Annotated in this window: 53 protein-coding genes (2 of these 53 running past the window's edge); 28 read left to right on the top strand and 25 right to left on the bottom strand. The window is 61.4% G+C overall.

Translation table 11 applies throughout. The features are described from left to right. The 4 genes in view from trkA to def are tightly spaced (at most 57 nt apart) and all read right to left on the bottom strand, a layout consistent with a single transcriptional unit that may run on beyond the window. Nucleotides 1-699, bottom strand: partial view of a Trk system potassium transporter TrkA gene (gene trkA / locus ACSPX5_RS23900; RefSeq protein WP_085713086.1) — the 5' portion only. Its footprint begins 678 nt before the window's first position; the window shows 699 of its 1,377 coding nt (coding positions 1-699); the start codon lies at nucleotides 697-699; its stop codon lies beyond the left edge, outside the window. A 22-nt stretch (nucleotides 700-721) separates the two neighbouring features. Then, nucleotides 722-2,032, bottom strand: a complete 1,311-nt coding sequence (gene rsmB / locus ACSPX5_RS23905) for a 16S rRNA (cytosine(967)-C(5))-methyltransferase RsmB (RefSeq protein WP_439820378.1) — start codon at nucleotides 2,030-2,032, stop codon at nucleotides 722-724. Further along, nucleotides 2,029-2,988, bottom strand: a complete 960-nt coding sequence (gene fmt, locus ACSPX5_RS23910) for a methionyl-tRNA formyltransferase (RefSeq protein ID WP_439820379.1) — start codon at nucleotides 2,986-2,988, stop codon at nucleotides 2,029-2,031. The genes rsmB and fmt overlap by 4 nt, the downstream gene beginning before the upstream one ends. A gap of 57 nt (nucleotides 2,989-3,045) precedes the next feature. Beyond that, nucleotides 3,046-3,552, bottom strand: coding sequence for a peptide deformylase (gene def / locus ACSPX5_RS23915; RefSeq protein ID WP_039764933.1), 507 nt, complete (start codon nucleotides 3,550-3,552; stop codon nucleotides 3,046-3,048). A gap of 169 nt (nucleotides 3,553-3,721) precedes the next feature. Here def and ACSPX5_RS23920 point away from each other — a divergent pair, with 169 nt between their 5' ends. The 3 genes from ACSPX5_RS23920 to ACSPX5_RS23930 all read left to right on the top strand — a co-directional run bounded on the left by ACSPX5_RS23920 (nucleotide 3,722) and on the right by ACSPX5_RS23930 (nucleotide 6,539). After that, nucleotides 3,722-4,747 (top strand): LysM peptidoglycan-binding domain-containing protein, encoded by a 1,026-nt coding sequence (locus tag ACSPX5_RS23920; RefSeq protein WP_439820380.1) that lies wholly within the window; start codon nucleotides 3,722-3,724, stop codon nucleotides 4,745-4,747. A 79-nt stretch (nucleotides 4,748-4,826) separates the two neighbouring features. Further along, on the top strand, nucleotides 4,827-5,927 hold the full coding sequence (dprA, locus tag ACSPX5_RS23925) for a DNA-processing protein DprA (RefSeq protein WP_207865337.1): 1,101 nt from the start codon (nucleotides 4,827-4,829) through the stop codon (nucleotides 5,925-5,927). Between the two features lie 54 nt (nucleotides 5,928-5,981). After that, nucleotides 5,982-6,539 (top strand): L-threonylcarbamoyladenylate synthase, encoded by a 558-nt coding sequence (locus ACSPX5_RS23930; protein WP_323159630.1) that lies wholly within the window; start codon nucleotides 5,982-5,984, stop codon nucleotides 6,537-6,539. A 49-nt stretch (nucleotides 6,540-6,588) separates the two neighbouring features. Here ACSPX5_RS23930 and ACSPX5_RS23935 read toward each other — a convergent pair whose 3' ends face one another. Continuing rightward, entirely contained in the window at nucleotides 6,589-7,566 is a 978-nt protein-coding gene (locus tag ACSPX5_RS23935) for an NADPH:quinone reductase (RefSeq protein WP_323159629.1), read from the bottom strand. A gap of 153 nt (nucleotides 7,567-7,719) precedes the next feature. Here ACSPX5_RS23935 and hemF point away from each other — a divergent pair, with 153 nt between their 5' ends. Next, entirely contained in the window at nucleotides 7,720-8,634 is a 915-nt protein-coding gene (gene hemF, locus ACSPX5_RS23940; protein ID WP_439820381.1) for an oxygen-dependent coproporphyrinogen oxidase, read from the top strand. Nucleotides 8,635-8,643: 9 nt separating this feature from the next. Further along, nucleotides 8,644-9,465, top strand: coding sequence for a shikimate dehydrogenase (gene aroE, locus ACSPX5_RS23945; protein ID WP_439820382.1), 822 nt, complete (start codon nucleotides 8,644-8,646; stop codon nucleotides 9,463-9,465). 7 nt (nucleotides 9,466-9,472) lie between these two features. On the opposite strand, the gene ACSPX5_RS23950 is transcribed toward aroE, so the two are convergent. The 3 genes from ACSPX5_RS23950 to betC all read right to left on the bottom strand — a co-directional run bounded on the left by ACSPX5_RS23950 (nucleotide 9,473) and on the right by betC (nucleotide 13,772). Then, nucleotides 9,473-11,041 (bottom strand): SulP family inorganic anion transporter, encoded by a 1,569-nt coding sequence (locus ACSPX5_RS23950; RefSeq protein ID WP_439820383.1) that lies wholly within the window; start codon nucleotides 11,039-11,041, stop codon nucleotides 9,473-9,475. A 282-nt stretch (nucleotides 11,042-11,323) separates the two neighbouring features. After that, complete coding sequence (choX, locus tag ACSPX5_RS23955; RefSeq protein WP_169428231.1) at nucleotides 11,324-12,241, bottom strand: choline ABC transporter substrate-binding protein; 918 nt, start codon at nucleotides 12,239-12,241, stop codon at nucleotides 11,324-11,326. A 16-nt stretch (nucleotides 12,242-12,257) separates the two neighbouring features. Then, a complete protein-coding gene (gene betC, locus ACSPX5_RS23960) occupies nucleotides 12,258-13,772 on the bottom strand; it encodes a choline-sulfatase (protein ID WP_439820384.1) in 1,515 nt (504 codons plus the stop codon). A gap of 114 nt (nucleotides 13,773-13,886) precedes the next feature. Between betC and ACSPX5_RS23965 the strand changes: the two genes are divergently transcribed. Beyond that, nucleotides 13,887-14,837 carry a choline sulfate utilization transcriptional regulator gene (locus ACSPX5_RS23965; RefSeq protein ID WP_439820385.1) on the top strand — a complete coding sequence of 317 codons (951 nt, stop codon included), beginning with the start codon at nucleotides 13,887-13,889 and terminating at the stop codon, nucleotides 14,835-14,837. A 4-nt stretch (nucleotides 14,838-14,841) separates the two neighbouring features. On the opposite strand, the gene ACSPX5_RS23970 is transcribed toward ACSPX5_RS23965, so the two are convergent. Then, nucleotides 14,842-15,501 (bottom strand): NAD(P)-dependent oxidoreductase, encoded by a 660-nt coding sequence (locus tag ACSPX5_RS23970; protein ID WP_323159624.1) that lies wholly within the window; start codon nucleotides 15,499-15,501, stop codon nucleotides 14,842-14,844. An 84-nt stretch (nucleotides 15,502-15,585) separates the two neighbouring features. On the opposite strand from ACSPX5_RS23970, the gene ACSPX5_RS23975 reads away from it, so the two are divergent. Further along, nucleotides 15,586-15,912, top strand: a complete 327-nt coding sequence (locus ACSPX5_RS23975; RefSeq protein WP_102688226.1) for a DOPA 4,5-dioxygenase family protein — start codon at nucleotides 15,586-15,588, stop codon at nucleotides 15,910-15,912. On the opposite strand, the gene ACSPX5_RS23980 is transcribed toward ACSPX5_RS23975, so the two are convergent. Next, nucleotides 15,913-16,314: a GFA family protein gene (locus ACSPX5_RS23980; protein WP_439820386.1), complete on the bottom strand. Its 402-nt coding sequence runs from the start codon at nucleotides 16,312-16,314 to the stop codon at nucleotides 15,913-15,915. It lies immediately after the preceding gene. Between the two features lie 322 nt (nucleotides 16,315-16,636). Between ACSPX5_RS23980 and ACSPX5_RS23985 the strand changes: the two genes are divergently transcribed. From ACSPX5_RS23985 to ACSPX5_RS24025, 9 genes are all read left to right on the top strand, one after another. Further along, entirely contained in the window at nucleotides 16,637-17,944 is a 1,308-nt protein-coding gene (locus ACSPX5_RS23985) for a CitMHS family transporter (protein ID WP_169428236.1), read from the top strand. 70 nt (nucleotides 17,945-18,014) lie between these two features. Next, a complete protein-coding gene (locus ACSPX5_RS23990; protein ID WP_169428237.1) occupies nucleotides 18,015-18,782 on the top strand; it encodes a TerC family protein in 768 nt (255 codons plus the stop codon). A gap of 215 nt (nucleotides 18,783-18,997) precedes the next feature. Continuing rightward, nucleotides 18,998-20,656 (top strand): Na/Pi cotransporter family protein, encoded by a 1,659-nt coding sequence (locus tag ACSPX5_RS23995; protein WP_169428238.1) that lies wholly within the window; start codon nucleotides 18,998-19,000, stop codon nucleotides 20,654-20,656. A gap of 169 nt (nucleotides 20,657-20,825) precedes the next feature. Continuing rightward, a complete protein-coding gene (locus ACSPX5_RS24000; RefSeq protein WP_439820387.1) occupies nucleotides 20,826-22,217 on the top strand; it encodes a M16 family metallopeptidase in 1,392 nt (463 codons plus the stop codon). 76 nt (nucleotides 22,218-22,293) lie between these two features. Then, complete coding sequence (locus tag ACSPX5_RS24005) at nucleotides 22,294-23,322, top strand: DUF5924 family protein (protein WP_169428240.1); 1,029 nt, start codon at nucleotides 22,294-22,296, stop codon at nucleotides 23,320-23,322. Between the two features lie 55 nt (nucleotides 23,323-23,377). Further along, nucleotides 23,378-24,526 (top strand): ABC transporter permease, encoded by a 1,149-nt coding sequence (locus ACSPX5_RS24010; RefSeq protein WP_169428241.1) that lies wholly within the window; start codon nucleotides 23,378-23,380, stop codon nucleotides 24,524-24,526. A 14-nt stretch (nucleotides 24,527-24,540) separates the two neighbouring features. After that, on the top strand, nucleotides 24,541-25,326 hold the full coding sequence (locus tag ACSPX5_RS24015; RefSeq protein ID WP_207867369.1) for an ABC transporter ATP-binding protein: 786 nt from the start codon (nucleotides 24,541-24,543) through the stop codon (nucleotides 25,324-25,326). Between the two features lies 1 nt (nucleotide 25,327). Beyond that, the gene (locus ACSPX5_RS24020; protein ID WP_169428243.1) at nucleotides 25,328-26,266 is read left to right on the top strand and encodes an MlaD family protein; all 939 of its coding nucleotides are present in this window, start codon (nucleotides 25,328-25,330) and stop codon (nucleotides 26,264-26,266) included. Next, the gene (locus tag ACSPX5_RS24025) at nucleotides 26,263-26,889 is read left to right on the top strand and encodes an ABC-type transport auxiliary lipoprotein family protein (protein ID WP_439820388.1); all 627 of its coding nucleotides are present in this window, start codon (nucleotides 26,263-26,265) and stop codon (nucleotides 26,887-26,889) included. The genes ACSPX5_RS24020 and ACSPX5_RS24025 overlap by 4 nt, the downstream gene beginning before the upstream one ends. 3 nt (nucleotides 26,890-26,892) lie before the next feature. On the opposite strand, the gene ACSPX5_RS24030 is transcribed toward ACSPX5_RS24025, so the two are convergent. From ACSPX5_RS24030 to ACSPX5_RS24050, 5 genes are all read right to left on the bottom strand, one after another. Next, the gene (locus ACSPX5_RS24030) at nucleotides 26,893-28,122 is read right to left on the bottom strand and encodes a nucleoside recognition domain-containing protein (protein WP_169428245.1); all 1,230 of its coding nucleotides are present in this window, start codon (nucleotides 28,120-28,122) and stop codon (nucleotides 26,893-26,895) included. Nucleotides 28,123-28,224: 102 nt separating this feature from the next. Continuing rightward, complete coding sequence (gene gltP / locus ACSPX5_RS24035; RefSeq protein ID WP_064379587.1) at nucleotides 28,225-29,556, bottom strand: glutamate/aspartate:proton symporter GltP; 1,332 nt, start codon at nucleotides 29,554-29,556, stop codon at nucleotides 28,225-28,227. A gap of 696 nt (nucleotides 29,557-30,252) precedes the next feature. Beyond that, the gene (locus ACSPX5_RS24040) at nucleotides 30,253-30,717 is read right to left on the bottom strand and encodes an inhibitor of vertebrate lysozyme family protein (RefSeq protein WP_207867349.1); all 465 of its coding nucleotides are present in this window, start codon (nucleotides 30,715-30,717) and stop codon (nucleotides 30,253-30,255) included. Between the two features lie 2 nt (nucleotides 30,718-30,719). Further along, the gene (locus ACSPX5_RS24045; protein WP_003177151.1) at nucleotides 30,720-30,884 is read right to left on the bottom strand and encodes a DUF1328 domain-containing protein; all 165 of its coding nucleotides are present in this window, start codon (nucleotides 30,882-30,884) and stop codon (nucleotides 30,720-30,722) included. Nucleotides 30,885-30,951: 67 nt separating this feature from the next. Further along, the gene (locus ACSPX5_RS24050; protein WP_323159620.1) at nucleotides 30,952-31,236 is read right to left on the bottom strand and encodes a hypothetical protein; all 285 of its coding nucleotides are present in this window, start codon (nucleotides 31,234-31,236) and stop codon (nucleotides 30,952-30,954) included. A 427-nt stretch (nucleotides 31,237-31,663) separates the two neighbouring features. Between ACSPX5_RS24050 and algB the strand changes: the two genes are divergently transcribed. Together algB and ACSPX5_RS24060 are read left to right on the top strand one after the other, a co-directional pair. Continuing rightward, nucleotides 31,664-33,010, top strand: coding sequence for a sigma-54-dependent response regulator transcription factor AlgB (gene algB / locus ACSPX5_RS24055; protein WP_096822414.1), 1,347 nt, complete (start codon nucleotides 31,664-31,666; stop codon nucleotides 33,008-33,010). A 10-nt stretch (nucleotides 33,011-33,020) separates the two neighbouring features. Further along, a complete protein-coding gene (locus ACSPX5_RS24060) occupies nucleotides 33,021-34,811 on the top strand; it encodes a KinB sensor domain-containing domain (RefSeq protein WP_169428248.1) in 1,791 nt (596 codons plus the stop codon). Here the strand turns inward: ACSPX5_RS24060 and ACSPX5_RS24065 are convergent. The 7 genes from ACSPX5_RS24065 to ACSPX5_RS24095 form a co-directional block, all read right to left on the bottom strand. Continuing rightward, complete coding sequence (locus ACSPX5_RS24065) at nucleotides 34,808-36,424, bottom strand: EAL domain-containing protein (protein ID WP_169428249.1); 1,617 nt, start codon at nucleotides 36,422-36,424, stop codon at nucleotides 34,808-34,810. The genes ACSPX5_RS24060 and ACSPX5_RS24065 overlap by 4 nt on opposite strands. A 72-nt stretch (nucleotides 36,425-36,496) precedes the next feature. Next, nucleotides 36,497-37,276: an N-acetylmuramoyl-L-alanine amidase gene (locus ACSPX5_RS24070; protein ID WP_439820389.1), complete on the bottom strand. Its 780-nt coding sequence runs from the start codon at nucleotides 37,274-37,276 to the stop codon at nucleotides 36,497-36,499. Nucleotides 37,277-37,371: 95 nt separating this feature from the next. After that, entirely contained in the window at nucleotides 37,372-39,474 is a 2,103-nt protein-coding gene (locus ACSPX5_RS24075; RefSeq protein ID WP_439820390.1) for a diguanylate cyclase, read from the bottom strand. Beyond that, entirely contained in the window at nucleotides 39,471-40,349 is an 879-nt protein-coding gene (locus tag ACSPX5_RS24080; protein ID WP_169428252.1) for an endonuclease/exonuclease/phosphatase family protein, read from the bottom strand. Before ACSPX5_RS24080 ends, ACSPX5_RS24075 begins: the two co-directional genes overlap by 4 nt. A gap of 14 nt (nucleotides 40,350-40,363) precedes the next feature. Continuing rightward, nucleotides 40,364-41,005, bottom strand: a complete 642-nt coding sequence (locus tag ACSPX5_RS24085; protein ID WP_085713046.1) for a thiol:disulfide interchange protein DsbA/DsbL — start codon at nucleotides 41,003-41,005, stop codon at nucleotides 40,364-40,366. 200 nt (nucleotides 41,006-41,205) lie between these two features. Further along, nucleotides 41,206-41,817, bottom strand: a complete 612-nt coding sequence (locus ACSPX5_RS24090; RefSeq protein ID WP_169428253.1) for a c-type cytochrome — start codon at nucleotides 41,815-41,817, stop codon at nucleotides 41,206-41,208. Nucleotides 41,818-41,849: 32 nt separating this feature from the next. Continuing rightward, nucleotides 41,850-42,155, bottom strand: a complete 306-nt coding sequence (locus ACSPX5_RS24095; RefSeq protein WP_085713044.1) for a c-type cytochrome — start codon at nucleotides 42,153-42,155, stop codon at nucleotides 41,850-41,852. A gap of 191 nt (nucleotides 42,156-42,346) precedes the next feature. On the opposite strand from ACSPX5_RS24095, the gene yihA reads away from it, so the two are divergent. Beyond that, nucleotides 42,347-42,991, top strand: a complete 645-nt coding sequence (gene yihA / locus ACSPX5_RS24100; protein ID WP_169428254.1) for a ribosome biogenesis GTP-binding protein YihA/YsxC — start codon at nucleotides 42,347-42,349, stop codon at nucleotides 42,989-42,991. A gap of 285 nt (nucleotides 42,992-43,276) precedes the next feature. Here yihA and polA read toward each other — a convergent pair whose 3' ends face one another. Continuing rightward, the gene (polA, locus tag ACSPX5_RS24105) at nucleotides 43,277-46,081 is read right to left on the bottom strand and encodes a DNA polymerase I (RefSeq protein WP_439820391.1); all 2,805 of its coding nucleotides are present in this window, start codon (nucleotides 46,079-46,081) and stop codon (nucleotides 43,277-43,279) included. A gap of 74 nt (nucleotides 46,082-46,155) precedes the next feature. Here polA and ACSPX5_RS24110 point away from each other — a divergent pair, with 74 nt between their 5' ends. Together ACSPX5_RS24110 and ACSPX5_RS24115 are read left to right on the top strand one after the other, a co-directional pair. After that, nucleotides 46,156-46,446, top strand: a complete 291-nt coding sequence (locus ACSPX5_RS24110; protein ID WP_323159617.1) for a DUF2782 domain-containing protein — start codon at nucleotides 46,156-46,158, stop codon at nucleotides 46,444-46,446. Between the two features lie 60 nt (nucleotides 46,447-46,506). Further along, a complete protein-coding gene (locus tag ACSPX5_RS24115; RefSeq protein WP_169428256.1) occupies nucleotides 46,507-47,460 on the top strand; it encodes a homoserine kinase in 954 nt (317 codons plus the stop codon). A 41-nt stretch (nucleotides 47,461-47,501) separates the two neighbouring features. Here ACSPX5_RS24115 and ACSPX5_RS24120 read toward each other — a convergent pair whose 3' ends face one another. Next, on the bottom strand, nucleotides 47,502-48,422 hold the full coding sequence (locus tag ACSPX5_RS24120; protein WP_207867336.1) for a zinc ABC transporter substrate-binding protein: 921 nt from the start codon (nucleotides 48,420-48,422) through the stop codon (nucleotides 47,502-47,504). A 66-nt stretch (nucleotides 48,423-48,488) separates the two neighbouring features. On the opposite strand from ACSPX5_RS24120, the gene zur reads away from it, so the two are divergent. Genes zur through ACSPX5_RS24140 form a run of 4 tightly spaced genes read left to right on the top strand, consistent with a single transcriptional unit; the run spans nucleotide 48,489 to nucleotide 51,288 of the window. Then, nucleotides 48,489-48,971 (top strand): zinc uptake transcriptional repressor Zur, encoded by a 483-nt coding sequence (gene zur, locus ACSPX5_RS24125; RefSeq protein ID WP_011331783.1) that lies wholly within the window; start codon nucleotides 48,489-48,491, stop codon nucleotides 48,969-48,971. Beyond that, nucleotides 48,971-49,756, top strand: a complete 786-nt coding sequence (znuC, locus tag ACSPX5_RS24130; protein ID WP_169428258.1) for a zinc ABC transporter ATP-binding protein ZnuC — start codon at nucleotides 48,971-48,973, stop codon at nucleotides 49,754-49,756. Before zur ends, znuC begins: the two co-directional genes overlap by 1 nt. Continuing rightward, nucleotides 49,749-50,537: a zinc ABC transporter permease subunit ZnuB gene (gene znuB / locus ACSPX5_RS24135; protein ID WP_065260666.1), complete on the top strand. Its 789-nt coding sequence runs from the start codon at nucleotides 49,749-49,751 to the stop codon at nucleotides 50,535-50,537. The genes znuC and znuB overlap by 8 nt, the downstream gene beginning before the upstream one ends. A 37-nt stretch (nucleotides 50,538-50,574) precedes the next feature. Then, nucleotides 50,575-51,288 carry a PA5502 family lipoprotein gene (locus ACSPX5_RS24140; protein ID WP_169428259.1) on the top strand — a complete coding sequence of 238 codons (714 nt, stop codon included), beginning with the start codon at nucleotides 50,575-50,577 and terminating at the stop codon, nucleotides 51,286-51,288. 92 nt (nucleotides 51,289-51,380) lie between these two features. On the opposite strand, the gene katE is transcribed toward ACSPX5_RS24140, so the two are convergent. Beyond that, entirely contained in the window at nucleotides 51,381-53,588 is a 2,208-nt protein-coding gene (gene katE / locus ACSPX5_RS24145; RefSeq protein WP_323159615.1) for a catalase HPII, read from the bottom strand. A gap of 194 nt (nucleotides 53,589-53,782) precedes the next feature. Here katE and ACSPX5_RS24150 point away from each other — a divergent pair, with 194 nt between their 5' ends. The 3 genes from ACSPX5_RS24150 to ACSPX5_RS24160 all read left to right on the top strand — a co-directional run. After that, complete coding sequence (locus tag ACSPX5_RS24150; RefSeq protein ID WP_169428261.1) at nucleotides 53,783-54,790, top strand: methionine ABC transporter ATP-binding protein; 1,008 nt, start codon at nucleotides 53,783-53,785, stop codon at nucleotides 54,788-54,790. After that, nucleotides 54,790-55,464 carry a methionine ABC transporter permease gene (locus ACSPX5_RS24155; protein ID WP_065260662.1) on the top strand — a complete coding sequence of 225 codons (675 nt, stop codon included), beginning with the start codon at nucleotides 54,790-54,792 and terminating at the stop codon, nucleotides 55,462-55,464. Before ACSPX5_RS24150 ends, ACSPX5_RS24155 begins: the two co-directional genes overlap by 1 nt. 77 nt (nucleotides 55,465-55,541) lie before the next feature. Next, a protein-coding gene (locus tag ACSPX5_RS24160; protein WP_085713035.1) for a MetQ/NlpA family ABC transporter substrate-binding protein crosses the window boundary here: on the top strand, nucleotides 55,542-55,804 show its 5' portion. 508 nt of this gene lie beyond the right edge of the window; only the first 263 of its 771 coding nucleotides appear in the window; it begins with the start codon at nucleotides 55,542-55,544; its stop codon lies off the right edge, out of view.

Below are 55,804 nucleotides of genomic sequence, written 5' to 3' on the forward strand. Positions count from 1 at the left end.
CTTGTAGGTTTCGTCGAGGCGGCGCATTTCGCTCATCACAGCGCGAATGTTCTCACGGGCGGCGATGAAGAAGACTTCGTCGTCGGCCTCGATCACCGTGTCGCCTTGAGGAAGAATCGGACGGTCGCGGCGGAAAATGGCGGCTACCCGGGTTTCCACATTCGGCATGTGCTCGCGCAACTGGCGCAGTTGCTGACCCACCAGCGGCCCGCCGTAGTAGGCGCGCACCGCGACCAGTTGCGCCTGGCCTTCGGCGAAGTCGATCACCTGCAAGGCGCCGGGGTGCTGGATCAGGCGTTTGATGTAGTTTGTGACGACCTGCTCGGGACTGATCAGCACGTCGACCGGAATCGCTTCGTTCTGGAACAGTTGCTCCTCGCGGGTCAGGTACGAGGCTTCGCGCACCCGGGCGATCTTGGTCGGGGTGTGGAACAGGGTGTGGGCGACCTGGCAGGCGACCATGTTGGTTTCGTCGCTGTTGGTCACCGCCACCAGCATGTCGGCGTCGTCGGCACCGGCCTGACGCAGCACGGTCGGCAGCGAGCCACGGCCCTGCACGGTGCGGATATCGAGGCGGTCGCCAAGGTCGCGCAAACGGTCGCCATCGGTGTCGACCACGGTGATGTCGTTGGCTTCGCTGGCCAGATGTTCAGCCAGCGAACCGCCGACCTGTCCCGCACCGAGGATGATGATTTTCATCCAGTCACTCCGTTGAATCCGTTTAGCCGCGCGCGGCAGCGATCTTGATCAGCTTGGCGTAGTAGAACCCGTCATGCCCGCCCTGCTGGGCCAGCAATTGGCGACCGTGGGGCTGTTTGATCCCGGCCTGCGTGGCCAGATCCAGTTCCCGGGCGCCCGGCGTGCGCTCAAGGAACGCGGCGATGACTTCGGTGTTCTCGGTCGGCAGGGTCGAGCAGGTGGCGTAGAGCAGGATGCCGCCCACTTCGAGGGTTTTCCACATGGCGTCGAGCAACTCGCCTTGCAGTTGCGCGAGGGCGGCGATGTCGTCGGCCTGGCGGGTCAGCTTGATGTCCGGATGACGACGGATCACCCCGGTGGCCGAGCACGGCGCGTCGAGCAGGATCCGCTGGAACGGTTTGCCGTCCCACCATGCGGCCGTGTCGCGACCGTCGGCGGCGATCAGTTCGGCGCTCAGACCGAGGCGTTCGAGGTTTTCCTTCACTCGCACCAGACGCTTGGCTTCCAGGTCCACCGCCACCACACCGGCGAGGGCCGGTTCGGCTTCGAGGATGTGGCACGTCTTGCCGCCCGGCGCACAGCAGGCGTCCAGCACTCGCTGGCCCGGCGCGAGGTCGAGCAGGTCAGCGGCCAGTTGTGCAGCTTCGTCCTGCACGCTGATCCAGCCTTCGGCGAAGCCCGGCAGGCTGCGCACGTCGGCAGCGGCCTCCAGCACGATGCCGTCGCGGCTGAACGTACACGGCTGCGCGGCGATACCCGCTTCAGTCAGCAGACCGAGGTAGGCGTCGCGGCTGTGATGACGGCGATTGACCCGCAGAATCATCGGCGGATGTGCGTTGTTGGCTTCGCAGATCGCTTCCCACTGTTCAGGCCAGAAAGCCTTCAGGGATTTTTGCAGCCAGCGCGGGTGGGCGGTGCGTACCACCGGATCACGTTCCAGTTCGGCGAAGATCGCCTCATGTTCACGCTGGGCATTACGCAGGACGGCGTTGAGCAAGCCCTTGGCCCACGGCTTTTTCAGCTTGTCGGCGCAACCGACGGTTTCGCCGATGGCGGCGTGCGGCGGGACGCGGGTGTAGAGCAACTGATAGAGACCGACCAGCAGCAACGCCTCGACATCGGCGTCCGCCGCTTTGAACGGCTTCTGCAGCAGTTTTTCCGCCAGTGCCGACAAACGTGGTTGCCAACGGGCGGTGCCGAACGCCAGGTCCTGGGTGAAGCCGCGATCGCGATCCTCGACCTTGTCCAACTGCGTCGGCAGGGAGCTGTTGAGCGAAGCCTTGCCGCTCAGGACGGCAGCGAGTGCCTTGGCGGCGGCCAGACGCGGGTTCATTGCGCGTCCACCGCTACGCCCAGCACGGTGCCGGTGGCGAATTTCTCGCGACGGCTGTTGAACAGATCGCTGAAGTTCAGCGCCTTGCCGCCGGGCAATTGCAGACGGGTCAGGCACAGCGCCTGATCGCCGCACGCGACGAGCAGGCCGTCCTTGCTGGCGCCGAGGATGGTGCCCGGTGCGCCTTTGCCGTCGGCCAGTGTTGCCGCCAGCACTTTCAGCGCTTCGCCGTTGAGCGTGCTGTGGGTGATCGGCCACGGGTTGAAGGCGCGGACCAGACGTTCCAGCTCAACGGCCGGGCGGCTCCAGTCGATGCGTGCTTCGTCCTTGTTCAGTTTGTGCGCGTAGGTGGCGAGTTCGCCGTTCTGCACTTCGCCTTCCAGGGTGCCAGCGGCCAGACCGGCAATCGCTTGCACCACGGCAGGCGGGCCCATTTCGGCCAGGCGGTCGTGGAGGCTGCCGCCGGTGTCGTCGGCGCTGATCGGGGTCACGACTTTAAGCAGCATCGGCCCGGTATCGAGGCCGGCCTCCATGCGCATCACGGTCACACCGCTTTCGGCGTCGCCCGCTTCCACGGCGCGCTGGATCGGCGCCGCACCGCGCCAGCGTGGCAGCAGGGAGGCGTGGCTGTTGATGCAGCCCAGGCGCGGAATATCCAGCACCGCTTGCGGCAGGATCAGGCCGTAGGCAACCACCACCATCAAATCCGGTTTCAGCGCAGCAAGCTCGGCCTGAGCGTCAGCGTTGCGCAGGGTCGGTGGCTGCAACACCTGGATATTGTTTTCCAGGGCGAGCTGTTTGACCGGGCTCGGCATCAGTTTTTGCCCACGACCGGCCGGGCGATCCGGTTGGGTGTAGACCGCAACGATCTCGTAAGGGCTGTCCAGCAGGGCCTTGAGGTGTTCGGCGGCGAATTCCGGGGTGCCGGCAAAAACGATGCGCAGTGGCTCAGTCATGGGGGGAATCTCATAAAAAGAAAAAGGCTTGCCGCAGCAAGCCTTTGGAGAGGGGCATCAAGCGTTCTGGCGGTGCTGCTTTTCCAGTTTCTTCTTGATCCGGTCGCGTTTGAGCGTGGACAGGTAATCGACGAACAACTTGCCGTTGAGGTGGTCGCATTCGTGCTGGATGCACACCGCGAGCAGGCCTTCGGCGATCAGTTCGTAAGGCTTGCCGTCACGGTCCAGAGCCTTGATTTTGACCTTCTGCGGGCGGTCGACATTTTCGTAGAAGCCCGGCACCGAGAGGCAGCCTTCCTGGTATTGCTCCATTTCGTCGGTCAGCGGTTCGAACTCGGGGTTGATGAACACCCGGGGTTCGGTGCGGTCTTCGGAAAGGTCCATCACGACGATACGTTTGTGCACGTTGACCTGGGTCGCGGCGAGGCCGATGCCCGGCGCTTCATACATTGTTTCAAACATGTCATCGACCAGCTGACGCACTTCGTCGTCCACTACAGCCACAGGTTTGGCGATAGTGCGCAGACGCGGGTCCGGAAATTCGAGGATGTTCAAAATGGCCATAAGCTTGATTGCTGCACGTGTGAGGTAAAGTCGGGCGATGGCCTGGCGGGTCCGAAGATGCAGGCTACCGTTGTGAAACGTAGCTCCTTGCTTTCAAGCATAGAGCAGGGAGCGAGCCACGGGGGCTCTGGCGTTTCACGCGAACGCACATAATAAAGGGATTCACCGCATGAGGAAATCACTACTCGCCCTGCTGTTTCTGGCCTCGGCCGGCGCTGCGCACGGGCAAGTGCAACTCAAGGAAGGTTTTCCACAGCAATACACGGTGGTTTCGGGGGATACGCTCTGGGACATCTCCGGTAAATATTTGCGCGAACCCTGGCAGTGGCCACAGCTGTGGCGGGCCAATCCGCAGATCGAAAACCCCAACCTTATCTACCCCGGCGACACGCTCACGCTCAGTTACGTCAACGGCCAGCCGCGCCTGACCGTCAATCGCGGGGAGTCGCGCGGCATTATCAAGCTGTCGCCACGCATCCGTACCAGTCCGGTAGCGGAGGCGATTCCGAGCATTCCGCTCAAATCCATCAACAGCTTTCTGCTGAGCAACCGCATCGTCGACAAGGTCGAGGACTTCGACAAGGCGCCGTACATCGTCGCCGGCGATGCCGAGCGGGTGCTCAGCGGCACCGGCGACCGGATCTTTGCTCGCGGGCATTTCGACCCGAACCAGCCGGTCTACGGCATCTTCCGCCAGGGCAAGGTCTACACCGATCCGCAGAGCAAGGAGTTTCTGGGGATCAACGCCGACGATATCGGCGGCGGTGAAATCGTCGCCACCGAAGGCGACGTCGCTACCCTCGCCCTGCAACGCACCACACAGGAAGTGCGCCTCGGCGACCGTCTGTTCAGTGGCGAAGAGCGTTCGATCAACTCGACGTTCATGCCCAGCGCTCCCACCACCGACATCAATGGCCTGATCATCGATGTGCCACGCGGCGTCACGCAGATCGGCGCGATGGATGTAGTGACATTGAACAAGGGCAAGCGCGACGGTCTGGCCGAAGGCAACGTGCTGGTGGTGATGAAAACCGGGGAAACCGTGCGTGACCGGATCACCGGCCAGCCGCTGAAAATCCCCGACGAGCGCGCCGGATTGCTGATGGTGTTCCGCACCTACGACAAGCTCAGTTATGGCCTGGTGTTGAACGCATCGCGCTCGCTGGCTGTGCTGGACAAGGTGCGAAATCCTTAGCTGGCTTCACAAGTTACCAACAGAGTTATCCACAGCTTGTTCCGAAAGGTTCGGGCCTTATAACGATCAAGGATGATCCATGATGATGCCTGTCTCTCCATCGGTTTCGCCGGCGGAGCTCGAAGCGCGCCTGCGCCTGCACCGCTTGCCGGAAATCGGTCCCAAGCGTTTCACCAAACTGCTCGAAGCCTTCGGCTGTGCCTCGAAGGCAATCAGCGCGCCCGCCAGCGCCTGGCGCTCGCTGGGTTTGCCGGCGGCTTGTGCCGAGGCCCGCCGCTGTCCTGAAGTTCGCGACGGCGCCAGCCACGCATTGCGCTGGCTAGAGCGGCCGGAGCAACATTTGTTGATGTGGGATCACCCGGATTACCCGGCTTTGCTGGCGCAGATTCCCGACCCGCCACCCTTGCTGTTCGTCGCTGGCGACCCACGGATCCTGGAAAAACCGCAACTGGCGATGGTCGGCAGTCGCCGCGCTTCACGACCGGGCATGGACACCGCCACGGCATTTTCCCGCAGTCTGGCCGGAGCCGGTTTTGTCATCACCAGTGGCCTGGCGCTGGGCATCGATGCCGCCGTGCACCAAGGCGCGCTCGACGTTGGCGGGCAAACCGTGGGTGTGCTGGGCACCGGTCTGGAAAAATTTTATCCACAGCGCAACCGGCGGCTGGCGGACACGATGATTGCCTCGGGCAGTGCGTTGATTTCGGAGTTTCCACTGGACGCCGGGCCGACGGCGAGCAACTTCCCCAGGCGCAACCGGATCATCAGCGGCTTGTCACTCGGCGTACTGGTGGTCGAGGCCAGTGTTGCCAGCGGTTCGCTGATCACCGCGCGGCTGGCGGCGGAACAGGGTCGCGAGGTGTACGCCATTCCGGGTTCGATCCATCACCCCGGCGCCCGGGGTTGTCATCAGTTGATCCGTGATGGAGCGGTGCTGGTGGAAACCATCGAACACATCCTCGAAGCCCTGCGTGGCTGGCAGCACTTGTCGGGATCCACCTCTGCAACGGCTACGGACAATCCGTTGCTGCGCCTGCTGCACGCGGCGCCCCATACCAGCGAGGGCCTGGCCGACAGCAGTGGCTGGGCGTTGCCAAAAGTACTGGCGGCATTGACCGAACTGGAGATGGAGGGCCGCGCCGTGTGCGAAAACGGCCGCTGGTTTGCGCGGGTAAGCTAGGTTTTACATTGAAGATCGGTAAACTGCGCAAAACCTGTTTGCGGAGAGTTTTTCATGGTCAACAGTTGGCGTGTGCAACAAGCCGCACGAGAGATTCGCGCCGGGGCGGTGATTGCCTATCCAACCGAAGCCGTCTGGGGGCTGGGGTGCGATCCTTGGAATGAAGAAGCGGTGGATCGTCTGTTGGCGATCAAGAACCGATCGGTGGACAAGGGGTTGATTCTGGTCGCCGACAACATTCGTCAGTTCGACTTCCTGTTCGAGGACTTCCCCCAGGACTGGATCGACCGCATGGCCAGTACCTGGCCGGGGCCGAACACCTGGCTGGTGCCGCATCAGAACCTGTTGCCGGAGTGGGTGACCGGGGTGCATGACACCGTGGCGCTGCGGGTCAGCGATCATCCGCAGGTGCGTGATCTGTGCTCGCTGGTCGGGCCGTTGATCTCGACCTCGGCCAATCCGCAGGGCCGGCCGGCGGCGAAGAGTCGCTTGCGGGTCGAGCAGTATTTCCGTGGTCAGGTCGATCTGGTGTTGGGTGGAATGCTCGGTGGGCGCAAAAACCCGAGCCTGATTCGGGATCTGGCGACCGGTAGGGTTGTACGCCCGTCCTGAAATCCGAAAAGCCTGGTGGCGGGGAGCTTGCTCCCCGCCACCATCGGTTTTATGGCAACAGAACAGTCGAACCCGTCGTGCGCCGTGCCGACAACTCGGTCTGCGCCTTGGCCGCCTCAGCCAGTGGATAACGCTGGCTGATATCCACTTTCAGCTTGCCGCTGGTGATCATCCCGAACAGCTCATCCGCCATGCGTTGCAGGTTCTCTGCGTTGTTGGCGTAGGTGGCCAGCGTCGGCCGGGTCACGTACAGCGAACCTTTTGCCGCGAGAATCCCCAGGTTCACCCCGTCCACCGCACCCGAGGCGTTGCCGAAGCTCACCAACAGGCCACGGGGCGCCACGCTGTCCAGCGATGCCGGCCAGGTGTCCTTGCCGACGCCGTCATAGACCACCGGGACTTTCTTCCCGTCGGTCAATTCCAGCACCCGCTGGGCGACGTTTTCGTGGCTGTAGTTGATGGTTTCCCAGGCGCCATGGGCCTTGGCCAATTCGGCTTTCGCTTGCGAGCTGACGGTGCCGATCAGCTTCACGCCCAAAGCCTTGGCCCATTGGCAGGCGAGCAAGCCGACGCCGCCGGCCGCCGCGTGGAACAGAATGGTTTCGCCGCCCTTGAGTTCATAGGTCTGGCGCAGCAGGTACTGCACGGTCAGGCCCTTGAGCATCACACCGGCCGCGGTTTCAAAGCTGATGGCGTCCGGCAGGTGCACCAGATTCGCTTCGGGCAGGACGTGGACATCGCTATAAGCACCCAGTGGACCACTGCCATAAGCCACGCGGTCACCGACCTTGAACCGGGTGACCTCGCTGCCCACTGCTTCGACGATGCCCGCGCCTTCCGCCCCCAAACCCGACGGCAAGGCCGGTGGCGCGTACAGACCGCTGCGGTAGTAGGTGTCGATGAAGTTCAGACCGATGGCCTTGTTGCTCACGCGAACCTGCTGCGGGCCGGGTTCGGCGGGCTGATAGTCAACGTATTCGAGCACTTCGGGGCCGCCGTGGGCGCGGAACTGGATTCGCTTGGCCATCTGCCTACTCCTTGGGATGATTTGGAAGGCCCCTATCGAACCCCCATGCTTGATCTTCGTCAACTGCGGCGTGCCGGCCTGCGATGGTATGCTACGCGCCCATTTGCGCCGCCCCCCTTGCCCACGGGGCGATGCCCGATCCAAGGTGATGCCATGACGACCCGCACCGACGCCGTAAAGGCCTATCTGCTCGACCTGCAAGACCGCATCTGCGCCGCGCTGGAAACTGAAGACGGCGGCACGCGCTTCGTCGAAGACGCCTGGACTCGTGCGGCCGGCGGCGGCGGTCGCACCCGGGTGATCGAGAACGGCACGGTGATCGAAAAGGGCGGCGTCAACTTTTCCCACGTCTTCGGCAGCGGTCTGCCACCGTCCGCCAGCGCCCATCGACCGGAACTGGCCGGGCGCGGTTTCGAAGCCCTCGGCGTGTCGTTGGTGATCCATCCGCATAACCCGCATGTGCCGACGTCCCACGCCAACGTGCGCTTTTTCATCGCCGAGAAGGAAGGTGAAGAACCGGTCTGGTGGTTCGGCGGTGGCTTCGACCTGACCCCGTACTACGGCAACGAAGAAGACTGCATCCACTGGCACCGCGTCGCCGAGCAGGCCTGCGCGCCGTTCGGCCCGGACGTCTACCCGCGCTACAAGGCCTGGTGCGACACCTATTTCCACATCAAGCATCGCCACGAGCCGCGCGGCATCGGCGGCCTGTTCTTCGATGACCTGAACGAGTGGGACTTCGACACCAGTTTCGCCTTCATGCGCGCCATCGGCGATGCGTACATCGACGCTTACCTGCCGATCGTGCAACGGCGCAAGAACGACGCCTTCACCGCCAGGCAGCGTGAGTTCCAGGAATTTCGCCGCGGTCGCTACGTCGAGTTCAACCTGGTTTACGACCGTGGCACCCTGTTCGGCCTGCAATCGGGCGGGCGCACCGAGTCGATCCTGATGTCGCTGCCGCCGCAAGTGCGTTGGGCCTACGACTGGAAAGCCGAGCCGGGTAGCGAAGAAGCGCGCCTGACCGAGTACTTCCTGCAAGACCGCGACTGGCTGGCCCGGGCCTGAGGACTTCTGATGGATCGTTACGTCGTTTTCGGTAACCCGATCGGCCACAGCAAGTCGCCGATGATTCACAAACTGTTCGCCGAACAGACCGGGCAAAGCCTCGATTACAGCACCCTGCTGGCACCGCTCGACGATTTTTCCGGCTGCGCCACGGTGTTTTTCCAGGACGGTCGCGGTGCCAACGTGACCGTACCGTTCAAGGAAGATGCCTGCCGCCTGGCCAACAGCCTGACCGATCGTGCCCAACGCGCCGGCGCGGTGAACACTTTGAGCAAACTGGCCGACGGCACCTTGCTCGGTGATAACACCGACGGTGCCGGGCTGGTGCGGGACCTGACGGTCAACGCCGGGTTCAGCCTCACCGGCAAACGCATTCTGCTGCTCGGCGCCGGTGGCGCGGTGCGCGGTGCGCTGGAGCCGTTGCTGGCGGAAAAACCGGCCTCGGTGATCATCGCCAACCGCACGGTGGACAAGGCTGAGCTGCTGGCCGAACTGTTCTGTGATCTGGGGCCGGTGTCGGCCAGTGGTTACGACTGGTTGCGCGAACCGGTAGACGTAATCATCAACGCCACGTCTGCCAGCCTCACCGGCGATGTGCCGCCGATTGCCCCAAGCCTGATCGAGCCGGGCAAGACGCTGTGCTACGACATGATGTACGGCAAGGAGCCAACCGCGTTTTGCCGCTGGGCCAGCGAGCACGGCGCAGGCGTGGTGATGGATGGTTTGGGCATGCTGGCCGAACAGGCTGCCGAAGCCTTTTTCCTGTGGCGTGGCGTACGTCCCGACACTGCGCCGGTTCTGGCGGAATTGCGTCGGCAGTTGGCGCTGTAAGGCGCCCTCAGTCCTCGAAGCGGATCGGGCATTTCTCCGCCCCTTCGAGTTTGCGCAACTCCTCCACCACCTGCGGTCGCGCCTGACGCAAGGTCAGGCTGCGATCCTGGCGCAACAGGCGCCGGGCCTCCTGATGGAGCATTTCCACGCCTGAATAGTCGATGAAGTTGATCTGTTGCGCCTCGATCACCACCCGCGCGCCATGCATCCGTTGCAAGCGCACTTGCAGATAGTGGCTGGCGCCGAAAAAGATCGAGCCGCCGACCCGCAGTACATCGTCTTCGCCATCGCGCCAATGCTGCACCCTCGGCTGCGACGTGCGCTTTAGGTAGAAAAACAGCGACGCCAGCACCCCGGCGTAAATGGCCGTCTGCAATTCCAGCAGCAACGTGGCGACGCAGGTCAGGCTCATCACCACGAACTCGGCCCGGCTGACCCGCAGCAACGCACGAATGCCGCGATGATCCACCAGTCCCCAGGCGATCAGCAGAATGCTGCCGGCCATGGCCGGGATCGGAATATGCGCGATCAGTCCGGCACCGAAAATCGCGAACAACGCCACCCACAACGCCGAAAACACCCCGGCCAGCGGCGAACAGGCCCCTGCCTCATAGCTCAGCCCGGAACGGGTGAACGAACCGGCGGACAATGATCCCGAAAAGAACGCCCCGACAATGTTCGACAGCCCCTGCGCGCGGACTTCCTGGTTAGCGTCGAGCAGCTGTTGCGAGCGCGCGGAAATCGAACGGGCAATCGACAGGCTGGTAACCAGCCCGAGCATGCCCACCGCCACGGCGCTGGGCAGCAGACGCAGGATCAGGTCCATATCCAGTGGCAATCCACTGAACGGCGGCAAGCGCCCGACAAACGCGCTGACCAAGTGAACGTGACCAAACATCGCCGGCCACAGCCACACCACCAGACTGCCGAGCACCAAAGTCATCAACAACGTCGGCCAGCGTGGCAGCCATTGTTTGAGCAACGCACCGATCACCACCGTGGCGACACCGAGGACCAGCGACGGTTTATCCACAGTCCCGAGATGGCGCAGCAGGTCCATCAGGCTGGCCAGCGCCGTTGCCTTGGCCGGAAGATCCAGCCCCAGCAGGTTCGGCAATTGCCCAATGGCAATCACCACCGCCGCGCCGAGGGTGAAACCCAGCACCACGGAATGCGAGACGAAATTCACCAGCGCGCCGAAGCGCAACAGACCGAGCAGCCACTGGAAAATCCCCGCCAGGAACGTCAGTAGCAGGATCAAGGTGATGTAGTCCTGCGACGCCGGCACGGCCAGTGGACTGACACTGGCGAACAGCACAATCGAAATCGCGGCCGTCGGCCCGCAAATCAGATGCCACGACGAGCCCCACAGACAAGCGATCAACACCGGCACGATGGCGGCGTAGAGCCCGTATTCCGGTGGGAGGCCGGCGATCAGCGCGTAGGCAATCGACTGGGGCAACGCGAGAATCGCCCCGCTGAGACCGACGACCAGGTCTCGCCCGACGCTGGCGCGGGTCTGCCGGGGCAGCCAGGCCAGAAAGGGGAAAAGTGAGCGGCGGCTGGTGAGGGCCATGGATCCTCTCGGTTTGGGATTGGTGGTGTGTGAAGGGTATCAGGGTGTCAGTCAGGAACAGCCCCCTCACCCTAACCCTCCCGAAACGTCGGACCGCCCGGAGGGAGAGGGAACTGACCGAGGTGTCTGTTCGAAATCCATCGACCTGAAAGTCTTCAGTCGAACTCAGGTTCTGAAACCAACGACGGTCAGCTCCCTTTCCCCCTCGCCCCCCTTGGGGGAGAGGGTTGGGGTGAGGGGGGAAAAGATCTAAACCGAACTCAGACCTTCAGCACACCGCGATCAAAGCTTCGCTTTAACCGCCGCCAATGCATCTTTGCCATCCACCGTCTTCACGCCATCGAGCCACTTGTCCAGCACCGCCGGATTCGCCTTGATCCACGTCTTCGCCGCATCGGCATTGCTGACTTTCTTGTTCACCACCTCGGCCATGATGCTGTTCTCCATCTCCTGAGTGAACGAAAGATTGGTCAGCAATTTACCCACATTCGGACAGGCCTCGGCATAGCCCTTGCGGGTCAGGGTGTAGACGCTACCCGTGTCGCCAAAGTACTTCTCGCCGCCCTTGAGGTAATGCATTTTCAGCTGCACGTTCATCGGGTGCGGGGTCCAGCCGAGGAAGGTGACGAACTTCTGCTTCTTCACCGCCCGCGAGACTTCGGCCAGCATCGCCTGTTCGCTGGACTCGATCAGCTTCCACTGGCCCAGGTCGAAGTCGTTTTTCTTGATGATCTCTTGCAGCGAGATGTTCGCCGGCGCGCCGGAGCCGATGCCGTAGATCTTCTTCTCGAATTTATCGGCGTACTTATTCAGGTCGGCGAAGTTATGCACACCCGCATCCCACACGTAGTCCGGCACGGCCAGGGTGAATTCGGTGCCGTCGAGATTCTTCGCCAGTTGGGTGACATCGCCGGTGGCGACGAACTTGTCGTAGAAGCCCTGCTGCGCCGGCATCCAGTTGCCGAGGAAGACGTCGACCTGGCCATCCTTCAAGCCGCCGAAGGTGATCGGCACTGCGAGGGTGTCGATCTTGGCCTTGTAGCCCATGCCATCCAGCAGAAAACCGGTGATGGCGTTGGTCGCGGCGATGTCGCTCCAGCCGGGATCGGCCATTTTCACCGTGTCGCAGCTCTCGGCGAACGCGGATGCGCTGCCCAGTGCCAGCAGGCTGACTGTCACGACTGTGGATAACTTGACCATGGACTTCCCCTTGACGTTATTGGTTTTGGCAGGGTTGTGGATAACGGGCCTTGCGCTCCAGGTCATCGAGGTCGATGTGGTTGCGCATGTACTGCTGACTGGCGTCCACCAGCGGCTGGTGATCCCAGCTCTTGAGCTTGCCGATCGTCAGCGCCTCGGCAACGAAGCGCCGGCGCCGCTGACTTTCGAGCACCTCGCGGTGGATCGTCGGAATGTCCCATCTGGCCCGTGCTTCGGCGAGAAAATCGTCGAACAGCTGACGATGTTGCGGTGATTGGCTGAGTTCTTCGAGTTCACGCGGATCGTTGTGCACATCGAAGAGCAGGCAAGGGTCGCTTTCGCTGTAGATGAATTTGTACGCGCCGCGACGGATCATCATCAACGGGCTGATCGTGCCTTCGGCCATGTATTCGCCGAACACTTCGTCATGACCGCCCTGCCCGTGCAGGTGCGGGACCAGCGAACGACCGTCCAGCGGCAGGTTCGGTTCCAGGCTGCCGCCGGCCAGTTCGACCAAGGTCGGCAACAGGTCGGCGGTGGACACGGCGGCGCTGACTCGGCCCGCAGTGAACTGCCCGGGGGCAGTTATCAACAGGGGCACACGCGCTGCCATCTCGAACCAGTGCATTTTGTACCAGAGGCCTTTCTCGCCCAGCATGTCGCCATGGTCGCCGGAGAACACGATGATGGTGTCATCGATCAGCCCGGTATCTTCGAGGGTTTGCAGGAGTTTGCCGACGTTCGTGTCGATATAGCTGCACGCGCCGAAATACGCCCGGCGCGCATCGCGAATCTTATCCACAGGCAGCGGTTTGTCCCACAGGTCGTAGACCTTGAGCAAACGCTGGGAATGCGGATCAAGGGAATGTTGATCCGGCGTCGTCGGAAGCGGGATATCCGCATCGTCGTACAAATCCCAGAACGCCTTGGGAATCGTGTACGGATCGTGAGGGTGAGTCATCGATACGGTCAGGCAAAACGGCTGGTCGCCGTCCTCGCGAATGTGGTCGAACAGGTATTGCTGAGCCTTGAACACCACCTCTTCATCGAAGTCGAGCTGGTTGGTGCGCACGCACGGCCCGGCCTGCAACACCGAAGACATGTTGTGATACCAGCTCGGCCGCACATCGGGTTCGTCCCAGTTCACCGCCCAGCCATAGTCGGCCGGGTAGATGTCGCTGGTCAGGCGTTCCTCGTAGCCGTGCAGTTGATCCGGCCCGCAGAAATGCATCTTGCCCGACAGTGCGGTGCGGTAGCCGAGACGGCGCAGGTAATGGGCGTAGGTCGGAATGTCGGCGGGGAAATCGGCGGCGTTGTCGTAGGCGCCGATCTTGCTCGGCAACTGGCCGCTGACCAGGGTGAAACGCGACGGTGCGCACAGCGGGCTGTTGCAGTACGCGGCATCGAATACCACGCCCTGTTCGGCGAGGCGGCTGAGATTCGGCAGTTTGATCGGCGACGGGCCGTAGAACGGCAACATTGGCGCGGCCATTTGATCGGCCATGATGAAGAGAATGTTCTTGCGCTTCATGTGATCGCGGCATTCCATAGTGAATATTTATGCGACATTGCTGTGAATGAGCATGGATTCCACGCAATATCCCGTAAAGCCCGCGCCGGACAATGACTAGGATAAGCACAGCTTATGTATGAAGCCCTCGGTGATTTGTCGCTGGACCTGCTGCGTGCCTTCGAGGCGGCGGCCCGTCATCGCAGTTTTACCGCTGCAGCGGTGGAACTCGGCACGACGCAACCGGCCATCAGCCAGCAGATCAAACGGCTGGAGGAACAGCTCGGAACGCGGCTGTTCGACCGGATCTATCGAGGTATCGGGCTGACTGAGGTCGGTTCGATTCTTTTTGAGCAAGTAACCCTCGGTTTACAGAACATCGACGCAGGATTGAGCGCGATCAGCGCACAACAGCAACATGAAGTGCTGCAGGTCGCCACCGATTTTGCCTTCGCCGCGTACTGGCTGATGCCGCGCCTGCACCGCTTCCATGAAGCTTATCCACAGGTGGACGTGAGCCTGGTCACCAGCGAGCGCAATCACAACATGCTGCGCACGGATATCGACGTTGCCGTGCTGTTCGGCGACGGTCGCTTCAAACAGGGCGAAAGTCACTGGTTATTCAGCGAAGAAGTGTTTCCGGTGTGCAGTCCGCAATTGCTCAGGGATCGCGCTCTGCCCTTGCCGGCCCAAGCGCTGCTGGAGTTTCCGCTGCTGCACCTGCGCGGGGAAAACAGCAGCAACTGGTTCGACTGGAGCGGGCTGTTCCGCGAGTTGAACATCAGCACGCCGCCAGCGCCGGGCCAGCTGCGCTTCGACAATTACACCCTGCTGATTCAGGCGGCGATTGGCGGTCAGGGTGTAGCCATCGGCTGGCGTCACCTTGTGGATAACTTACTCACTCAAGGTCTGTTGTGCCGGCCCATCGCCGAAACCACACTGTCGCGCCTCGGTTATTACGTGGTGTTGCCGCAGCGCAAACGCCGGGGCGCGTTGATTCAGACGTTCGTGGAATGGCTGATGGCCGAACAGGCCAGCAGCGCCGAATCCCTGGCCGGGCTGCCGCTGCCGTCGATTGCGGTGTAACGGATCAGCGAGCAGCAACAAAATCCACGTGCTGGCGCAGATGCAAATTCAGCCGCAGCTCATCGGCGATGCCCACCGCCACCCGATTCAGCCGCTCCAGCGGTTCGACCAGACCCGGTTCAAGCGTGCGGCCAACCTGACTGAAGTGCTCGATCGTCAGCCCGGCCACGCTGCGCGGTGCGTTCACCAACGTCCAGTGCAGCGGGCTGCTTTGCAGGGCTTCGCGCACTTCTTCGGCGGCGTGGCGTTGCAGCGGGTCGGCGTTTTCCGGATCGTCCAGGGCTTCGAATTCGCCGATGACAAACAGCCGCGAGACGTTCGCTGCCTGCAGCCCGTCGATCAGTGCATCCACCGCCAGCACCTGTTCCACCGGCCCCAGCACCACGGATTTCTCAATGTGATCGCTGCTCAGCGGCAGGCCCGGCGCATTGAGCAGGCAGATCACCGCCGAACTGCCAGCCACGCTCTGATTGACCCGCTCGGCATCGAGCAGGTCGCCGCTTTTGGTACGCAGTCCCGGCCGTGGCGCGAGCGCCGTCAAATCGTCGAGGATGGCGATGACTTCATGCTGGCGACGCAGCAGTTCAGCCATCAACGCACTGCCCAGGCTACTCATGGCACCATAGAGCACCACTTTCACCGCCGGGGTTTCGGCATTTTTCATGGCTGAGGTCCCGTTTGTTTTCCCTTGTATGGCGTGTGACATACGGGCAACGCCGAGGGTTCGAACTGATTCAGAGGGTTTGCGATGCAGACGATCAAGGGCTATCACGCCCATGTTTATTTCGATGCCAGCACCATTGAACAGGCGCGGGCGCTGTGTGAGCAGGCCGCGCAATTATTCCCGTTGAAGATGGGCCGTGTGCACGAGCGTCCGGTCGGCCCGCATCCGGACTGGAGCTGCCAGCTGGCCTTCGGGCCGGAACTGATCGGCGACGTGCTGCCGTGGCTGGCGCTCAATCGCAAGGGGTTGGTGGTGTTCCTGCACCCGGATACCGGTGATGATTTGCTTGACCACACCGAGCACGCGATCTGGATGGGCGCTATGCGGCCGCTGGATCTGTCTGTTTTTTGATCAGAGTGTTTCTTCGGGCTCCCCCGGCAAATGCTCATCCAGGTGCAGCCACGGCAATTGGCTGTCAGTCCAGATGTGCCGCTGCGCAGCGGCCAGCTCCGGGTGATCGAGGGTGGCGACCGTCAGATCGATGCTTTCGGGACTGAGCAACGTCACCAGCGCCAGTTGCGCGCCGCAGTTCGGGCAGAAGAACCGTGCGCAACTGGGCGACGAGTCGTAGCGCGAAGGGGTCCCGGCCAGCCACTGGAAATTCGCCACCGGCAGCGTGATCCAGGTGGTGACGATGCCGCCGCTGACCCGCCGACAAATCGAACAATGGCAGTGGGCAATGTCGTGCAATGTCCCACTGAACTGATAGCGGATATGTCCGCAATGGCAGCCACCGCTGTGCAATTCACCCATCGCCCCACCCTCCCGTTCCCGTGTTCATTGACTCTAGCCGCATCCGACGGCCGGTTGGCCGTTCGCATCGAAGCTTTCATCCGCGAAAGCTGGCTGAAAGGTTGCCCCATTAGGATCGCCGCCACTACCGGCAACAGACCGGTTGGCCACGCGTGTGATTGCTTGCACGTCAGGCCCTATTAACAACAACAATGGTGATTCTGATGTCCTCTGTAACCCGCCTCCTCGCTGCAACTCCGCCCGTACGTCTCGTGCTTCCCGTTCTGCGCTGATCCCGCCCGATCCGCCCATTCCCTAGCCGCACTACGCCTGGAGTATTCCCATGCTGACTTTCCTTGGCTTTGCCATGGTCATCACGTTCATGTTCCTGATCATGACCAAGCGCCTGTCCGCGCTGATCGCTCTGATCATCATCCCGATCCTGTTCGCCCTGTTCGGTGGCTTCGCGCCGAAGATCGGCCCGATGATGCTCGAAGGTATTACCAAGCTTGCGCCGACCGGCGTGATGCTGATGTTCGCCATTCTGTATTTCGCCCTGATGATCGACTCCGGCCTGTTCGACCCGGCCGTGCGCAAGATCCTCAAACTGGTCAAGGGCGACCCGCTGAAAGTTTCGGTCGGCACCGCCGTACTGGCGCTCGTCGTTTCCCTCGATGGTGACGGCGCGACCACTTACATGATCTGCGTGGCCGCCATGCTGCCGCTGTACAGCCGCATCGGCATGAGCCCGCGGATCATGGCGGGCCTGATCATCCTCGCCGGCGGCGTGATGAACATGACCCCCTGGGGAGGCCCGACCGCCCGTGCCGCCAGTGCGCTGCACGTGGATCCGTCGGACATCTTTGTACCGATGATCCCGGCCATGGGTGCCGGTGTGATCGCGATCCTGATCATTGCCTACTTCTACGGCAAACGTGAACGTGCGCGTCTGGGTGAGCTGCACCTGATCGGCGACGAGATCGATCACAGCGAAATCAGCGTGTCGCAGTTCCCGGATGCCCGTCGTCCGAAGCTGATCTGGTTCAACGGCCTGCTGACCCTGGCGCTGATGTGCACCCTGATCGCCGGCCTGCTGCCGCTGCCGGTGCTGTTTATGGTGGCGTTCAGTATTGCCATGATCGTCAACTACCCTTGCCTGCAGCAGCAGAAGGATCGGGTCGCGGCCCACGCCGGCAGTGTGCTGTCGGTGGTCAGTCTGATCTTCGCGGCGGGCATCTTCACCGGTATCCTGTCGGGCACCGGCATGGTCGATGCCATGTCGAAAAGCCTGCTGGCGGTGATCCCTGATTTCCTCGGCCCGTACCTGGCGGTGATCACGGCGCTGGTGAGCATGCCGTTCACGTTCTTCATGTCGAACGACGCGTTCTACTACGGTGTGTTGCCGGTACTGTCGGAAGCGGCCAGCCATTACGGCATCACCGCAGTGGAAATGGCCCGTGCCTCGATTGTCGGCCAGCCGGTTCACCTGCTGAGCCCACTGGTGCCGTCGACGTATCTGCTGGTCGCACTGGCCGGGATCGAGTTCGGCGATCACCAACGTTTCACCCTGAAGTGGGCAGTGCTGGTCTGCCTGTGCATACTGGTCGCAGCCTTGCTGTTGGGGACTTTCCCGCTGTTCAGCACTTTGTAACGGCATCAACTCACCAGAACGCCAGCTGCTTGCTGGCGTCCTGGTTTAACACACGCTCAAAGGAATACACATGGAATGGCTGACCAACCCTGAGATCTGGGTTGCCTTCTTCACCCTGACCGCCCTGGAGATCGTCCTGGGCATCGATAACATCATCATGATTTCGATCCTGGTCAGCCGCATGCCCAAACACATGCAACAGCGCACCCGGATCTTCGGTCTTGGCCTGGCCATGATCACGCGGATCCTGTTGCTGCTGTCGATCACCTGGGTCATGCGCCTCACCGCCGACCTGTTCGTAGTATTCGGCCAGGGCATTTCCGGGCGTGACCTGATCCTGTTCTTCGGTGGCCTGTTCCTGCTGTGGAAAAGCTCCCAGGAGATGTACCACGCGCTTGAAGGTGAAGATGAAACCGGCGACGAGCCTTCGGGCAAGGGCGGCAATTTCCTCTACACCATCATCCAGATCGCGATCATCGACATCGTGTTCTCGCTGGACTCGGTGATCACCGCCGTCGGCATGGTGTCCCACGTACCGGTGATGGTCGCGGCGATCATCGTGGCGGTGCTGGTGATGATGGCGGCCTCGGGCAAGATCAGCGAGTTCATCGACAAGCACCCGTCGCTGAAAATGCTCGCGCTGTCGTTCCTGCTGGTGGTCGGTACCGTGCTGATTGCCGAATCGTTCGACGTGCACGTTCCCAAAGGCTACGTCTACTTCGCCATGGCGTTCTCGCTGGCGGTCGAAGCGATCAACATCAAGATGCGCACCGCCATCGCGAAAAAGAAGAAACAGCAGGATCCGGTAAAACTGCGCAAGGATATTCCGGGTCAGTGACTCGAACGCTGCGCAAAAGATCAAAGGGCCTTCGGGCCCTTTTTTCATGGCTGCATGAACCTGTTTTCATGACACTTTTGTTTCAATCCACGCTTTAGCTGTGCAATGCTGGCGCCGAGACCGTTAGCCAACTACAGCTTAAGTATTAAAAACGTAGAAACCGCGCGGTGCCGTCCACTTGCCCCACTGGGGCGCTGCTACTACAGGGGGTCTGCATGCTAACCCTGCTCAATCTGCTCTCTGCCGTGGCTCTGCTGATCTGGGGCACGCACATTGTCCGAACCGGCATCCTGCGGGTGTACGGCACCAATCTGCGCCACGTGATCGGTCAGAACATGTCCAGGCGCTGGCTGGCCTTTGTCGCCGGTATCGTCGTCACCGCGATGGTGCAGAGCAGCAACGCCACCGCCATGCTCGTGACGTCCTTTGTCGGTCAGGGCCTGATGGCGCTGACCCCGGCCCTGACTACCATGCTCGGCGCCGACGTCGGTACCGCGCTGATGGCGCGGGTGCTGACGTTCGATCTGTCGTGGCTGTCGCCGCTGCTGATTTTCCTCGGGGTGATTTTCTTTCTGTCGCGCAAACAGACTCGGCTGGGGCAGATGGGCCGTGTGGCCATCGGGCTGGGGCTGATTATTCTGGCGCTGCAATTGATCGTCGAAGCTGCCGGGCCGATCACTCATGCCAAGGGTGTGAAGGTGATTTTCGCCTCGCTGACCGGCGACATTCTCCTCGACGCTCTGGTCGGCGCGTTGTTCGCGATGATTTCCTACTCCAGCCTGGCTGCAGTGCTACTGACGGCGACCCTGGCCGGTGCCAATGTCATCAGCCTGCCGGTGGCGCTCGGTCTGGTGATCGGTGCCAATATCGGCAGCGGTGTGCTGGCATTCATGAGCACCAGCATGCAAAACGCCGCCGGCCGTCAGGTCGCGCTGGGCAGCCTGTTGTACAAGCTGATCGGGCTGCTGCTGATCATCCCGGTACTAGATCCGCTGGTGCACTGGATCGACAGCCTCGATTACAGCCCTCAGGAAATGGTCATCGGCTTCCATCTGCTCTACAACACTGCGCGCTGCCTGATCCTGCTGCCGACGGTCGCCCCCATGGCGCGGCTGTGCGCCTGGCTGTTGCCGGAGCGTCCGGAGGTCAACGGCACCGCAAAACCGCGTCACCTCGACCTGACCGCCCTGGTCACGCCCAGCCTGGCACTGGCCAACGCTGCCCGGGAAACCCTGCGCATGGGTGATCTGATCGACAACCTGCTGGACGCCACACAGGATGTGTTGCGTGGCAAGCAGACCGCCGTCACCCAGGAAGTGCGCAAACTGACCGATGACGTCGAAGCACTTTACAGCGCGATCAAGCTGTACCTGGCGCAGATGCCTCGGGAGGATCTCGGCGAGCAGGACAGTCGGCGCTGGGCGGAAATCATTGAACTGGCGATCAACCTCAAGCTTGCCAGCGATCTGATCGAACGCATGTTGCGCAAGATCCAGCAGCAGAAGACCTCGCAGCGCCGGTCATTTTCCGAAGACGGGCTGGAGGAACTGGCCGGGCTGCACAGTCAGTTGATTGCCAACCTGCGGCTGGGCTTGTCGGTGTTTCTCAGTGGCGACAAGGAAAGTGCTCGGCAGTTGTTGCGTGAGAAACGTCGCTTCCGCGCCCAGGAGCGCCGTCTGGCCCATGCCCATGTCAGCCGTTTGCAACGCAAGATCGTGCAAAGTATCGAGACCAGTTCGCTGCACCTTGAGTTGATTGCCGACATGAAACGATTGAATTCGCTGTTCTGCAGCAGCGCCTATGCGGTGCTGGAAACCTCCGATACCGGCGCGCTGGCGGCGGACGATATGGCGGACATCACGCATTCGCCTTGAACGTCTGGGGTTGTGGTCAGTCAGTAACTCAGCGTTCAGTCTCAAGGATGCCTTCGCGAGCAAGCTCGCTCCCACATTTGAAACGTATTCCCTTGTGGGAGCGAGCTTGCTGGCGAAAGCGATCTGTCTGACGACACGGATCTCCAATTCAGCCGTATGGAAGCTTGTTATGCGTTGCCTGTTGTTCGCTTGCCTGTTGCTCGGTGCCCTGCCCGCCTTCGCCCTGGATCGTTTTCAGGTCGAAGGCTATGCGCTGCCCAACGGTTTGCAATTGCTGCTCAAGCCCGGCACCGAGCGTGGACATGTGGCGATCCGGCTGGTGATCGGTGTCGGTTTCGATGATTTCGCCTGCAATGAAAAGGAGCTGCCGCACCTGCTCGAACATTTGTTGTTCAGCGGCATAGACGCCACCGGCGAAGGCGGCCTCGAAGAGCGCATGCAGGCCCTGGGCGGTGACTGGAACGCCTTCACCAGCAACGCCGACACCACGTTCGTCATCGAAGCCCCGGCGAAAAACCAGCGCAAGGTGCTCGATCTGTTGCTGGATCTGCTGACCCAGACCCGTTTCGACGACAACGCGATCAACGCCGCCAAACGAGTGGTCGAGCGCGAGGATGGCGGCCATTACACCCGCCTGCGGCGCTTTCTCGATCGTCAGGACCTGGGCCACAGCGCGAGCAATCAACTGGCGGTAGAGCTGGGCTTGAAGTGCTCGCAACGGGCCGAAGTCGATGGCCTGACCCGTGAACAGCTGGATAAGGTGCGCAAAGCCTGGTACGCGCCAAACAATATGACCCTGATCGTCGTCGGCGACCTCGACAAGTTGCTGCCGGCCTATCTGGAGCGGGCCTGGGGCGCACTTGAAGCGGTCGACCCGAGCGAACATCGTCCGTTGCCGGACATCCGTGCCAGCGCCGCCCACGAACGCACGATCACACGCGGCTTCGTCGGTAACAGCGCCAAGCTGCACTGGCTGGTGCCGGAGCCGGTGCTGGACGATCAGTACGACCAGACTTTCGATCTGCTCAAGGAATATCTGGAGTGGGCGCTGTACCGCCAATTGCGCCTGAACCACGGTTTGTCCTACGGGCCCTGGGCCGAGCGCGAGGTGTTCGGCGGCGTTGGCTTCATGAGCCTCAACGCCGACCTGGATCGCGGCGATATCGCCGAAGCCGAACAGGTGCTGGAAGGCCTCAAGGCGGACCTGCTGAAAAACGGTCTCGATGCCGACACGTTCAACCGTATCAAGCAAGCAGCCATCGCCCATCAGGCCTGGGCCGTGCAGGGCAACAGCGGCATGGCCGACTATTACTGGAGCGCGCTGGGCGACTACGAAGATGGCCGCTTCGCCGATCCCGCCAGGGAACTGCAAGGGGTCACGCTGGACGCGGCGAACAAGGCCATGCGCGAGTTGCTGTTGCAGCCGGGGTATCTGCGGATCGAGAAGCCGTTGCTCAGTGACGATCAGGTGGTTTGGCTGATCGGCGGCGGATTGGGCGCCGTGTTACTGATCCTGCTCGGCTGGCGCCTGCATAGACGCCAGTCCGTGCATTCAGACTGATCGACAGCCTCGCCACAGCCCCCGGCGGGCGGTACTCTGTCGAGGTTTTTTTCTTCGACTGTCGTGAATCGCCCAAATGCCCAAATTGACCCTCCTGATCCAGCGCATCCTCGAACTGATGAAGCGCTACCCCGGGGTCATTGCGCTCGGCGGTTTCATCTCCGGAGTCGGCAGTTTCATCCTGGTCGACCGGCAACAGGGGCTGGCGAGCTGGATCACCACGATCATGCTGCTGAGCTGGATCTGGCTGATGCTGGAAAACAGCCTGACCGAGCTGTTCACCCGAGTTTTCAAACGGGAAATCCCCCAGCCGCTGCTGCGTTATGCGACGCAGATGATCCACCAGGAAAGCCTGTTTTTCGTCCTGCCGTTCTTCTTCATCACCACCACCTGGAACAGCGGTCAACTGGTGTTCACCGGTCTGCTGTGCATCGCCGCGCTGATCTCGATCGTCGACCCGCTCTACTACAAATGGCTGGCGCCGCGGCGCTGGGCGTTCCTGGCGTTGCATACCCTGACGCTGTTCGCTGCCCTGCTCACCGCGCTGCCGGTGATCATGCACCTGACCACCTCGCAGAGTTTCAAGTGGGCGCTGGGGACTGCCGTGGTGCTGTCGTTCCCGAGTCTGGCGTCGATCTTCCCGATCCGCACCGTGCGCAACGCGCTCGCGATCCTCAGCATCACCATCGGTATCGGCGGCGTCGGCTGGGTGCTGCGTTCGTGGGTACCGCCGGCAACGCTGTGGATGACCGACGTGGCGATCAGCACCCAGGTGCAGGATCGCGTCCCCGGCGCCAGCCTGGAGCAAGTCAGTGCCGAGCAGATCCGCAACGGCGGGCTTTACGCCTATACCGCGATCAACGCACCGCGCGGGCTCGATGAGCGGATCTACCATGTGTGGCAGTTCAACGGCAAAGAGGTCGACCGGATCGCCCTCGACATCCACGGCGGGCGCAAGGAAGGCTATCGGGCGTGGACCCACAAGCAGGTTTTCCCCGGCAACCCGGTGGGTGACTGGCAGGTGCGGGTGCTGACCGAGGACGACCAGGTGATCGGCGTGCTGCGCTTCGAAGTCACGGACAGCACACCGACCAAAGAAAAGTAATCCGGTTCGTGCTATTACGTAGGTTCGCGAATTTAGCCGAACAAGCACGGAGCTTATGACCAGCAGCTCGATGACCGGTAATGCCCGTCTGGACACCTCGATCAGCCCTGCCCGCCTGCGGGTCACCGGGGACTGGACGCTTGCTCATTACGCCGAGCTCAAGCACCTGAGCGAAACGCTCCGCGGTCAGTACGACGCCAGCACCCCCATCGACCTCAACGGCCTCGGCGCCCTGGACACCGCTGGCGCCTCGCTGCTGGTGGAACTGCTCGGCTCCGAGCGTCTGGGCCAATCCGCCGAACACCCCGATTGCACGATTTCCACGGCCGACCGCGCGTTGCTGCAAACCGTCTATCGCTCGCTGACCGACTTCTGCGTGCCGGTCAAGGAACCGGAAATCAGCGTCAGCGTGCAATTGCTGACCCGCATCGGCCGGGCCGTCGACACGGTGTGGCAAGACACCCTGCAACTGCTCGGCTTCGTCGGCCTGATTCTTGAGACCATCGCCCGAAGCCTGTTTCGCCCCAAGCGCTGGCGGATCACGCCGATGATTGCGCACATCGAACAGACGGGCCTCGACGCTGCACCTATCGTGGCGTTGCTGACCTTTCTGGTGGGCGCCGTGGTGGCGTTTCTCGGCGCGACGGTGCTGGCCAGTTTCGGCGCCAGCGTGTTCACCGTGGACCTGGTGGGCTTCGCCTTCCTGCGCGAATTCGGCGTGTTGCTCACGGCGATCCTGATGGCCGGCCGCACCGCCAGTGCCTTTACCGCGCAGATCGGCTCGATGAAGGCCAACGAGGAAATCGACGCCATCCGCACCCTCGGCCTCGACCCCATGGAATTGCTGGTGGTGCCGCGGGTGCTGGCTTTGCTGGTGGCGCTGCCGATGTTGACCTTTCTGGCGATGATCTGCGGGATCATCGGCGGCGCGGTGGTCTGCGCGGTGTCGCTGGATATCTCGCCGGCGATGTTCCTGTCGCTGCTGCAAAGCGACATAGGGATTCAACATTTCCTGGTTGGCCTGGTCAAAGCCCCGATCTTTGCGTTCCTGATCGCCGCCATTGGCTGTCTGGAAGGCTTCAAGGTCAGCGGCAGCGCCGAATCGGTCGGCGCCCACACCACCTCCAGTGTGGTGCAATCGATTTTCGTGGTGATCGTGCTCGATGCGGTCGCCGCGTTGTTCTTCATGGAGATGGGTTGGTGAGTCGTCTACCCCGCATGCCCTCCGAGGCGGTGATCGAAGTCCGTGGCCTGTGTAATCGCTTCGGCCGCCAGAGCGTGCACGAGAACCTCGACCTGGACTTGTACAAAGGCGAGATCCTGGCCGTGGTCGGCGGCTCCGGCAGCGGCAAGTCGGTGTTGCTGCGCAGCATCGTCGGCCTGCGCCAGCCCAGTGAAGGCATGGTCAAAGTATTCGGCCAGAACCTGCCGAGCCTGCCGGAACATGAGCGTTCGCTGATCGAGCGGCGTTTCGGTGTGCTGTTTCAGAAAGGCGCGCTGTTTTCATCGCTGACCGTAACCGAGAACGTCGCCCTGCCCCTGATCGAACACGCCGGCCTCAGCCGCGACGACGCCGAGCATCTGGCGGCGGTGAAGCTGGCGCTGGCCGGGCTGCCGCTGTCGGCGGCGGACAAGTATCCCGCCTCGCTGTCCGGCGGCATGATCAAACGCGCGGCCCTGGCACGGGCGCTGGCGCTGGACCCGGACATCCTGTTTCTCGACGAACCCACTGCCGGCCTCGATCCGATTGGCGCGGCGCAGTTCGACCAATTGATCCTGACGCTGCGCGATGCGCTGGGCTTGAGCGTGTTTCTGGTAACCCACGACCTCGACACGCTCTACACCATCACCGACCGGGTGGCGGTGCTGGCGCAGAAGAAAGTGCTGGTGGCAGGCCCCATCGACGTGGTCTCGGAAACCGACGACGCGTGGATTCACGAATATTTCCACGGCCCTCGCGGCCGCTCGGCGCTTGACGCCGCCAAACTGCTCAACGAGGTCTGACATGGAAACCCGAGCCCATCATGTGTTGATCGGCCTGTTCACGGTGATTGTGGTGGCGGGCGCCCTGCTCTTCGGTCTGTGGCTGGCCAAGTCCAGTGTCGACACCGAGTTCAAGGATTACGAAATCGTCTTCAACGAGGCGGTCAGCGGCCTGTCCCGCGGCAGCCCGGTGCAGTACAGCGGGATCAAGGTCGGCGATGTGGTCAGCCTGCGCCTCGACCCGAAAGACCCGCGTCGGGTGCTGGCACGGATTCGTCTGGCGGGCGACACGCCGGTCAAGGAAGACACCGAGGCCAAACTCGCTCTGGCCGGGATCACCGGCACCTCGATCATCCAGCTCAGCGGGGGTACGCCGCAAAGCCCGAAACTCAAGGGCCACGACGGCAATCTGCCGACCATCGTCGCCTCGCCCTCGCCCATCTCGAGGCTGCTCAGTGACAGCAACGATTTGATGAGCGGGGTCACGACGTTGCTCAGTAATGCCAATCAGATGTTCTCCGCCGACAACATCGAGCGCGTCAGCAAAACCCTCGAACACCTGGAACAGACCACCGGTTCGATCAACGATCAGCGCGGTGACCTGCGTCAGGCCATGCAGCAACTGGCGACGGTCGGCAAACAGGCGGGCAACATGCTCGAACAGACGTCTGCGCTGATGCGCAACGCCAACGGCCTGCTCAACGATCAGGGCAAACAGGCGCTGGGCAGTGCCGAACAGGCGATGAAATCCCTGGAGCAAAGCAGCGTCACCATCAACGGCCTGCTCAGCAAGAATCAGAATTCCCTCGACAGCGGCATGCAGGGGCTCAACGGTCTGGCCCCGGCGATCCGCGAACTGCGTGAAACCCTGAATTCGCTGCGCGCCATTTCCCAACGCCTGGAGGCCAACCCCAGTGGTTACCTGCTGGGCAGTGACAAGAACAAGGAGTTCACGCCATGAAGCTGACCCACCTCGCCCTCCTCGCCGGCTTCACGCTGATCAGCGCGTGTTCGATCCTGCCCAAGTCCGAACCGTCGGATGTCTATCGCCTGCCGGCGGCACAGGCGCCCGCCTCGGCCAGTTCGGCGGCGACACAGCACTGGTCGCTGCGCCTGAACAAACTGCAGGCCAGCGAAGCGCTCAACCGGCCGGGCATCGCGGTGATTCCTCAGGGTGATGTGATCAGCACTTATAAGGCCTCGCGCTGGAGCGATCCGGCACCGGTACTGGTGCGTAACCGGTTGCTCGATGGTTTTCAGCGCGATGGCCGGGTATCGCTGTTGAGCACCGATGACAGCAACTTCCAGGCGGACATGGAACTGGGCGGTAGCCTGCAGGCGTTTCAGACCGAGTATCAGGGCACGCAGGCCAGCGTGGTGGTGCGTGTCGATGCATTGCTGGTGCGCGGTTATGACCAGCGGATTCTCGCCAGTCGCCGCTTCGAAGAACGTCAGCCGCTCAATGATGTGAAAGTCCCGGCGGTGGTTGCCGGGTTTGGTCAGGCCAGTGATCGGCTCACCGCGAAGGTGGTGGCGTGGGCGGTGGAGCAAGGGCAGAAAGTTGCCCCACCTGCCCGGCCTTGAGCCTTAACCGAAGAACCAGTAGCAGACGCCAATAGCGCCGAGCACGCCCGCGAGTTCGGCCAGCAGCGCGCAACCCACGGCATGCCGGGCACGCTGGATGCCCACGGCGCCGAAGTACACCGCCAGTACGTAGAACGTGGTTTCGGTGCTGCCCTGGATCGTCGCCGCGACCAACGCCGGGAAGCTGTCCACGCCCGAGGTCTTCATGGTTTCGATCAGCATCGCCCGGGCGGCGCTGCCCGAGAACGGTTTGACCATCGCGGTCGGCAGCGCATCGACAAAGCGCGTGTCCCAGCCGGCCCACTGCACCAGATGACGGATGCCGTCGAGCCCGAAATCCAAAGCGCCTGATGCGCGCAACACGCCGATGGCGCAAAGCATCGCCACCAGATACGGCAGCAGATTCTTGGCGACGTCGAAACCTTCCTTCGCACCTTCGACGAACGCCTCGTAGACCTTCACCTTGCGCAAGGCGCCGATCACCAGGAACAACATGATCAGACCGAACAGCGTCAGGTTGCCGAGGATCGACGACAGCCCTGCCAGCGCAGTGGCCGACATCGTTGCGAGCAACGCCATGAAGCCGCCGAGGATCAGCGCGCCGGGAATCAGGTAGGCCAGCACCACTGGGTCCCAGACCCGCAGGCGCTGCATGAGCGCCACCGACAGGAAGCCGACGATGGTCGAGCAACTGGTGGCCAGCAGGATCGGCAGGAATACCAGCGTCGGGTCCGGCGCGCCTTGCTGGGCGCGGTACATGAAGATCGTCACCGGCAACAGAGTCAGGGACGAAGCGTTGAGCACGAGGAACAGGATTTGCGCGTTGCTGGCGATGGTCGAGCTGGGGTTGAGCTCTTGCAGCGCCTTCATGGCTTTAAGGCCGATCGGCGTGGCGGCGTTGTCCAGGCCCAGGCCGTTGGCGGCAAAGTTCAGGGTGATCAGGCCGATGGCCGGATGCCCCGCCGGCACTTCCGGCATCAGCCGCAGGAACAGCGGGCCTAGCGCTTTGGCCAGCCATTCGACGATCCCGGCCTTCTCGGCGATGCGCAGGAAGCCCAGCCACAGGGTCAGCGTGCCGAACAGCAGCACCATGACCTCGACCGACAGCTTGGCCATGGCAAAAATGCTTTCCACCATCGCCGCGAAGATCCCGGCGTTGCCGCCGATCAGCCATTGCCCCAGCGCCGAAACGGCTGCCACGATGAAGAAGCCAAGCCACAGGCCATTAAGCATCAGTCAAATCCCCCGGAAGATGCGGCGAATGATAGCGGGGTCGCCAGAAACGACAAACCCCGGATTTCTCCGGGGTTTGTCAGGGCTGCGCAGGGGCGACGATCAGTTCTTGGAAATCTCGCCGGCCGGCAGTTTTTCCTTGCTGCGCCAGTGCGGCAGCGAGTTCCAGTAGCGCTGGCCCTTGGCGTCGTCGTACATGCCTTCCCAACGGGCGATGACCAGTACGGCGAGGGCGTTGCCGATCACGTTCAGGGCGGTACGCGCCATGTCCATCACACGGTCGACACCGGCGATGAAGGCCAGGCCTTCCAGCGGAATACCCACGCTGCCCAGGGTGGCCAGCAGTACCACGAAGGACACACCCGGTACGCCGGCGATGCCTTTGGAGGTGACCATCAGGGTCAGAACCAGCAGCAGTTGCTGGCTGATCGACAGGTCGATGCCGTACAGCTGGGCAATGAAGATCGCCGCGATGGACTGGTACAGGGTCGAACCGTCGAGGTTGAACGAGTAACCGGTCGGCACCACGAAGCTGCAGATGGCTTTCGGTGCGCCGTAGGCTTCCATCTTCTCGATCACGCGAGGCAGCACGGTTTCCGAAGAAGCGGTGGAGTAAGCCAGGACCAGCTCATCCTTGAAGATGCGCATCAGCTTGATCACCGAGAAGCCGAACATCTTGGCGATCAGACCCAGAATCACGAAGGCGAAGAAGGCGATGGCGACGTAAACCAGGATCACCAGTTTGGCCAGCGGCAGCAGCGAGGCGAAACCGAAGTTGGCCACGGTCACCGCGATCAGGGCGAACACGCCGATCGGGGCGTAGTTCATGATCATGTGGGTGACTTTGAACATGCTTTCCGAGACGCCCTGGAACATCTTCACCAGCGGCTCGCGCAGGTCCGACTGCAGGCTCGACAGACCGAGACCGAACAGCACGGAGAAGAAGATGATCGGCAGCATCTCGCCGCGGGCCATGGCCGCGAAGATGTTCGACGGGATCAGGTTGAGGATGGTCTCGATGAACGCGTGTTCATGCTGTACTTCGGCGGCGGTCGCCTGGTATTTGGAGATGTCCACGGTGCCCAGAGTGCTCATGTCGATGCCGGCACCCGGATGGAACAGGTTGGCCAGCAGCAGGCCGACGACAATGGCGATGGTGGTGACGATTTCGAAGTAGATGATGGTCTTGAGGCCGATACGCCCGAGCTTCTTGGCGTCGCCCACGCCGGCGATGCCGACGATCAGGGAAGAGATGACGATCGGGATCACGATCATCTTGATCAGACGGATAAAGATATCGCCTGCCGGTTGCAGGACGTTGCTGATCCACCAGGCCTTCTCGGCACTGAAATGGTTGAGCAACGCACCGATTGCAATCCCCAATACCAGACCGATGAGGATCTGCCAGGCGAGGCTAAGCTTTGCCTTCTTCATATTCTTTACCCTTACTTGCGTTTGACTCAAGGCACATGCAGGAACTGGAACGCTCTTGGCGGAAAAGTCTGTGCATCTGCCTCCGTATAAGGTGCCCCGAAGCGCGTATTTACGGCTCTCCGGCAGGCGAAAAAAGGCGCAACTATTCCCATGCGGGGTTGCGCCGTCTAATGCCGTAAACGCCTACCCTATGCCGAATCGGCATGAGCTTTTTTAAATGAAACTGGCGTCCCAACCGGTTCGAATACGACATTTCGGCAGGCATAAGTGCCGTGAACCGGCCATTACAGCGTAGGTTGGTTATTTTTTGAACGAGTGATTTCGTCGAAAAATTTAGGAAAAAGCCTACGTACGGAAACTAAATGTCCGACTTACTCGATCGACTCTTTCTAGATATACGGTCGCCAGGAAACACCGCGAAATGCTTTCGCACGCAGTGTGAGCGATAAAACGACGAGCTGAACGCTCTGGATCAACGTTTTGTCACGTTGAAAGCTCAGCGCAAGTCCGTCGAACCGTTCCAGTTGGCGAACTTGCGTCGCAGCTTTTACCCTGACCCGGCCCTCATCGCAGGCACTCCCTGTACCCGTAGGTCACTCCGACCCTGCAACAGTCAGAACGTCCCGGCCCCCTGGTCATGCACCGGCCTTCCTCGGGCGGGTGCAATGGAGGACAGCCTTTCAGCTGCCCTCATGTTCAATACCAGTTCGGATCTTTCTTGAGCGTTTCCATCAACAGATCCTGCATGCCCTGATCGGGTTTGCCGAGGAAGCGGTAGGTGGCATGTCGCGTTGGCGACTTGTCGGCCGGCAGTCCTTCAGGCACATCGACGAGCATGGCGTAAGCGTGTTTCTTGTCGAAGCTGAACGCGACGATCAAGCGGTGGTTGAGGCACTTGTCCTGCGATTCGCAGAGCGGCCCGACCAGGTACTTGTCGCCATCTTCAGTGACGGCATTCATCTGTTGGTCTGGCGTACCGGAGAGGTTCATCACCCATTCCGGCAGGCGTTCTTCCTTCTTCACCACGCCTTCCCAGGTCTCCCTGTATTGCGGGTCTGAACTCAACAGTTCGTTGACCCGCGTCTGGCCATCATTGGCCGCCATCGCCATGGCACTGCCGCCCAGAAGCAGGGCGGCTGCCAGTGTCTTTAGAGCACTCATGGTCAACCTCGGCCGCGACGGCCGAAAAAGAACGAGGCGATGAACATCACCAGGAATACGACAAAGAGAATCTTGGCGATACCCGTGGCGGTGCCCGCGATACCACCGAAGCCCAGTACCGCAGCGATGATGGCAATGATCAGGAATGTGATTGCCCAGCTCAACATGGTGATTCTCCTTGTTTCTATTTAGGGATGTTGCCGGTCTCGGCGCAGCGGCGCCCAGATTCGTGGATCAGAAAACCCAGCGTTCTTCACGCGGCATGTCGCCCAGCGGCTGAGGCTGGTCGACATCCATCATGCGCATTGCGCCGCTATCGGCGTGGCTACTGCTGACGGCGCTGAAGTGTGTCTGCGTCGCGTGTTGCATCGAAATCAGGGGTTCAGGGTGCTGACTCTGTTCCCAGCGCAGGTACTGCTGGCAGGCGAGCAGGGTGATCAACAGCGCGAGTGCGCCAAACAGGCCCTGCTGAAGATGCAGGGGCGAGATACGCAGTTGGGCGGCACGTTGGCGAGTCATCCTGGGTTCCTCACTCTTATTGGGTTAGGGCAGTGCTTATCTGCCCGGGCTGAGAGAGGTATTGCAGCCGGCATGCCAGCTTTTTTGTTTAAAAAAACTCAATAAAATCAGATAGTTATTAGTGGTGTGAAAATTTATGACGACGCATCCTGCACGATGGGTCATCCACGGTCGTGCGAAATGCACGAATGTTTCGTAGGAGAAATCATTCTTTTTGAATTGAGAGCAGGGTGTGGATGTCAGAAACATAAGCAGGCAAATGCCTGAAAAGCGCCGATTTGGAAAAAAACCAACAAAATCAGCGAATTAGCCGTTAGGGCAGGAGAGAGCTACCCTGCTATGACTGGAATCGATCAGAATCAACCATGCAACTTGCCCGATTTTTCCGGGACTAACCCAAGACATTCACTTATGGAGCGTAGGAAAAATGGAATCAGCCACTGAGCATCAAGGCCGCATTCTGCTGGTGGATGATGAATCCGCCATCCTGCGAACCTTCCGTTATTGCCTCGAAGACGAAGGCTATACGGTTGCCACCGCCAACAGCGCGGCCCAGGCTGATGCGCTGTTGCAGCGTCAGGTGTTCGATCTGTGCTTCCTTGATCTGCGCCTCGGCGAAGACAACGGTCTCGACGTGCTGGCGCAGATGCGCATTCAGGCGCCATGGATGCGGGTGGTGATCGTCACCGCCCATTCGGCTGTCGATACGGCGGTCGATGCCATTCAGGCCGGTGCCGCCGACTATCTGGTCAAACCCTGCAGCCCTGACCAGTTGCGCCTGGCCACCGCCAAGCAGCTTGAAGTACGCCAGCTGTCTGCGCGTCTGGAAGCCCTCGAAGGCGAGATTCGCAAACCCAGGGACGGACTCGATTCCCACAGCCCGGCGATGAAAGTCGTTCTGGAAACGGCGCGGCAAGTGGCGAGTACCGACGCCAATATCCTGATCCTCGGCGAGTCCGGCACCGGTAAAGGTGAACTGGCCCGGGCCATTCACGGCTGGAGCAAGCGCGAGAAGAAATCCTGCGTCACCATCAATTGCCCGTCGCTGACTGCTGAACTGATGGAAAGCGAGCTGTTCGGTCACAGTCGCGGCGCGTTTACCGGGGCCAGCGAAAGCACCCTGGGCCGGGTCAATCAGGCAGATGGCGGTACGCTGTTTCTCGACGAGATCGGCGATTTTCCTCTGACGTTGCAACCCAAGTTGCTGCGTTTCATCCAGGACAAGGAATACGAGCGGGTAGGGGATCCGGTCACCCGCCGCGCCGATGTACGCATTCTCGCGGCGACCAACCTCAACCTTGAAGACATGGTGCGCGACGGTCGTTTCCGAGAAGACCTGCTGTATCGCCTGAACGTCATCACCCTGCATTTGCCTCCATTGCGCGAGCGGGCCGAAGACATCCTGACCCTGGCCGACCGCTTCCTGGCCCGCTTCGTGAAGGAATATGCCCGTCCCGCCCGCGGCTTCAGCGACGAGGCCCGGGAAGCGCTGTTGGGTTACCGCTGGCCAGGCAACATCCGTGAGCTGCGCAACGTGGTCGAGCGGGCGAGCATCATTTGTCCGCAGGAGCGTGTAGAGATCAGCCACCTCGGCATGGCTGAACAGCCGGCCAACAATGCCCCGCGGGTTGGCGCGGCCCTGAGTCTCGATGAGCTCGAGAAGGCTCACATCGGCGCGGTGCTGGCGACCGCCGGCACCCTCGACCAGGCTGCCAAGACTCTCGGGATCGATGCCTCGACCCTGTATCGCAAGCGCAAGCAGTACAACCTGTGAGCGTGCGCCGATGAAACTGGCGATGAAGTTGCGGACCCGCTTGTTCCTGAGCATTTCCGCGCTGATCACCGTGGCCTTGCTCGGGCTGATGCTCGGGCTGGTCAGCGTGATGCAAATGGCCGGTACTCAGGAGGCATTGATCCGCAACAATTTCGTCACCCTCGATCTGGGGCTCAAGCTGCGTCAGACCTTGGGCGATCAATTGATCATGATGCTGGCCGAGAAGCCCGATCCGGTGGCCTTCGAAGCGTCCAAGCAGCGTTACTTCGAACTGCTCGACGAGGGCATCGCCCAGGAACAGAAAGACGATGGACGCCAGTACGGGTTCAGTCAGGCCAAGGCGGATTATCTGAATTTCCTCCAGGCGTTCGATGTTTCCCGCGACCCTGCTGCAGCCCTGAGTGGCAGTGGCGATCTGCGCGAGCGCTTCAACACCCTGCGCAACGGGTTGATCGCCGAGCACAAGCACGCGCTGGATAACATCAACTCCGTACAACACGCCGCCCGCGACCGGGCCTTGCTGATTGCCGGCCTGCTCGGGCTGGTGGGGCTGGCGGTGTTGATCATCGGTTTCATCACCGCCCAGGGGATTGCCCGCCGGTTTGGGGCTCCGATCGAAGCCCTGGCGAAAGCGGCAGACAACATCGGCCAAGGCAATTTCGAAGTAACCCTGCCGGTGTCCTCGGCCATGGAAATCAATCTGCTGACCCGGCGCTTCGGGTTGATGGCCGAAGCCCTTCGCGAGCATCAGGCGACCAATGTCGACGAACTGCTGGCCGGCCAGCAGCGCTTGCAGGCGGTGCTCGACAGCATCGACGACGGTCTGCTGATGATCGACCGTCAGGGGCACCTTGAGCACTTGAACCCGGTGGCACAGCGACAACTGGGCTGGGACAGTGACCGTTTCGGCCAGGGACTGGGCAGCGCCTTGCAGCGTCCGGAACTGGATGCGCAACTGCAACTGGTATTGCGCGGCGGCACCCTTGAGCGCGCACCGGAAGACTTGAGCGTCGAGGTCGATGGCGAATCCCGGCTGCTGACTTATAGCCTGACCCCGGTCAGCCATACCCAGGGCCATATTCTCGGCGCGGTGATGGTGCTGCACGATGTCACCGAACAGCGCGCGTTCGAGCGGGTGCGCAGCGAATTCGTGCTGCGTGCTTCCCACGAACTGCGTACGCCGGTGACCGGCATGCACATGGCGTTCGGGCTGTTTCGTGAGCGGGCAAAGTTCCCGGCGGAGTCCCGTGAGTCCGATCTGCTCGATACTGTCAACGAAGAGATGCAGCGCTTGATGCAGTTGATCAATGATCTGCTGAATTTTTCGCGCTACCAGAGCGGCCTGCAGAAACTCACGCTGGCGCCGTGTTCCATCGAGGATTTGCTGGCCCAGGCGCAATTGCGTTTTGCCGATGCGGCTGCGCAGAAGGGGGTGGCGTTGAATGTCGAGGTGCAGAGCCCTTTGCCACGTTTGCAGGCCGATCAGGCCCAGTTGGATCGAGTCCTGGACAACCTGATCGACAACGCCTTGCGCCACACCGCCCGCGACGGGCAGATTCGCTTGCAGGCGCGCCGCCACGGCGAGCGGGTGATTATCAGTGTCGAGGACAATGGTGAAGGTATTGCCTACGGCCAGCAGGGCCGGATTTTCGAACCTTTCGTACAGGTCGGGCGCAAGAAGGGTGGCGCCGGGCTCGGATTGGCATTGTGCAAGGAAATTGTCCAGCTGCATGGTGGGCGGATGGGCGTCTATTCGCGGCCGGGGCAGGGCACGCAGTTCTACATGGCGCTGGCAGTTTAGGCTTCGTCGTCCATCCGGCGGCCGGCGAGCCGTCGTCCTCGGGTGATCAGCTCAATGAATTGCACGGCGCTCAAGGCATGGGCGAACAGCCAGCCCTGACCGAACTTCACGCCTTCGCTGCTGAGCAGCGCCGCCTGGGATTCATATTCGATACCCTCGGCGATCACTTTCAGATCCAGTGCCTGAGCCATGTGAATGATGTGCGGCGCGACACCGCTGCTGGCCGCGTCATGGCCGAGGGCGTCGATGAAGGCCTTGTCGATTTTCAGGCAGTCCACCGGCAGGGTCTGCAGGTAGGCGAGGCTGCAATAGCCGGTGCCGAAATCGTCGATCAGCACTTGGTGGCCCACATCGCGCAACGCTTGCAGGTTTTCCCGGGCCACCACTACATCGATCAGGCCGCGCTCGGTCACTTCAAATGCGATTTGCCGCGCCGCCACCCGATGCAGGCTCAGCAGCCGCGCCATGACCTGGCCGATGCGCGGCACCATCACATCGCATGCCGCCAGATTCACTGAGATATACAACTGCGGATTGGCCCGCAGCAGTTGGCCCAGTTGCTCCAACAGGCGCTGGAGGACGAAGTCCGTCATCTGGCGAATCTGCCCGGTGTTTTCCGCCATCGGGATGAACAGATCGGGACTGGTCAGCGTGCCATCCGGCCGGCGCCAGCGCAGCAGGGCTTCGGCGCCGACGCAGTTGCGGCTGTCGAGATCGAAGATCGGTTGATACAAAACCTGCAGTTCGCCCCGGCGAATGGCTCCGTGCAGTTCGGCGTCCAGTGACTGGCGCTGGCGCACGACCCAGAACACCACCACCCCCACCAATGCACCCAGCACCACACAGAACGGCACCATCCACCACCACAATTGCGGGATATGCATGCCGGTACGCGGTGTGATCAATACCAATTGATATTCCGGATTGTCGGTCGGCATGCGATAGATGAGACGGGTCTGAGTCACCTGCAGCGCGTCGGTGGATTGCGGCGGCCACGGTTCAGTCGGCGGCCAGGCCTGTGGCACGCCGAGCACCGGAATCGCCCGGGTCCCGTGATCCAGCACCACCAGCAGGCTGCTGTCGGGGGACAGGTCGACCATGTCGGTCAAATGCCCGCGAGAGGTGGCCACACGAAAGTTGCCGCGTCCGAGCATCAGCGCCGCGCGGTTTTCGTCGGGTTCGGTGGTGGTGTTCAGCCAATAGCTGTAGGTCGGGCCCTTGATGTCCGGCGGACGGACGACTGACAGGCCTTCCTGGCGCGGACGGTTCGAGCAGATGCGCGAAGCATCCATGTAGGCCGCTTCATAGACAAAGCGATAGTTGAAGGTCACCTGCTGCAACGTAGCGATCATCTCGTCGTCGCAGCTGCGCAGGGGCTGGGCCTCGAGGTCGTCGAGGCTTTCACGCAACTGGCCGAACAACTGCTCCAGGCGGGCCAGGAAGCGCTCACCCTGGGCGTTCATTTCCTGGCTTTCGCTCTGTTCGACCTGGTGCATAGCCACGAACAACCCGCCAGTGATCAGCAGGCCTGCGCTGAGGACAGCCGCCAGCATCGCCAGAAACCACGGACGATAAAACCAGCTGCGCAGTGTCTCTCGGGTGGCAACCATCATGGATATCCGAAGAGTTACCAATGAGTTATAGCTGCTGATTGCCTTTTCGCCCTGACCGTCGGGCGGGCGTCATTATTTTGTCTGATTCAACACCAGCAGCAACGCTGCGGTTTGCGCGTCCGGCGTGCCGTCGAAGCGGGAGGGGCGGAAGTGCATCTGAAAGGCTGCGAGAACATGACGGGTTGCCACATCCAGTTCGCCGTTCTGCGGCGTCGCGTAACCCAGGCGTGCCAGTTGTGTCTGGAACCAGCTGATGCTCGGCAACTCGACGTCGAAACGAACTTGCTGACGGGCTACCGCCTGCTCATCGGGCCACAAGCCAAGGCCTTCGGCAGCCAGGCGCTTCCACGGGAACAATGGGCCCGGATCAAGCTTGCGCAGCGGTGCGATATCGCTGTGACCGATGATGTGATCCGGGCTGATCCCGTTGCGTTTACTGATGTCCCGGAGCAGCACGATCAGCGACTGTACCTGGGCCTCACTGTATGGATACCACACGCGTCCGGTCGGCGTGTCCTTGAAGCCTGGGTTGACGATTTCGATGCCGATGGAGCTTGAGTTCAGCCAGGTACGGCCTTGCCATTCGCTTTCGCCGGCATGCCAGGCACGGAGGTTTTCGTCCATCAGCTTGTAGATCGTGCCGTTCCTGTCATCGCCGATCAGGTAGTGGCTGCTGACTTCACCGTGGGTCAGTAGTTGCAGTGAACGCTCAAGGGAGGCGGAGGTGTAATGCACGATCACGAATTGCGCGCGGCTGTCGTGATTGGCAGAAGGATGGCTGGTGTCGTAGCGCGGTCCGCTGGCACAACCGGACAGAATGAGCAGCGATGCGATGAGGGCAAGGAATTTCATGGCAGTACACGTCAGTCAGTAATGCAACAGTGTAACGTACTGACTTGCATGCGAACGGCAAAAGGGCTTATTTAAATGAAATGGAACAATTGTCTTCAGCCCAGCTCGACCCGGTTACGTCCTGCATTTTTTGCCCGGTACAGTGCCTGATCGGCTCTTTTGAGTACAAGATCGCTGTGTTCTCCTGGCCTGAACGCTGCCAGTCCCATTGAAATGGTGATCGTCACCCGCTCGCCCTTGAAGTGAAACGGGCAGGCCTCGATGGCGGCGCGCAGGGTTTCCAGCAGTTTGGCACCGACGGCCGGCGTGGTGGCCGGCAGGAGCAGGACGAACTCCTCGCCACCGAACCGGGCAATGAAATCGCTGTCACGCAGGCGCTTGCGCAGCACTGTGGCGATGATCTTCAACACCTTGTCGCCGGCCAGGTGCCCGTAGCTGTCGTTGATCCGTTTGAAGTGATCAAGGTCGAGCATGGCCAGGCTCAGGGTATTGCCATGCTGCTGCCATTGGGCGATTTCGTGGTCGAGCCGTTCGCCCCAGGCGGCGCGGTTGGGCAGCCCGGTAAGCGGATCGATCAGGGCTTTCTGGCGTTGCTCTTCAAGGTGTTCGCGGTAGCCGAGGGCTTCCTGCTCCATATGCGCCACGCGTTCGGCGAGGCTCTTCAAGCGGCCAGCCACCTCCTGTTCACGGGCGTCGCGCTGTTTCTGATGCTGGTCCATCGTGCCGAGCAGGCCTTCGAGGTGGTTTTCCAATACCTGCTTGAGGTCGTCCAGGTCCGCCGCTTCCTGCACGCTGTTCTGCAGACCGTCGACCTGTTCACGGATCTGCGTGTCCATCGCTCGCGCCGCAGAGCTGTTGTCGGCGTGACCTTCGCTGGCGGCCTGCAGGTTGCTCTGGAACGCTTCGAGGCGTTCGTTGAGCTGCTGCAGATAGGCCTCGAATTCGTGCTGGCCGCTATCGGTGATGGCCAGCATCAACGTCGCCAGATCGTCGAGGATCGGCAGCAATTCGTACCAGTTCAAGCCATTTTTCAGCCGGTCACGCATGGCTTCGGCTTGCGGGCGGTGACGCTCCGGCAGGGTCAGGTCATCCAGCAGCCCGATCAGCGTGTCTTCGATGTGCTTGGCCACCGAGCTGTAGGAGGGTTCGGGCGAATCCGGCAGGGCGTAGAAAATGTCATGCTCGGACTGCTCCGGATCGATGGCCGCGAGGGCCTGCGCGATGGGCTCGGGCAGGGGCAGGCTGTCGAGGAAAACCGGGGGCGGGTTGTCGCCGGGGTGGATCAGTTCGTCAGGATTGATGGCCGTTGGTGCCGACGGAGTGAAGACCGGAGGCAGCGCGAAGGTTGGCGGCTCTGATTCCGGCCCGGCTGGTTCCGGTTCGCCGGGAGTGGTAACGACTTCTGGAGGGATCCGGACCGGCTCGAAGGCCACCACTTCCGGCTCTGCAACATGCTCTGGTGTTGATAGTGGTGCGGGTGCTGAAGCCTGCGTTGGTGCGACAAGAGGTATGGCTACCGGTGCTTCGCTGACAGTGGCGATGGCTGCCGGTTCGGCGATTGCGACAGGCGCTTCTGGCATTGGCGCGCTTTCAGGCGCAGCGGGTGGTTGCGCTGGCTGAACGGCTGGAGACTTCACGACAGGCTGAGCCGCAGATGCAGACGCTTCCTCGCTGTCGCGGCTGCCGAACAGGCGCTGCAACAATCCCGGACGTCCCGGTTCCGCCGGCGTCTCCAGTTGGCTCAACGCCTTGCCCTGCAAACCGCTGAGCTCGCTGAGCAGCAGCGGCATTTCCCGCGCCTGGCTGACCCGGCCATCAAGCTGCTTGGCGAATTTCTTCAGTGGCTGAGCGACATCCCGGGGCAGGGGGAGCGATTGCAGCTGAGCCACCAGCGAGTTCAGGGCGGTGCTGACCTGCTCGATCCGGGTTTCACGGCGTTGCTCGGAGTCGAGCACGGCTTTTTCAAGACGCGGCAACAGGGCGGCGAGTCTGGCATCCATGTCGTCGGTGCGCACCACGTCGCGCATTTCCTTCATGCATTGGTCGACCACGCGGTCGGTGCCTTCCGCCGCGAGAGTGCTACGCACCAGGCCGCGGCGCAGCAGGTCGAGCCGGGCGTCCCATCGACGTTCGAGCTTTTCCTGTTGTTCGATGCTTTTGAGGTATTTCTCTTTCCAGCGCTGGGCTTCGTCGCTCATTCAGGCGTTCCGCGAGGGGCAGGACTCAACGCGGGCAATGCATCGGCCGTGAGCGAACCCGGCAGACGAATCTCTACCGCGACGGGCAGGTGATCGGAAATCGGTTGGGCCAGCACTTCGACCTTTTCCAGGGTCAGGGTCGGGCTGAGCAGAATATGGTCCAGGCAACGCTGCGGGCGCCAGCTGGGGAATGTCGCTTCGAGTTGCGGAGCCAGCAGGCCGAGGTCGCGCAAGGGCGAGTGCTGCAGCAGGTCGCTGGCATGGGTGTTCATGTCACCCATCAGCACCTGATGCTTGTAGCCGCCGATCAGCTCGCGGATATAGGCCAGTTGCAGGGTGCGTACCCGGGCGCCGAGCGCCAGGTGCATCATCACCACCACCAGTGCCTCGGGACCTTCGCCGAAGCGCACCAGAATCGCCCCGCGACCTTTCGGTCCCGGCAGCGGATGGTCTTCGATCGCCCACGGACGCAGACGGCTGAGCACACCGTTGCTGTGCTGGGCCAGTCGGCCGAGGTTGCGATTGAGTTGTTGGTACCAGTAGGGGAAGGCGCCGAGCTGAGCCAGGTGTTCGACTTGATTGACGTAGCCTGAACGCAGGCTGCCGCCATCGGCTTCCTGCAGGGCGACCAGATCGAAGTCACCGAGCAGATTGCCGATCTTCTGCAGATTGCCGGAACGGCCGGGGTGCGGCAGCAGATGCTGCCAGCTGCGAGTCAGGTAGTGCCGATAACGCTCGGTACTGATGCCGACCTGGATATTGAAGCTGAGCAAGCGCAAACGGCTGTCTGCGGGCAGGCCCGTGGATTCCAGGTGATGCTCGTTGACCTGCGGATCATGCAGGCCGACGAGACGTTCGGTTCCCCAGCGGCGCATGGCGACAGCCGCGCTTAGTTGGCGGCTGCCTTGTTGGCCGCTCGCTCTTTGGCAACCAGTTGGTCAGCCAGTTTCAGTGCTTCTTCGGCGCCGCCGGCAGAGCCGATGTCAAAGCGGTACTTGCCGTTGACGATCATGGTTGGAACGCCGGAGATTTCATATTTCTTGGCCAGTTCACGAGCCTTGACGATCTGGCCCTTGATGGCAAAGGAGTCGAAAGTGGCCAGGAACTTGTCCTTGTCCACGCCCTGGGTGGCGAGGAAGTCGGCCATGTCGTTCTTGTCGGTCAGCTTCTTGTGTTCTTTCTGGATCGCGTTGAACACGGCAGCGTGAACGCTGTGCTCGACACCCATGGCTTCCAGGGTCAGGAACATCTGACCGTGAGCGTCCCACGGGCCGCCGAACATGGCAGGGATGCGTACGAAGTTGACGTCGGAAGGCAGTTTTTCAACCCATGGATTGATCACCGGCTCGAACGCGTAGCAGTGCGGGCAGCCGTACCAGAACAGCTCCACCACTTCGATCTTGCCAGGCACGGCAACCGGTACCGGGTTGCTCAGTTCGACGTAAGGGGCAGCAGGGGCTTCGGCGGCCTGGGCGGTCACGCCGAACAGGCTGGCAGCGACGAGGGCGGCGCTGATGATCAGATTACGCATGCTTTACTCCTGGACAATTTTGGTCGCCTCGCGCGACCTGTTTTCAGACAGATCCTGGCGGGCATGAGTTCTGTAGTGTAACGGCAGCGGCCACAAAAAAGGGCGGCCAAAGCCACCCTTTTTATACTTCATGCAACGGATTAATCGAGCGTTAACGTGGCAGGCATGGGCCATCGCACGCAACCCTCGAATCGCGCGTCTTAGTGCAGGCCTTGAATGTAGCTGGAGACCGCCGCGATGTCCTCGTCGCTCAGCTTGCGAGCTATGGTGCGCATAGTCATGGCATCGCCGTCGTTGCTGCGACCGGCCTCTTCCTTGCGGAAATCGGTCAGCTGCTTGGCGATGTATTGAGCGTGCTGGCCACCCAGGTGCGGGAAGCCGGCGGCGGCATTGCCCGCGCCGTTCGGCGAGTGGCAACCGGTGCAGGCGGGCAGGCCTTTTTCCAGGTTTCCGCCACGGAACAGGGCTTCACCGCGAGCGACGATCTTCGGATCGGCGGCGCCGACGCTGCCTTTCTGGCTGGCGAAATAGGCGGCGATGTCAGAGAGGTCCTGATCGCTAAGATTGGTCAGCAGCCCGGTCATTTCCAGAACGGTGCGCTTGCCCGACTTGATGTCGTGCAGCTGCTTGGTCAGGTAGCGTTCACCCTGTCCGGCCAGTTTTGGAAAGTTTGGCGCCATGCTGTTGCCATCCGGGCCATGGCAAGCCCCGCATACGGCCGCTTTCGCCTGGCCTGCGGCGGCATCGCCTGCAGCATGGGCGAAGCCTGAGATTCCCACGGTCAACAGCAGACTCACGATCAGTTTGTTCATCAGCTAATCCAACTACGGCTAAGGGTTAAGAGTTATGGACCGGGTTTACTTCCGCTCATCCAAAGGATGATGGCCTGGTAATCCTCGGCACTGCAGTCCATGCACAAACCACGCGGCGGCATCGCCTTGAAACCCTGGGTCACGTGTTGCACCAGCGTCTCCATACCTTTCGCCAACCTCGGCGTCCAAGCTTCCTGATCGCCTCTTCTGGGCGCCATGGGTAGTTGGCCGGAATGACAGGCACCACAAACACGGTTGTACACGGCTTCCGGATCCTGTGTAGCCTGTGCGCTGTAAAGCGGCATCAGAACTCCGGCAGCCAGCAGCCATTTCGTCATAAAACGACCTTTTCAGGGTTGAGAGCGATCTGCGTTCTGTTGCGCAATCCAAGTCTGTCGCTCTCGTGAACTTCATCCTTCGCTGGGACAAAGCACACACAAAATCTGCGGCATTATATACTGGCGTCACTGAAACGGAAGCGACACCGCGTTCCGCGCCCAATCCCGGCGCCGCCCACATCGGAAATCCCATGCAACTCAAGAATCCCATCCTCGGCCTGTGCCAACAGTCCACGTTCATGCTCAGTGCCGCCAAAGTCGATCAGTGCCCCGACGACGAAGGCTTCGAAGTGGCGTTCGCCGGTCGCTCCAACGCCGGTAAATCCAGCGCGCTGAACACTTTGACTCACGCCAGCCTGGCGCGCACCTCGAAAACCCCGGGTCGCACACAGCTATTGAACTTCTTCAAGCTAGACGATGAACGGCGTCTGGTCGACCTGCCGGGCTATGGTTATGCAAAAGTACCGATCCCGCTCAAGCAACACTGGCAGCGTCACCTCGAGGCTTACCTCGGTGGCCGCGAGAGTTTGAAGGGGCTGATTCTGATGATGGACATCCGTCATCCAATGACCGACTTCGACCTGCTGATGCTCGATTGGGCGGTTGCGGCCGGTATGCCGATGCACATTCTGCTGACCAAGGCGGACAAGCTGACCTACGGCGCAGCCAAGAACACGCTGCTCAAGGTGCAGTCGGAAATCCGTAAGGGGTGGGGCGACCTGGTGACAATCCAGCTGTTCTCCGCACCAAAACGCATGGGCCTGGAAGAGGCTTACACCAAACTGGCAGGCTGGATGGAACTGGCGGATAAGGGCTCTGAGTTGCCTGCCGAGTAAATCGCAGGCAAAAAAAAGCCCCGGACTTCATATGGGGAGGGAGAAGTTCCGGGGTTCAAGTTCCGAACCGCTAGGGCGGGGTTCAGATATCTGCCAACACTTAACACAACATAGGAGCATCGAAGGGCTTCACCAGCCATTCAGTATCTCTGAGTGGCCTGTCGCAAGATTAGTTCAGATTCTTTTCAAAAAACTTTGGAATAAGCCCAAGAGCGATCAGAACTAAACCCCTTCCGATGCGTTTGCCGCGACGTCATGTCGCGGCAAAATCCGGTCCCAGAGGCCTCAGTGCGCCTCGTCCCAGTTGTTGCCAACCCCGACTTCCACCAGCAACGGCACGTCCAGTTTCGCCGCTTCGCTCATGTGCACGCGAATTTCGTCGCGAACCTGATCGACCAGATCCTCGCGAACCTCCAGCACCAGTTCGTCGTGCACCTGCAGAATGACTTTGGCGTCCAGCCCCGACGCAGTCAGCCAGTTATCCACCGCCACCATGGCTTTTTTGATGATGTCCGCTGCGGTGCCCTGCATCGGCGCGTTGATCGCCGTGCGTTCAGCGGCAGCGCGTTCCTGCGGCTTGTTGGAGTTGATGTCCGGCAGGTACAGACGGCGGCCGAAGATTGTTTCCACGTAGCCTTGATCGGCTGCCTGGGCGCGGGTGCGATCCATGTATTCACGAACGCCCGGGTAGCGCGCGAAGTAGGTGTCGATGTAGGCCTTGGCGGTCTTGGTGTCGACGCCGATGTCCTTGCCGAGCTTCTGCGCGCCCATGCCGTAGATCAGGCCAAAGTTGATCGCCTTGGCGCCACGGCGCTGGTCGGAGGACACTTCGTTCAGCTCGACCTTGAACACTTCGGCGGCGGTGGCGGTGTGCACGTCCAGATTGTTGCGGAAGGCGTTCATCAAGCCTTCGTCGCGGGACAGATGGGCCATGATCCGCAGTTCGATCTGCGAGTAGTCCGCCGCCAGCAGCTTGTAGCCTTTCGGTGCGATGAACGCCTGGCGGATGCGTCGGCCTTCAGCGGTGCGCACCGGAATGTTCTGCAGGTTCGGATCGCTCGACGACAGGCGACCGGTCGACGCGACGGCCTGATGGTACGAAGTGTGGATGCGCCCGGTACGCGGGTTGATTTGCTCCGGCAGGCGATCGGTGTAGGTGCTTTTCAGCTTGCTCATGGAACGGTGTTCCATCAGCACCTTTGGCAGGCGGTGGTCGTCTTCGGCCAGTTTCGCCAGCACTTCTTCGGCGGTGGATGGCTGGCCCTTGGCGGTCTTCTTCAGCACCGGCAGGCCAAGTTTTTCGTAGAGGATCACGCCCAGTTGCTTTGGCGAGCCGAGGTTGAATTCTTCACCGGCGATCTCGAAGGCTTCACGTTCCAGCGCGACCATCTTGTTGCCCAGCTCAATGCTCTGGATGCCGAGCAGTTCAGCGTCGACGAACGCGCCCTGGCGCTCGATGCGAGCGAGCACCGGCACCAGCGGGATCTCGATGTCGGTCAGCACGCTGGCCAGGCTCGGGATGGCGCTGAGCTTTTCGAACAGGGTCTGGTGCAGGCGCAGGGTCACGTCGGCATCTTCGGCGGCATACGGCCCGGCCTGTTCCAGGGCGATCTGGTCGAAGGTCAGCTGCTTGGCGCCTTTGCCGGCGATGTCCTGGAAGCTCACGGTGGTGTGATCCAAGTACTTCTGCGCCAGGCTGTCCATGTCGTGACGGGTGGCGGTGGAGTTGAGCACATAGGACTCAAGCATCGTGTCGAAGGCAATTCCGCGTACGGTGATGCCTTCATTCAGATCACCGCCGATGGCGCAATTGGCCAGGATGTTCATGTCGAACTTGGCGTGCTGGCCGACCTTGAGCTTGTTCGGGTCTTCCAGAATTGGCTTCAGAGCGCGCAGCACGGTGTCGCGATCCAGCTGCTCCGGCACGCCGATGTAGGAGTGGGTCAGTGGGATGTACGCCGCTTCGTTGGCCTGCACCGCGAAGGACAGACCGACCAGTTGCGCCTGTTGCGCGTCGATGCCGGTGGTTTCGGTGTCGAAGGCAAACAGCTTGGCGTTCTTCAGTTTTTCCAGCCAGACGTCGAAGCGCGCCTGATCGAGGATGGTCTCGTACGCGGCTTCAGCCGGAGCGGCAGGCGCTTCTTGCGCAGGCGCGCTGAACAGATCGCCGGCCGGTTCAGGCGCGACAGCGCTGCTCAGCTCCAGACGCTTGGCGTCGCGCTCCAGATCGTTGATCCAGCTCTTGAACTCCAGCAGGGTGTAAAGCTCAAGCAGCTTGGCCGGATCTTCCGGGCCCATTTGCAGGTCGTCGAGGCCGATGTCCAGCGGCACGTCGACCTTGATGGTCGCCAGTTGATAGGAGAGGAATGCCATCTCCTTGTGCTCTTCGAGCTTGGCTGGCAGGGTCTTGGCGCCGCGAATCGGCAGGGTCGGCACAATGTCGAGTTGCGCATACAGCTCGGTCAGGCCGCCGTTGACGCCCACCAGCAGGCCGGACGCGGTTTTCGGGCCGATGCCCGGAACGCCAGGGATGTTGTCGGAAGAATCGCCCATCAGGGCCAGATAATCGATGATCTGCTCCGGAGCGACGCCGAATTTCTCCTTCACGCCTTCCACATCCATCGAACTACCGGACATGGTGTTGACCAAGGTAATGTGGCCGTCGACCAGTTGCGCCATGTCCTTGTCGCCGGTGGAGATGATCACCGGGCGATCGGCAGCGGCGCTGCTGCGGGCCAGCGTGCCGATCACGTCATCGGCCTCGACGCCTTCGACGCACAGCAGCGGGAAGCCCAGAGCTTTGACGCTCTGGTGCAGCGGCTCGATCTGCAGGCGCATGTCGTCGGGCATGCTCGGGCGGTTGGCCTTGTATTCGGCGTACATCTCATCGCGAAATGTCCCGCCCTTGGCGTCGAATACCACGGCGAACGGGCTGTCCGGATATTGTTTGCGCAGGCTCTTGAGCATGTTCAGCACGCCCTTGACCGCACCGGTCGGCAGGCCTTTGGACGTGGTCAGCGGTGGCAGCGCGTGAAAGGCGCGGTACAGGTAAGACGAACCGTCCACCAGGACGAGGGGGGCTTGGCTCATGAGCAGGATCAACCTTTTCGGCGGGTCCGGCGCTAGAATAGCGGGACCGTTGACGACAAAGGGACAAGGTTATCATGCGTACGTTAAATCGCTTGCTGCTGGTCAGTTTGATTGCTGTCTCACCGTTGCCTGCGATCGCGGCGGATAATGCGCCGTCAGCGGAGCCGGAAGTCACCATCCGCACCGAGGGTGACAAGACCATCCAGGAGTACCGGCAGAACGGTTTCCTGTACGCGATCAAGGTGACCCAGAAGGGTTTCCCGCCCTATTTTCTGGTGCGTGCGGACGGTACTGATGCAAACTTCATCCGCTCGGACCAGCCGGATATGCTGATCCCCGCGTGGAAGATTTTCGAGTGGAAGTAGTTTCTTAATTTCAACCGGCGCCGGCTTGATGGCGGCGCCAGAACTGAGCAGTTTTTAACCATGTCTGTCTTCACCCCCCTGGCTCGGCCTGAGCTGGAAACCTTTCTCGCCCCATACGGGCTCGGCCGTCTGCTCGATTTCCAGGGGATCGCCGCCGGCAGCGAAAACACCAACTTCTTCATCAGCATGGAAAAGGGCGAGTTCGTCCTGACCCTGGTCGAACGTGGCCCGGTGCAGGAAATGCCGTTCTTCATCGACCTGCTCGACGTCCTGCACCAAGCCGATCTGCCGGTGCCCTACGCGCTACGCACCACCGACGGCGTGGCCCTGCGCGAGCTGAAAGGCAAGCCGGCACTGCTGCAACCGCGCCTGGCGGGCAAACACATCAAGCAGGCCAACGCCCAGCATTGCGCGCAGGTCGGTGACTTGCAGGCCCATCTGCACCTGGCGACCCAGGGTGACCAGATGATCAAGCGCAAGACCGATCGTGGCCTGGACTGGATGCTGGAAGAGGGCACGCAGTTTCTCTCGCACCTGAGCGATGAACCGCGCGCGCTGCTGCAAAGCGCGCTGGACGAAATCACCCAACAGAAAGAGAAAATTCTCGCGCTGCCCCGGGCAAACATCCACGCCGACCTGTTCCGTGACAATGCGATGTTCGAAGGCACGCACCTGACCGGACTGATCGACTTCTACAACGCCTGCTCCGGGCCGATGCTTTATGACGTGGCGATTGCCTTGAACGACTGGTGTTCGGACGATGACGGACTGATCGACGGCCCGCGTGCTCGGGCCTTGCTCGGTGCCTACGCGGCACTGCGTCCGTTCACGGCAGCCGAAGCCGAGCTGTGGCCGACCATGCTGCGAGTGGCGTGCGTGCGGTTCTGGCTGTCGCGGTTGATCGCGGCGGAATCGTTCGCCGGGCAGGATGTGCTGATTCACGATCCGAAAGAGTTCGAGCAGCGGCTGGCGCAGCGTCAGCAGGTCAGCACACCGCTACCTTTCGCCCTGTAAAAGAAAAAACCGCAGCCTGCGCAGGCTGCGGTTTTTTTGTATCAGAGCGATTCGAGGCAACCCGCCAGATCATTGCCCAGCTTCTCCAGCACTTGCTCGTAACCCTGAGCCGTCGCTGGTGTGTAACCGCCCAGCGCATCCAATTCCGCCAGTTTCACCGGCAGGCCCGCCACCAGGGTTTCGGCCAGGCGTGGGCGCAACGGTGGCTCACTGAACACGCAGGTCTTGCCGACTTCCTGCAATCGCGCGCGCATTGCCGCGACATGCTGGGCGCCCGGTTGCACTTCCGCCGCGACGCTGAACACGCCGGTGTGTTTCAAGCCGTAGGCATCTTCGAAGTAGTCGAAGGCTTCGTGGAAGACGAAGTAGGGTTTGCCTTCAATACCGGCCAGACGTTTCTTCAAACGCTGATCCAGCGCATCGAGACGCTCGTCGAACGCTTTGGCGTTGTGCTGATAGCGCTCGGCGTTGGCCGGGTCGGCGGCGCTCAGGTCAGCAGCCATTTTGTCGGCAATCACCCGCGCGTTCACTGGCGATAGCCACAAATGCGCATCGAGAGTACCTGGGCGGTGATCGTGATCATGTTCGTCGGCGTCTTCGGCGTGGGAGTGGCTGTCTTCGGCGAAGCGGCGCAGCTTCATGCCCGGGAGGTCCTGCACGGCGACGCTCGGCAACGTACGACCGTTCAGCACGCGAGGCAGGAAACCTTCCATGTCCGGGCCGATCCAGTACAGCAGGTCCACCGATTGCACCTTGCGCACATCGGACGGGCGCAACGCATAGTTATGCGGCGAGGCCCCCGGCGGCAGCAGCACTTCCGGAATCGCCACGCCGTCCTGCACCGCAGCGGCAATCAGTTGCAGTGGCTTGATGCTGGTGAGGACTCTGACTTCGGCCTGAGCCGAACCGATCAGCAGAAAACTGGCGACAAATGCCACAAAAACAGAAAAAAGTCGGGACACGATGACCACTCATGGAGGCGAGAACGGGTAACATAATAACGTCTCTAACCAAACTCGTCGCCGCTCATGCCTATTACCCCGATTGCCAGCCGTCCCCACGACCACTCCCATTGCGTCCACAGCGCCCTGTCCGAGGCCGATGCCTTGTGTGCACAGAAAGGTCTGCGCCTGACCGCATTGCGTCGGCGGGTGCTTGAGCTGGTCTGGCAGAGCCACAAGCCGCTGGGTGCCTACGACATTCTGGCGGTGCTCAGCGAGCAGGACGGCCGCCGCGCCGCGCCGCCGACCGTGTACCGCGCGCTGGATTTCCTGCTGGAAAACGGCCTGGTGCACCGCATCTCTTCGCTGAACGCTTTCGTCGGCTGTGTACACCCGAAACATTCGCACCAGGGCCAGTTCCTGATCTGCCGCGAGTGCCACGCCGCTATCGAACTTGAACAAAAAACCATCAGCGACGCGATTGTCCACAGCGCCAAGGACGTCGGCTTCATCGTCGAAGCCCAGACCGTCGAAGTGGTCGGCCTCTGCTCCGGTTGCCGGGGGGCTTGATGAGCGATGCGTTGATCCGTCTGGAGCAGGTGGCTGTCCGGTTTGCCGGGCAGAACGTGCTGGACAACATTCACCTGAGCGTCGAGCCGGGGCAGATCGTCACCCTGATCGGCCCCAACGGTGCCGGCAAGACCACACTGGTTCGCGCCGTGCTCGGGTTGCTGAAACCCGACAGCGGCAGCGTCTGGCGCAAGCCGAAATTGCGCGTCGGTTACATGCCGCAAAAGCTTCATGTCGATCCGACCTTGCCGCTTTCAGTGCTGCGTTTCCTGCGTCTGGTGCCGGGCGTCGATCGCCCGCGTGCGCTGGCGGCGCTCAAGGAAGTCGGTGCTGAACACGTCATCGACAGCCCGGTGCAAAGCGTGTCGGGCGGTGAAATGCAGCGCGTGCTGCTGGCTCGGGCACTGCTTCGCGAGCCGGAACTGTTGGTGCTCGACGAGCCGGTGCAGGGCGTCGATGTGGCCGGCCAGGCCGAGCTGTACAGCCTGATCACTCGCCTGCGCGACCGCCACGGTTGCGGCGTGTTGATGGTGTCGCACGATTTGCATCTGGTGATGAGCACCACAGATCAGGTGGTGTGCCTCAACCGTCACGTCTGCTGCTCCGGGCATCCCGAGCAGGTCAGTGGCGACCCCGCTTTCGTCGAGCTGTTCGGCAATCACGCACCGAGCCTGGCGGTCTATCACCACCATCACGACCACGCCCACGACCTGCACGGTTCAGTGGTCAAAGGGCCTTTGACGGGCCAACCTCACGTTCACGGAGATAGCTGCAAGCATGGCTGATTTTCTGTTTTACGCCCTGCTTGCAGGTCTGGCGCTGGCGGTGGTCGCGGGGCCGCTTGGCTCGTTCGTGGTCTGGCGGCGCATGGCCTATTTCGGTGACACCCTGTCCCACGCCGCGCTGTTGGGTGTGGCGCTGGGCTTTCTGCTGGATGTCAGCCCGACCGTGGCGGTCACCGTGGGCTGCCTGTTGCTGGCGGTGCTGCTGGTGACTCTGCAACAGCGCCAGCCGCTGGCCTCCGACACGCTGTTGGGCATTCTTGCACCGAGCACGCTCTCTCTCGGCCTGGTGGTACTAAGCTTCATGCATGAAGTGCGGATCGACCTGATGGCCTATCTGTTCGGCGACCTGCTGGCGATCAGCCCGACCGATCTGGCGTGGATCCTCGGCGGCAGCGCGGCGGTGCTGGTGTTGCTGGTGACGCTGTGGCGCCCGTTGTTGGCGATCACTGTGCACGAAGAACTGGCCCGGGTCGAAGGCCTGCCGGTGGCCGGTCTGCGCATGGCGCTGATGCTGTTGATTGCGGTGGTGATCGCCGTGGCGATGAAAATCGTCGGTGTGTTGCTGATTACGTCGCTGTTGATCATCCCGGCGGCTGCGGCACAACGTCACGCCCGTTCGCCCGAGCAGATGGCACTGGGCGCGAGCCTGCTGGGCATGCTTGCCGTGTGTGGCGGGCTGGCGCTGTCCTGGTTCAAGGACACCCCGGCCGGCCCGTCAATCGTTGTGACGGCGGCCGCACTGTTTCTGCTGAGTTTTGTTCTGCCCCGTCGAGGGGTGTAGACTTGCTCGTTTTTTGCGCAAATAGAGAGTCGCAGGAATGAAGCCGTTCGCCTCCCGTTATCTGCTCCTTGTCGCATTTTCAGTGCTGCTGGGCGCCTGCCAAAGCACGCCGCCGGTGGCCGAAGCCCCCGATGCGCGGGCCACGGCCATCGCACAGCTGGAGCAAAGCCTGGCCAGCAGCGAACTGGCCACTGCCGAGGACCAGTTGGCAGCCTTGCAGGCCGAAACACCCAACGATCAGTCCCTTGAGCAATACCAGCGTCAGTTGGCCGAAGCCTATCTGCGCCGCAGCCAGATTGTCCTGCAGAAGGGCGATGTGAATGCTGCCGCAACCGCTTTGGCCCGCGCCCGCGCGCTGATGCCCAAGGCCCCGGCGCTGACCGGCGGCGTCAATGGCGCCATCACCCAGGCGCGCAAGGCTGAGCTGGAGAAAGCCGAGGCAGCGCTCCAGGCCGCCGAAGCCAAGCCGAAGGCCAAGGTGATCGATCCGACCGCCGAGAGCACCACGGTTGCGCTGAATATCAACGATAGCCGCAAACTTCGCCGTCAACTCGATGCGATCGCCGCCGATGTGGTGAATTACGACTGTGCGGTGAGCATTCAGGCCCCGCGCACCAATGATTACCCGTGGCTGGCGACGTTGATCACCAAGCGCGTGAAGAAGCTCGATCCGGATTTCGATCTGAAGATCGAAAAACAGATCCTGCGCAGCATTCCCGCTCAAGTGGTCTTGAGTCCTCGCAAGCCATAAGAAATCGCGAGCAGGCTCGCTCCCACAGGTACAACGTGATTCCTGTGGGAGCGAGCCTGCTCGCGATGACTATTTCAGACATTACAAAACTATCAAGCCGGAATCGCCTTGGCCTTAGGCTCCCGATCCCAGACCCGATGCTGCCCGATCGCAGCAAAGAATGGCTTGGTCAGCGCGCCAACATCCTTGCCTTCTAGCAACCCCGCATCCGCCTCCAGCTTCAGCACGTCCAGCAACTGTTTGGCCTCGCCATGCAGCGCAATCGCCTTCAGGTGTTTGTACGCCTCCAGCAGGTAATGCAACGCCACGCCGTCACCGCTCAATGCCTTGACCGACGCCGCGCCACCCGGCACGAACACCGCGTCGAACGCTACCGATGGCAAACCCTCCATCGATGCATCCACCGCCAGGCTTTTGCCATCGGCGGTCTTCACCGGCGCCGAAGTCGGGCCGAGCAGCTTGGCGTGTGCACCTTCTGCCGCCAGAGCCTTCTTCATTGCATCAATTGCGGCACCATCGACGCCGTTTGCCGCCAGAATCGCCACTTTTCGCGTCTTGATATTCTCCGGCAACAGGTTGGCCTGGCTCAGGGACGGTGAGTGATCCAAAGATGTTTTGCGCACCTCGACCGTGCCTTTGGCTGGCGCCGGAAGACCAAGATTCGCAGCCACACGCTTGGCCAGTTCCAGATCGATATTGGCCAGAATCTCGTTCACCTCCCGCACACGAATGTGTTCCCGCTCAACCTTGCCCAGCTCGAAGCTGTAGGCCGAGATGATGTGTTCCTGCTCGTGCTTGCTCATGCTCTTGAAGAACAGTCGCGCCTGGGAGAAGTGATCGCTGAACGACTCGCTGCGCTGGCGGATCTTGTTGGCGTCGATGCGTTCCGGGTAGCTCTCGAACCCGCCGTCCTGTGCAGCCGGCGGAGTTTCTTTCGGCCAGCCGCCATCAATGGAGTTGGGTTCATAAGAGGCCCGGCCCTTGTCGATCACCGTGCGGTGCTGGGCATCGCGCTGGCCGTTGTGGAACGGTGCCACCGGGCGATTGATCGGCAACTCATGAAAGTTCGGCCCGCCGAGTCGGCTGATCTGCGTGTCGGTGTAGGAAAACAGCCGGCCTTGCAGCAGCGGGTCATTGGAGAAGTCGATGCCCGGTACGATATGGCCGGGGCAGAACGCGACCTGCTCGGTCTCGGCGAAGAAGTTGTCCGGGTTGCGGTTGAGGGTCATCTTGCCCAGCGGCGTGATAGGCACGATTTCCTCGGGGATCAGTTTGGTCGGGTCGAGAATGTCGAAATCGAAGTCGTGCTCGTTTTCCTCCTCGATGACCTGTACGCCAAGTTCCCATTCCGGGTAGTCACCCATTTCGATGGCTTCCCACAGATCGCGCCGATGGTAGTCGGTGTCTTTGCCCGCAAGTTTTTGCGCCTCGTCCCACACCAGCGAACAGGTCCCGGCGGTAGGGCGCCAGTGGAATTTGACGAAGCGCGATTTGCCCTCGGCGTTGATCAGCCGGAAGGTGTGCACGCCAAAGCCCTGCATGCTGCGCAGGCTTTTCGGAATGGCCCGGTCGGACATGGCCCAGATGACCATGTGCGCCGATTCCGGCACCAGCGATACGAAGTCCCAGAAGGTGTCGTGAGCCGAGCCGCCCGTAGGTATTTCGTTGTGCGGTTCGGGTTTTACGGCGTGAACGAAGTCGGGAAACTTGATCGCGTCCTGAATGAAGAACACCGGCATGTTGTTGCCGACCAGATCGAAGTTGCCTTCGTCGGTGAAGAACTTCACGGCAAAACCGCGCACGTCACGTACGGTGTCGCCGGAGCCACGAGGCCCCTGCACTGTGGAAAAACGTACGAACACCGGGGTTTTCTTCCCCGGATCCTGCAGGAAACCGGCCTTGGTCAGCGCCGAATGGTTCTCGTAGCTCTGAAAGAACCCATGGGCGCCAGTGCCGCGGGCATGGACGATGCGTTCGGGAATCCGCTCATGGTCAAAGTGCGTGATTTTCTCACGCATGATGAAGTCTTCCAGCAGCGACGGTCCGCGAGGCCCGGCCTTGAGCGTGTTCTGGTTGTCCGCGACCTTCACGCCCTGATTGGTGCGCAGGGCCTGGCCGGTGGCGTCGGAACGGAATTTTTCCAGGCTGTCGAGTTTGGCGTTGGTGTTGGCGCGATCCGGGGTGTCGGTGCCGGCCATCTGGCTTTTGTCTGTGGCAGGTTTTTTCGTACTCATCAGTCGTGAACTCCTGTCTGTCCCGGGATAGCTCCGGGACGCTTGAGTGTTTCCCGGGCACGGCACCCAGGGTTTTCAAGTCGCTTATCTAGTGACTGACGAGGGTTTTGGGCGTTCCTTTTTTATGACCTTTAGTCCTGTTATTGCCAAATCGAAGGTTAATTGCGAAATAAATGCTAAGAACCTCTATACGGACAGGCTAAAATGCGCGCCCGGCTAACCGCTGATCCTTTTCCAACGCGCCCCACAAGGTTCGCTACGTGATCGAGTTTCAAAACGTCCATAAGACTTACCGCGTCGCCGGTAAGGACATCACCGCGCTGCACCCGACCAGCTTCTCCATCGAGAACGGTCAGGTGTTCGGCCTGATTGGCCATTCCGGCGCGGGGAAAAGTACCCTGCTGCGTCTGATCAATCGCCTGGAAGATTCCAGTGGCGGCAAGATCATTGTCGACGGTGAAGAAGTCACCGCACTGGACGCCAACGGCCTGCGCCGTTTCCGCCAGCAGGTCGGGATGATCTTCCAGCACTTCAACCTGCTGGCGTCCAAGACCGTGGCCGACAACGTCGCGCTGCCGCTGACCCTGGCCGGTGAACTGTCCCGCGCCGAGATCGACCAGCGTGTGGCCGAGTTGCTGGCGCGGGTCGGTCTGTCCGATCACGCCAAAAAGTATCCGGCACAGCTGTCCGGCGGCCAGAAGCAGCGCGTCGGCATCGCCCGCGCCCTGGCGACCAAGCCGAAAATCCTGCTGTGCGATGAGGCCACCAGCGCTCTCGACCCGCAGACCACGGCGTCGGTCCTGCAACTGTTGGCCGAGATCAACCGCGAGCTGAAACTGACCATCGTCCTGATCACTCACGAGATGGACGTGATTCGCCGTGTCTGCGATCAGGTGGCGGTGATGGACGCCGGCGTGATCGTCGAACAAGGTTCGGTGGCCGAGGTGTTCCTGCATCCGAAGCACCCGACCACCAAGCGTTTCGTTCAGGAAGACGAGCAGATCGACGAGAGCGAGCAGCGCGATGACTTCGCTCACGTGCCGGGCCGCATCGTGCGTCTGACCTTCCAGGGCGAAGCGACCTACGCGCCGTTGCTGGGTACCGTCGCCCGGGAAACCGGCGTGGACTACAGCATCCTGGCCGGTCGTATCGACCGCATCAAAGACATTCCTTACGGGCAATTGACCCTCGCCGTCACCGGTGGCGACATGGACGCGGCGTTCGCCCGTTTCACCGCCGCTGACGTTCACATGGAGGTGTTGCGCTAATGGCAGACCTGATGAGTTTCTTCACCAATATCGACTGGTACGAAATCTGGCTGGCCACCGGCGACACCATGATGATGCTCGGCGGTTCGCTGCTGTTCACCGTGTTGCTCGGCCTGCCGCTGGGCGTGCTGCTGTTCCTCTGCAGCCCGCGTCAGTTGCTCGAAGCCAAAGGCGTGTATGCGCTGCTGTCGCTGGTGGTGAACATCCTGCGTTCGCTGCCGTTCATTATTCTGTTGATCGTGATGATCCCGTTCACCGTGCTGATCACCGGCACCTCGCTGGGCGTGGCCGGTGCGATTCCACCACTGGTGGTGGGTGCAACGCCGTTCTTCGCGCGGCTGGTGGAAACCGCCCTGCGTGAAGTCGATCGCGGCATCATCGAAGCGACCCAGTCGATGGGCGCTACCACTCGCCAGATCATCATGAACGCCTTGCTGCCGGAGGCCCGTCCGGGCATCTTCGCAGCGATTACGGTGACGGCGATTACACTGGTTTCCTACACGGCGATGGCCGGTGTGGTCGGCGCCGGTGGCCTGGGTGACCTGGCGATCCGTTTCGGCTATCAGCGTTTCCAGACTGACGTGATGATCGTGACCGTGGTGTTGCTGCTGATTCTGGTGCAGGTGCTGCAAATGGTCGGCGACCGACTGGTCGTACATTTCTCGCGCAAATAACCCGGTTTGGTAATCAAAAAATGAGCCGGCCATTCGCTGGCAGGTGCCACACGGGCATCTCAAAAGGAGTTAGCTGAATGAAAAAACTGATCGCTGCTTTCGCTGCCGTAGCCGCTTTTTCGGCTCACGCTGAAACCCTGACCGTTGCCGCCACCCCGGTGCCGCACGCGGAAATCCTCGAATTCGTGAAGCCGGCACTGGCCAAAGAGGGCGTGGATCTGAAGGTCAAGGTCTTCACCGATTACATCCAGCCGAACGTGCAGGTGGCTGAAAAGCGTCTGGATGCCAACTTCTTCCAGCACCAGCCGTACCTCGATGAGTTCAACAAGGCCAAGGGCAC

It is taken from the genome of Pseudomonas sp. HLG18 (assembly GCF_051903985.1).
GTDB classification, from domain to species: domain Bacteria; phylum Pseudomonadota; class Gammaproteobacteria; order Pseudomonadales; family Pseudomonadaceae; genus Aquipseudomonas; species Aquipseudomonas fluorescens_BT.

Bases quoted from the DNA above. Each gene is read 5' to 3' on its own strand.
- rsmB (WP_439820378.1), bottom strand. From the start codon at position 2,032: ATGAACCCGCGTCTGGCCGCCGCCAAGGCACTCGCTGCCGTCCTGAGC.
- fmt (WP_439820379.1), bottom strand. From the start codon at position 2,988: ATGACTGAGCCACTGCGCATCGTTTTTGCCGGCACCCCGGAATTCGCC.
- def (WP_039764933.1), bottom strand. From the start codon at position 3,552: ATGGCCATTTTGAACATCCTCGAATTTCCGGACCCGCGTCTGCGCACT.
- ACSPX5_RS23920 (WP_439820380.1), top strand. From the start codon at position 3,722: ATGAGGAAATCACTACTCGCCCTGCTGTTTCTGGCCTCGGCCGGCGCT.
- dprA (WP_207865337.1), top strand. From the start codon at position 4,827: ATGATGATGCCTGTCTCTCCATCGGTTTCGCCGGCGGAGCTCGAAGCG.
- ACSPX5_RS23930 (WP_323159630.1), top strand. From the start codon at position 5,982: ATGGTCAACAGTTGGCGTGTGCAACAAGCCGCACGAGAGATTCGCGCC.
- ACSPX5_RS23935 (WP_323159629.1), bottom strand. From the start codon at position 7,566: ATGGCCAAGCGAATCCAGTTCCGCGCCCACGGCGGCCCCGAAGTGCTC.
- hemF (WP_439820381.1), top strand. From the start codon at position 7,720: ATGACGACCCGCACCGACGCCGTAAAGGCCTATCTGCTCGACCTGCAA.
- aroE (WP_439820382.1), top strand. From the start codon at position 8,644: ATGGATCGTTACGTCGTTTTCGGTAACCCGATCGGCCACAGCAAGTCG.
- ACSPX5_RS23950 (WP_439820383.1), bottom strand. From the start codon at position 11,041: ATGGCCCTCACCAGCCGCCGCTCACTTTTCCCCTTTCTGGCCTGGCTG.
- choX (WP_169428231.1), bottom strand. From the start codon at position 12,241: ATGGTCAAGTTATCCACAGTCGTGACAGTCAGCCTGCTGGCACTGGGC.
- betC (WP_439820384.1), bottom strand. From the start codon at position 13,772: ATGAAGCGCAAGAACATTCTCTTCATCATGGCCGATCAAATGGCCGCG.
- ACSPX5_RS23965 (WP_439820385.1), top strand. From the start codon at position 13,887: ATGTATGAAGCCCTCGGTGATTTGTCGCTGGACCTGCTGCGTGCCTTC.
- ACSPX5_RS23970 (WP_323159624.1), bottom strand. From the start codon at position 15,501: ATGAAAAATGCCGAAACCCCGGCGGTGAAAGTGGTGCTCTATGGTGCC.
- ACSPX5_RS23975 (WP_102688226.1), top strand. From the start codon at position 15,586: ATGCAGACGATCAAGGGCTATCACGCCCATGTTTATTTCGATGCCAGC.
- ACSPX5_RS23980 (WP_439820386.1), bottom strand. From the start codon at position 16,314: ATGGGTGAATTGCACAGCGGTGGCTGCCATTGCGGACATATCCGCTAT.
- ACSPX5_RS23985 (WP_169428236.1), top strand. From the start codon at position 16,637: ATGCTGACTTTCCTTGGCTTTGCCATGGTCATCACGTTCATGTTCCTG.
- ACSPX5_RS23990 (WP_169428237.1), top strand. From the start codon at position 18,015: ATGGAATGGCTGACCAACCCTGAGATCTGGGTTGCCTTCTTCACCCTG.
- ACSPX5_RS23995 (WP_169428238.1), top strand. From the start codon at position 18,998: ATGCTAACCCTGCTCAATCTGCTCTCTGCCGTGGCTCTGCTGATCTGG.
- ACSPX5_RS24000 (WP_439820387.1), top strand. From the start codon at position 20,826: ATGCGTTGCCTGTTGTTCGCTTGCCTGTTGCTCGGTGCCCTGCCCGCC.
- ACSPX5_RS24005 (WP_169428240.1), top strand. From the start codon at position 22,294: ATGCCCAAATTGACCCTCCTGATCCAGCGCATCCTCGAACTGATGAAG.
- ACSPX5_RS24010 (WP_169428241.1), top strand. From the start codon at position 23,378: ATGACCAGCAGCTCGATGACCGGTAATGCCCGTCTGGACACCTCGATC.
- ACSPX5_RS24015 (WP_207867369.1), top strand. From the start codon at position 24,541: ATGCCCTCCGAGGCGGTGATCGAAGTCCGTGGCCTGTGTAATCGCTTC.
- ACSPX5_RS24020 (WP_169428243.1), top strand. From the start codon at position 25,328: ATGGAAACCCGAGCCCATCATGTGTTGATCGGCCTGTTCACGGTGATT.
- ACSPX5_RS24025 (WP_439820388.1), top strand. From the start codon at position 26,263: ATGAAGCTGACCCACCTCGCCCTCCTCGCCGGCTTCACGCTGATCAGC.
- ACSPX5_RS24030 (WP_169428245.1), bottom strand. From the start codon at position 28,122: ATGCTTAATGGCCTGTGGCTTGGCTTCTTCATCGTGGCAGCCGTTTCG.
- gltP (WP_064379587.1), bottom strand. From the start codon at position 29,556: ATGAAGAAGGCAAAGCTTAGCCTCGCCTGGCAGATCCTCATCGGTCTG.
- ACSPX5_RS24040 (WP_207867349.1), bottom strand. From the start codon at position 30,717: ATGAGTGCTCTAAAGACACTGGCAGCCGCCCTGCTTCTGGGCGGCAGT.
- ACSPX5_RS24045 (WP_003177151.1), bottom strand. From the start codon at position 30,884: ATGTTGAGCTGGGCAATCACATTCCTGATCATTGCCATCATCGCTGCG.
- ACSPX5_RS24050 (WP_323159620.1), bottom strand. From the start codon at position 31,236: ATGACTCGCCAACGTGCCGCCCAACTGCGTATCTCGCCCCTGCATCTT.
- algB (WP_096822414.1), top strand. From the start codon at position 31,664: ATGGAATCAGCCACTGAGCATCAAGGCCGCATTCTGCTGGTGGATGAT.
- ACSPX5_RS24060 (WP_169428248.1), top strand. From the start codon at position 33,021: ATGAAACTGGCGATGAAGTTGCGGACCCGCTTGTTCCTGAGCATTTCC.
- ACSPX5_RS24065 (WP_169428249.1), bottom strand. From the start codon at position 36,424: ATGATGGTTGCCACCCGAGAGACACTGCGCAGCTGGTTTTATCGTCCG.
- ACSPX5_RS24070 (WP_439820389.1), bottom strand. From the start codon at position 37,276: ATGAAATTCCTTGCCCTCATCGCATCGCTGCTCATTCTGTCCGGTTGT.
- ACSPX5_RS24075 (WP_439820390.1), bottom strand. From the start codon at position 39,474: ATGAGCGACGAAGCCCAGCGCTGGAAAGAGAAATACCTCAAAAGCATC.
- ACSPX5_RS24080 (WP_169428252.1), bottom strand. From the start codon at position 40,349: ATGCGCCGCTGGGGAACCGAACGTCTCGTCGGCCTGCATGATCCGCAG.
- ACSPX5_RS24085 (WP_085713046.1), bottom strand. From the start codon at position 41,005: ATGCGTAATCTGATCATCAGCGCCGCCCTCGTCGCTGCCAGCCTGTTC.
- ACSPX5_RS24090 (WP_169428253.1), bottom strand. From the start codon at position 41,817: ATGAACAAACTGATCGTGAGTCTGCTGTTGACCGTGGGAATCTCAGGC.
- ACSPX5_RS24095 (WP_085713044.1), bottom strand. From the start codon at position 42,155: ATGACGAAATGGCTGCTGGCTGCCGGAGTTCTGATGCCGCTTTACAGC.
- yihA (WP_169428254.1), top strand. From the start codon at position 42,347: ATGCAACTCAAGAATCCCATCCTCGGCCTGTGCCAACAGTCCACGTTC.
- polA (WP_439820391.1), bottom strand. From the start codon at position 46,081: ATGAGCCAAGCCCCCCTCGTCCTGGTGGACGGTTCGTCTTACCTGTAC.
- ACSPX5_RS24110 (WP_323159617.1), top strand. From the start codon at position 46,156: ATGCGTACGTTAAATCGCTTGCTGCTGGTCAGTTTGATTGCTGTCTCA.
- ACSPX5_RS24115 (WP_169428256.1), top strand. From the start codon at position 46,507: ATGTCTGTCTTCACCCCCCTGGCTCGGCCTGAGCTGGAAACCTTTCTC.
- zur (WP_011331783.1), top strand. From the start codon at position 48,489: ATGCCTATTACCCCGATTGCCAGCCGTCCCCACGACCACTCCCATTGC.
- znuC (WP_169428258.1), top strand. From the start codon at position 48,971: ATGAGCGATGCGTTGATCCGTCTGGAGCAGGTGGCTGTCCGGTTTGCC.
- znuB (WP_065260666.1), top strand. From the start codon at position 49,749: ATGGCTGATTTTCTGTTTTACGCCCTGCTTGCAGGTCTGGCGCTGGCG.
- ACSPX5_RS24140 (WP_169428259.1), top strand. From the start codon at position 50,575: ATGAAGCCGTTCGCCTCCCGTTATCTGCTCCTTGTCGCATTTTCAGTG.
- ACSPX5_RS24155 (WP_065260662.1), top strand. From the start codon at position 54,790: ATGGCAGACCTGATGAGTTTCTTCACCAATATCGACTGGTACGAAATC.